At 65.3% G+C, this 56952-nt stretch carries 49 protein-coding genes (2 of these 49 only partly in view); 24 read left to right on the top strand and 25 right to left on the bottom strand.

The window, feature by feature from the left end:
- Window positions 1–193 carry the final stretch of a nucleotidyltransferase family protein gene (locus tag QCM77_RS02450; RefSeq protein WP_279681805.1) on the top strand. 1391 nt of this gene lie to the left of the window's left edge, so only the last 193 of its 1584 coding nucleotides appear in the window; the start codon falls outside the window, past its left edge; it ends in the stop codon at window positions 191–193.
- Here QCM77_RS02450 and QCM77_RS02445 read toward each other — a convergent pair.
- The 4 genes from QCM77_RS02445 to QCM77_RS02430 all read right to left on the bottom strand — a co-directional run bounded on the left by QCM77_RS02445 (window position 168) and on the right by QCM77_RS02430 (window position 2612).
- Entirely contained in the window at window positions 168–848 is a 681-nt protein-coding gene (locus tag QCM77_RS02445) for a glycosyltransferase family 2 protein (RefSeq protein ID WP_279681804.1), read from the bottom strand. The two genes, QCM77_RS02450 and QCM77_RS02445, sit on opposite strands and share 26 nt — an antisense overlap.
- 6 nt (window positions 849–854) lie before the next feature.
- Window positions 855–1847 (bottom strand): phosphoenolpyruvate carboxykinase (ATP), encoded by a 993-nt coding sequence (locus tag QCM77_RS02440; RefSeq protein ID WP_279681802.1) that lies wholly within the window; start codon window positions 1845–1847, stop codon window positions 855–857.
- A complete protein-coding gene (locus tag QCM77_RS02435; RefSeq protein WP_279681800.1) occupies window positions 1837–2259 on the bottom strand; it encodes a PqqD family protein in 423 nt (140 codons plus the stop codon). Before QCM77_RS02435 ends, QCM77_RS02440 begins: the two co-directional genes overlap by 11 nt.
- A gap of 107 nt (window positions 2260–2366) precedes the next feature.
- The gene (locus tag QCM77_RS02430; RefSeq protein ID WP_211398452.1) at window positions 2367–2612 is read right to left on the bottom strand and encodes an Lrp/AsnC ligand binding domain-containing protein; all 246 of its coding nucleotides are present in this window, start codon (window positions 2610–2612) and stop codon (window positions 2367–2369) included.
- A 130-nt stretch (window positions 2613–2742) separates the two neighbouring features.
- On the opposite strand from QCM77_RS02430, the gene thiD reads away from it, so the two are divergent.
- The 4 genes from thiD to QCM77_RS02410 all read left to right on the top strand — a co-directional run bounded on the left by thiD (window position 2743) and on the right by QCM77_RS02410 (window position 6694).
- Window positions 2743–3543, top strand: a complete 801-nt coding sequence (thiD, locus tag QCM77_RS02425) for a bifunctional hydroxymethylpyrimidine kinase/phosphomethylpyrimidine kinase (RefSeq protein ID WP_279681798.1) — start codon at window positions 2743–2745, stop codon at window positions 3541–3543.
- A gap of 205 nt (window positions 3544–3748) precedes the next feature.
- Window positions 3749–4561 (top strand): UDP-2,3-diacylglucosamine diphosphatase, encoded by an 813-nt coding sequence (locus QCM77_RS02420; protein ID WP_279681796.1) that lies wholly within the window; start codon window positions 3749–3751, stop codon window positions 4559–4561.
- Window positions 4561–5649: a glycosyltransferase family 4 protein gene (locus tag QCM77_RS02415; protein WP_279681795.1), complete on the top strand. Its 1089-nt coding sequence runs from the start codon at window positions 4561–4563 to the stop codon at window positions 5647–5649. The genes QCM77_RS02420 and QCM77_RS02415 overlap by 1 nt, the downstream gene beginning before the upstream one ends.
- Before the next feature lie 61 nt (window positions 5650–5710).
- On the top strand, window positions 5711–6694 hold the full coding sequence (locus QCM77_RS02410) for a threonine/serine dehydratase family protein (protein WP_279681793.1): 984 nt from the start codon (window positions 5711–5713) through the stop codon (window positions 6692–6694).
- Between the two features lie 265 nt (window positions 6695–6959).
- On the opposite strand, the gene QCM77_RS02405 is transcribed toward QCM77_RS02410, so the two are convergent.
- Window positions 6960–8756: a caspase family protein gene (locus QCM77_RS02405; protein WP_279681792.1), complete on the bottom strand. Its 1797-nt coding sequence runs from the start codon at window positions 8754–8756 to the stop codon at window positions 6960–6962.
- A 118-nt stretch (window positions 8757–8874) separates the two neighbouring features.
- On the opposite strand from QCM77_RS02405, the gene QCM77_RS02400 reads away from it, so the two are divergent.
- A complete protein-coding gene (locus QCM77_RS02400; protein ID WP_279681790.1) occupies window positions 8875–9243 on the top strand; it encodes an RbsD/FucU family protein in 369 nt (122 codons plus the stop codon).
- Window positions 9244–9340: 97 nt separating this feature from the next.
- Entirely contained in the window at window positions 9341–9700 is a 360-nt protein-coding gene (locus QCM77_RS02395) for a hypothetical protein (RefSeq protein WP_279667158.1), read from the top strand.
- Window positions 9701–9896: 196 nt separating this feature from the next.
- Here the strand turns inward: QCM77_RS02395 and QCM77_RS02390 are convergent, their stop codons facing one another.
- A complete protein-coding gene (locus QCM77_RS02390; protein WP_279681788.1) occupies window positions 9897–11285 on the bottom strand; it encodes a hypothetical protein in 1389 nt (462 codons plus the stop codon).
- Window positions 11286–11360: 75 nt separating this feature from the next.
- Between QCM77_RS02390 and QCM77_RS02385 the strand changes: the two genes are divergently transcribed.
- Window positions 11361–12557, top strand: coding sequence for an MFS transporter (locus QCM77_RS02385; RefSeq protein WP_279681785.1), 1197 nt, complete (start codon window positions 11361–11363; stop codon window positions 12555–12557).
- On the opposite strand, the gene dgcA is transcribed toward QCM77_RS02385, so the two are convergent.
- On the bottom strand, window positions 12527–13522 hold the full coding sequence (dgcA, locus tag QCM77_RS02380; RefSeq protein ID WP_279681784.1) for an N-acetyl-D-Glu racemase DgcA: 996 nt from the start codon (window positions 13520–13522) through the stop codon (window positions 12527–12529). The genes QCM77_RS02385 and dgcA overlap by 31 nt on opposite strands.
- Before the next feature lie 143 nt (window positions 13523–13665).
- Here dgcA and QCM77_RS02375 point away from each other — a divergent pair, with 143 nt between their 5' ends.
- From QCM77_RS02375 to QCM77_RS02365, 3 genes are read left to right on the top strand one after another with little or no spacing between them, the layout of a single operon-like run.
- Window positions 13666–14799, top strand: a complete 1134-nt coding sequence (locus tag QCM77_RS02375; protein ID WP_279667162.1) for an MlaE family ABC transporter permease — start codon at window positions 13666–13668, stop codon at window positions 14797–14799.
- 2 nt (window positions 14800–14801) lie between these two features.
- Window positions 14802–15572, top strand: coding sequence for an ABC transporter ATP-binding protein (locus QCM77_RS02370; protein ID WP_007612400.1), 771 nt, complete (start codon window positions 14802–14804; stop codon window positions 15570–15572).
- Window positions 15573–15588: 16 nt separating this feature from the next.
- Window positions 15589–16467 (top strand): MlaD family protein, encoded by an 879-nt coding sequence (locus QCM77_RS02365; protein ID WP_279667164.1) that lies wholly within the window; start codon window positions 15589–15591, stop codon window positions 16465–16467.
- A gap of 246 nt (window positions 16468–16713) precedes the next feature.
- Here QCM77_RS02365 and QCM77_RS02360 read toward each other — a convergent pair whose 3' ends face one another.
- The gene (locus QCM77_RS02360) at window positions 16714–22428 is read right to left on the bottom strand and encodes an apolipoprotein A-IV repeat region-like domain-containing protein (RefSeq protein WP_279681782.1); all 5715 of its coding nucleotides are present in this window, start codon (window positions 22426–22428) and stop codon (window positions 16714–16716) included.
- Window positions 22429–22824: 396 nt separating this feature from the next.
- Here QCM77_RS02360 and QCM77_RS02355 point away from each other — a divergent pair, with 396 nt between their 5' ends.
- Complete coding sequence (locus QCM77_RS02355; protein WP_279667205.1) at window positions 22825–23199, top strand: Hpt domain-containing protein; 375 nt, start codon at window positions 22825–22827, stop codon at window positions 23197–23199.
- A 168-nt stretch (window positions 23200–23367) separates the two neighbouring features.
- Window positions 23368–23688: a 2Fe-2S iron-sulfur cluster-binding protein gene (locus QCM77_RS02350; protein WP_148740958.1), complete on the top strand. Its 321-nt coding sequence runs from the start codon at window positions 23368–23370 to the stop codon at window positions 23686–23688.
- 33 nt (window positions 23689–23721) lie between these two features.
- Here QCM77_RS02350 and QCM77_RS02345 read toward each other — a convergent pair whose 3' ends face one another.
- Window positions 23722–24189: an acyl-CoA thioesterase gene (locus tag QCM77_RS02345; protein WP_279667166.1), complete on the bottom strand. Its 468-nt coding sequence runs from the start codon at window positions 24187–24189 to the stop codon at window positions 23722–23724.
- A gap of 172 nt (window positions 24190–24361) precedes the next feature.
- On the opposite strand from QCM77_RS02345, the gene QCM77_RS02340 reads away from it, so the two are divergent.
- Both QCM77_RS02340 and QCM77_RS02335 read left to right on the top strand, forming a co-directional pair.
- Window positions 24362–25390: an NAD(P)/FAD-dependent oxidoreductase gene (locus QCM77_RS02340; RefSeq protein WP_279681779.1), complete on the top strand. Its 1029-nt coding sequence runs from the start codon at window positions 24362–24364 to the stop codon at window positions 25388–25390.
- Between the two features lie 124 nt (window positions 25391–25514).
- On the top strand, window positions 25515–26117 hold the full coding sequence (locus QCM77_RS02335; RefSeq protein WP_279667168.1) for a DUF2147 domain-containing protein: 603 nt from the start codon (window positions 25515–25517) through the stop codon (window positions 26115–26117).
- Between the two features lie 52 nt (window positions 26118–26169).
- Here QCM77_RS02335 and QCM77_RS02330 read toward each other — a convergent pair whose 3' ends face one another.
- A complete protein-coding gene (locus QCM77_RS02330) occupies window positions 26170–27270 on the bottom strand; it encodes a hypothetical protein (protein ID WP_279681778.1) in 1101 nt (366 codons plus the stop codon).
- Between the two features lie 399 nt (window positions 27271–27669).
- Between QCM77_RS02330 and QCM77_RS02325 the strand changes: the two genes are divergently transcribed.
- Window positions 27670–28017, top strand: coding sequence for a hypothetical protein (locus tag QCM77_RS02325; protein WP_279667170.1), 348 nt, complete (start codon window positions 27670–27672; stop codon window positions 28015–28017).
- A gap of 10 nt (window positions 28018–28027) precedes the next feature.
- Here QCM77_RS02325 and QCM77_RS02320 read toward each other — a convergent pair whose 3' ends face one another.
- The 4 genes from QCM77_RS02320 to QCM77_RS02305 all read right to left on the bottom strand — a co-directional run bounded on the left by QCM77_RS02320 (window position 28028) and on the right by QCM77_RS02305 (window position 32975).
- The gene (locus QCM77_RS02320; protein WP_279681776.1) at window positions 28028–30292 is read right to left on the bottom strand and encodes a TonB-dependent siderophore receptor; all 2265 of its coding nucleotides are present in this window, start codon (window positions 30290–30292) and stop codon (window positions 28028–28030) included.
- A gap of 189 nt (window positions 30293–30481) precedes the next feature.
- Window positions 30482–30751 carry a hypothetical protein gene (locus QCM77_RS02315; protein ID WP_279681774.1) on the bottom strand — a complete coding sequence of 90 codons (270 nt, stop codon included), beginning with the start codon at window positions 30749–30751 and terminating at the stop codon, window positions 30482–30484.
- 182 nt (window positions 30752–30933) lie between these two features.
- Entirely contained in the window at window positions 30934–32298 is a 1365-nt protein-coding gene (locus tag QCM77_RS02310; protein WP_279681772.1) for a sensor histidine kinase, read from the bottom strand.
- Entirely contained in the window at window positions 32295–32975 is a 681-nt protein-coding gene (locus QCM77_RS02305; protein WP_279681770.1) for a response regulator transcription factor, read from the bottom strand. Before QCM77_RS02305 ends, QCM77_RS02310 begins: the two co-directional genes overlap by 4 nt.
- Window positions 32976–33325: 350 nt before the next feature.
- Here QCM77_RS02305 and QCM77_RS02300 point away from each other — a divergent pair, with 350 nt between their 5' ends.
- The 3 genes from QCM77_RS02300 to QCM77_RS02290 all read left to right on the top strand — a co-directional run bounded on the left by QCM77_RS02300 (window position 33326) and on the right by QCM77_RS02290 (window position 36717).
- Window positions 33326–34219, top strand: a complete 894-nt coding sequence (locus tag QCM77_RS02300) for a MipA/OmpV family protein (protein ID WP_279681768.1) — start codon at window positions 33326–33328, stop codon at window positions 34217–34219.
- 6 nt (window positions 34220–34225) lie between these two features.
- Window positions 34226–34966 (top strand): hypothetical protein, encoded by a 741-nt coding sequence (locus QCM77_RS02295; RefSeq protein WP_279681767.1) that lies wholly within the window; start codon window positions 34226–34228, stop codon window positions 34964–34966.
- Between the two features lie 245 nt (window positions 34967–35211).
- Window positions 35212–36717 (top strand): CYTH and CHAD domain-containing protein, encoded by a 1506-nt coding sequence (locus QCM77_RS02290; RefSeq protein ID WP_279681765.1) that lies wholly within the window; start codon window positions 35212–35214, stop codon window positions 36715–36717.
- A gap of 80 nt (window positions 36718–36797) precedes the next feature.
- On the opposite strand, the gene garD is transcribed toward QCM77_RS02290, so the two are convergent.
- From garD to QCM77_RS02250, 8 genes are all read right to left on the bottom strand, one after another.
- Window positions 36798–38339 carry a galactarate dehydratase gene (garD, locus tag QCM77_RS02285; RefSeq protein WP_279667179.1) on the bottom strand — a complete coding sequence of 514 codons (1542 nt, stop codon included), beginning with the start codon at window positions 38337–38339 and terminating at the stop codon, window positions 36798–36800.
- A 16-nt stretch (window positions 38340–38355) separates the two neighbouring features.
- Window positions 38356–39804, bottom strand: a complete 1449-nt coding sequence (locus QCM77_RS02280) for an aldehyde dehydrogenase family protein (protein ID WP_279681764.1) — start codon at window positions 39802–39804, stop codon at window positions 38356–38358.
- Window positions 39805–39880: 76 nt separating this feature from the next.
- Window positions 39881–41254, bottom strand: coding sequence for a glucarate dehydratase (gudD, locus tag QCM77_RS02275; RefSeq protein WP_279681762.1), 1374 nt, complete (start codon window positions 41252–41254; stop codon window positions 39881–39883).
- A 26-nt stretch (window positions 41255–41280) separates the two neighbouring features.
- Window positions 41281–42225 (bottom strand): 5-dehydro-4-deoxyglucarate dehydratase, encoded by a 945-nt coding sequence (kdgD, locus tag QCM77_RS02270; protein ID WP_279681760.1) that lies wholly within the window; start codon window positions 42223–42225, stop codon window positions 41281–41283.
- A 124-nt stretch (window positions 42226–42349) separates the two neighbouring features.
- On the bottom strand, window positions 42350–43255 hold the full coding sequence (locus tag QCM77_RS02265; RefSeq protein WP_279667183.1) for a LysR family transcriptional regulator: 906 nt from the start codon (window positions 43253–43255) through the stop codon (window positions 42350–42352).
- Between the two features lie 122 nt (window positions 43256–43377).
- Entirely contained in the window at window positions 43378–44730 is a 1353-nt protein-coding gene (locus QCM77_RS02260; protein ID WP_279681758.1) for an MFS transporter, read from the bottom strand.
- Between the two features lie 330 nt (window positions 44731–45060).
- Window positions 45061–47013 (bottom strand): SGNH/GDSL hydrolase family protein, encoded by a 1953-nt coding sequence (locus QCM77_RS02255; RefSeq protein WP_279667185.1) that lies wholly within the window; start codon window positions 47011–47013, stop codon window positions 45061–45063.
- 95 nt (window positions 47014–47108) lie between these two features.
- Window positions 47109–48200 (bottom strand): lysylphosphatidylglycerol synthase transmembrane domain-containing protein, encoded by a 1092-nt coding sequence (locus tag QCM77_RS02250; protein WP_279667186.1) that lies wholly within the window; start codon window positions 48198–48200, stop codon window positions 47109–47111.
- 414 nt (window positions 48201–48614) lie between these two features.
- Here QCM77_RS02250 and QCM77_RS02245 point away from each other — a divergent pair, with 414 nt between their 5' ends.
- Window positions 48615–49121 (top strand): YciE/YciF ferroxidase family protein, encoded by a 507-nt coding sequence (locus tag QCM77_RS02245; RefSeq protein WP_279667187.1) that lies wholly within the window; start codon window positions 48615–48617, stop codon window positions 49119–49121.
- 62 nt (window positions 49122–49183) lie between these two features.
- Here QCM77_RS02245 and QCM77_RS02240 read toward each other — a convergent pair whose 3' ends face one another.
- Window positions 49184–50407, bottom strand: a complete 1224-nt coding sequence (locus QCM77_RS02240) for an MFS transporter (protein ID WP_279667188.1) — start codon at window positions 50405–50407, stop codon at window positions 49184–49186.
- Between the two features lie 223 nt (window positions 50408–50630).
- Between QCM77_RS02240 and QCM77_RS02235 the strand changes: the two genes are divergently transcribed.
- Window positions 50631–52040 (top strand): MFS transporter, encoded by a 1410-nt coding sequence (locus QCM77_RS02235; protein WP_279667189.1) that lies wholly within the window; start codon window positions 50631–50633, stop codon window positions 52038–52040.
- Window positions 52041–52152: 112 nt separating this feature from the next.
- A complete protein-coding gene (locus QCM77_RS02230) occupies window positions 52153–54552 on the top strand; it encodes a bifunctional diguanylate cyclase/phosphodiesterase (RefSeq protein WP_279681756.1) in 2400 nt (799 codons plus the stop codon).
- Between the two features lie 60 nt (window positions 54553–54612).
- Here the strand turns inward: QCM77_RS02230 and QCM77_RS02225 are convergent, their stop codons facing one another.
- Window positions 54613–55047, bottom strand: coding sequence for a hypothetical protein (locus tag QCM77_RS02225; protein ID WP_279667191.1), 435 nt, complete (start codon window positions 55045–55047; stop codon window positions 54613–54615).
- A gap of 79 nt (window positions 55048–55126) precedes the next feature.
- Between QCM77_RS02225 and QCM77_RS02220 the strand changes: the two genes are divergently transcribed.
- Together QCM77_RS02220 and QCM77_RS02215 are read left to right on the top strand one after the other, a co-directional pair.
- Complete coding sequence (locus QCM77_RS02220; RefSeq protein ID WP_279682065.1) at window positions 55127–55714, top strand: hypothetical protein; 588 nt, start codon at window positions 55127–55129, stop codon at window positions 55712–55714.
- Between the two features lie 83 nt (window positions 55715–55797).
- Window positions 55798–56376: a YdcF family protein gene (locus tag QCM77_RS02215; RefSeq protein ID WP_279681754.1), complete on the top strand. Its 579-nt coding sequence runs from the start codon at window positions 55798–55800 to the stop codon at window positions 56374–56376.
- Between the two features lie 77 nt (window positions 56377–56453).
- Here the strand turns inward: QCM77_RS02215 and QCM77_RS02210 are convergent, their stop codons facing one another.
- A protein-coding gene (locus QCM77_RS02210) for an aminotransferase-like domain-containing protein (protein ID WP_279681752.1) crosses the window boundary here: on the bottom strand, window positions 56454–56952 show its 3' portion. Its footprint extends 845 nt past the window's final position; only the last 499 of its 1344 coding nucleotides appear in the window; its start codon lies beyond the right edge, outside the window; it ends in the stop codon at window positions 56454–56456.

Raw genomic sequence — 56952 nt, 5'->3', positions numbered from 1 at the left:
GTTCAAGATTGCGCTGAGCGCAAAAATCGTCGGCACGGACAGGCGCAAAATCGTCGTCGCGCTGCGGATGCGCGATCCCGGGCGTCCGATGGATATCGGCCACTCGATCGACCACCGCCTGCTTGGTCTGTTCGTGAAGTCAGTCTCGATCAACGGCGTGCCGGTGTTCACTCCGGCGGCCGCTGCGCCTTGATGGCCTGGCGCAGCGCCATCAGCGTCTGAAGATTTTGGGCGTCCGTGTTGGTGCGGCCGCCGTTGCCGAGATGAAGCCGGCGCCGCACGACGACGTCGTCGACATGCGCGATTTTCAATCCGCCCTGCTTGGCGCGGCCGAGCCATGCGATGAAGAAAGTCGCGGGCAGCGTCTCGTCGAACGGACCGGACCGGTCGAGTGCGGGGCGCCGGATCAGCATGCATTGCTTGAGCTCACCCGGCATGATCTCGACGGCCGGCTCGAGGCGCGCGCGCTGCGCCTCCGGCACGTCGGGGCTGACGAATTGCTGCACCTTGCCGAAGGCGGCGTCGATGTTGCCGTCATGATCGAGCAGTGCCAGCTGCATCTCGAGCTTGCGCGGAGTCCAGAGGTCGTCTGCATCGCAGAAGCCGATCAGCTCGCCGCGCGCCATCGCGAGGCCCTTGTTCACGGCGACGGCCTGGCCGCTGTTGGTCTGTGTGAACGCGACGATCCGATCACCGAACCGGTCGAGAATGCCGCGCGTGCCGTCGCTCGATCCGTCGTCGACGACGATGACCTCATCGGGCAGGATGGTCTGGCCGAGCACGCTCTCGATCGCCTCGGCGATGTAGGCCTCGGAATTGTAGGCGGCGATGACCACGGAGACGCGCATGCGGCCTCACAGCCGTTCCAGTTGGCGGGCGAAGGCGGCGGGGATGTCCATCGGCACGGTGCCGGTATCGGCGAAGAACACCGGCGCAAGCCCCGCGATCCGCGCCACCTTGGCGGCGATCTCGTTCGGCCATCCCGGCAATTCGTAGGCCGTGGTCGGCAGCAGCGCGCGAAATGCGTCCGACTGCCGCGCCGGAGTGAATTCGGGTGTTACAGCGCCGCGCCGGCGCGGGATGAAAGTCGCGCGCAGCCTGCCGCCGCCGATCCGGTCGCCGAGATTGGCGAGACTCAATTCGTGGCGCGGTTCGCCGTTGAAATCCGAGACCGGCGTGGCTTCGCCGATGAAGCTCTGAAACGTCTCAACCAGGGCAGGGCGCAGCCGCGCCGAGCAGAACAGCGGCTCGATCCGGCCGGTCTCGCTGTTCACAGCGACGAAGTCGTCACCCGCATAGCGCCAGCCGGCTTTGGCGCAGGCCAGCGCCGCGGTGGTCTTGCCGCTGTGCCCTTCGCCGGCCAATAGCGTGAAGCCTGCGTCGCTTCCCACAGCCGCGCCATGAACCGCGCACCAGGGCGTATCGTGCATCATGGCGTGGATCAGCGAGATCGCCGGCCGGCTGCGGATCCAGGGCGGCGCCTCGCCCTTCGGCAGCCAGGCGATGCCGCGCTTTGCTGTGAGATCGACCGCAAACAGCACGGGGATGACGGCCGGCTGCCACACCGAATAAATGCCGTCCTCGATCAGCAGGCGCGGGCGCTCGGAGGCCTCCGGCACCAGGGCCGCGAGATCATGGTGGCCCGCCGTGATGAAGCGCAGGTCAAGATCGACGCGATCAGGCGTGCTCCGGATGTAGGCCGGCAGGAACGTGCCGGCCAGATCCTGCGAGGCAAAGCCGAGACGCAGCGAGAACGGGCCGCAGCGGGCATGCGCCTCGATCGGTTCCGACACAGTTCTGGCGAAGACCGCCGCGATCTCCTGCCAGATGAGACCGCTAGCTTTCATGAGACTCGCGCAGCGGCCAGCCTTCATCGCCGGCATCGTGCACGGGGTCCATCAGCAAGAGCTCCCGCAGATTGTCGAAGCGCTGGAATTCGGGGGCGGCGAATGCGCCCGACAGCACCGGCGTCCATGTCTCGACGTCCGCATCGGCCGCGCCTTCAGCGATGAAACCCTCTGCCAGCATGCTGTCGACGAAGGCTTGCACCTGCGGCGTGATGGAGGCGGCATCGCCGCCGGTCGCGGCAGCTAAAGCGCTCGCGATCCCCTCAACCGTTCGGTTGGCCTTGAGGCCGAGCCAGACTTGCGCAGCGCTGCCGTCGAGGTTGTAGTAGACGCCATTCTGATAGTTGGCCAACACCACTTCACTATCGAATTGCTGGCTGATCAGCAGCGGCACCGTGGTGGTGAGGGCCATGACTTGCTCGGTACTCGCTTCAATTCCCAAGAACTTCAATTCAAGGCCCGGACGCTAGCACAGGCGCCCGGCCGCGCGATCGTGCGGCTTGCGTCAATTCAAGGCAGCTAGGTCGCCCCAAACGCCTTGAAGGTGATGATGGTGAGGGTGTCCTGGATGCCCGGCAGCACCTGCACCTTCTCGTTGATGAAGTGGCCGATGTCGGTGTCGTTGTCGACGTAGAACTTCACCAGCAAATCGTAATGTCCGGCCGTGGAGTAGATCTCGGAGGCGATCTCGGCTTCGGCAAGCGCATTGGCGACCGTATAGGACTGGCCGAGCTTGCATTTGATCTGGACGAAAAAAGGAACCATAGCAGTCACTCCGAAGGCATATCTGACCGGCTAATAGGCCAAAACCGGCCGGATTTGGCAAGCGAACTTGCGGGGCACCGGGGTGCGCGCTAGGACGGGCCATGGTCCCCAGGAAGCGGAAAATCGCCCTATGACGACCCCCGTGGCGCTCACCATCGCAGGCTCCGATTCGAGCGGCGGCGCCGGCATCCAGGCCGACCTGAAGACCTTTGCCGCGCTCGGTGTCTTCGGTGCTTCCGCCATCACGGCGCTGACGGCGCAGAACACGCGCGGCGTCACCGGCATTCACGCCGTGCCGGCCGAGTTCGTCACCGCGCAGATCGACGCCGTGTTCTCCGATCTCAATGTCGGCGCGGTCAAGATCGGGATGGTGGCACAAGCTGCCAGCATCGATGCGATCGCAGCCGCGCTGTCGCGCTGGGCACCTGGGCACATCGTGCTCGATCCCGTGATGGTGGCGACGTCGGGCGATCGCCTGCTCGCGTCCGAAGCCATCGACGCCCTGCGTACGAGGCTGATGCCGCTGGCCTCGGTGATCACGCCCAATCTGCCGGAGGCCGCGGCTCTTCTCGACGAGCCAGTCGCGGCAAGCGAGGCCGACATCGCGAGCCAGGGGCGCCGCCTGCTCGCGCTCGGCTGCCGTGCGGTCCTGATCAAGGGCGGGCACGGCGAGGGCGCCGAGAGCGTTGACTATCTCGTCGATTCCGAAAACACGATTGCGCTCGCCGCACCCCGCGTCGCCACCAAAAACACCCATGGCACCGGCTGCTCGCTGTCGTCGGCGGTTGCTGCGGGTCTCGCCAAGGGCGAGACGCTTCAGGAGGCGGTGCGCAACGCCAAGGCCTGGATCAGTGCGGCGATCGCGGCCGCCGACCGCTTCAGCGTTGGTCACGGCCACGGGCCGATCCATCATCTCCACCGATTTTACTGACGCCGGCCGCGACCGCGCGGCTGTTAACCCATCCAGCCATGCAGTTCCGGGTTCTTGCGGAGGTCGCTGCGGCTTCATGTCGCCTGATTGTCGCATGCGACTGATATTCGCGGGGAGGGCGAGGCGAGGTTTGATTCGTATCTGAGGGTGCCTCAAAGGTTCAATTGTCATCCCCCTGTCACGGGATATTGTTACAGGCTGTCGCATGGGAAGTTACGATGTGAGTGACGAGAGCCCTGAAAGGCGCTTTCGCACCTTATTCATCTCCGACGTTCATCTCGGGGCCCGCGGTTCTCAAGCCGACCTTCTGCTCGACTTCCTGCGTTTCCATGATGCCGACACGATCTATCTCGTCGGCGACATCGTCGACGGCTGGGCGCTGAAATCGAGCTGGCACTGGCCGCAATCGCACAACGATCTGGTCCAGAAGCTTTTGCGCAAGGCGCGCAAGGGCGCCAAGGTCATCTACATCCCCGGCAATCACGACGAGTTCCTGCGCAACTATTACGGCACGCATTTTGGCGGCATCGACGTCGTCGAGAACACCGTCCACACCGGCGTGGACGGCAAGCGCTATCTCGTCATCCACGGCGACATCTTCGACCTCGTGGTGCAGAACGCACGCTGGCTCGCCCATCTCGGCGACAAGGCCTACGATTTCGCGATCCAGATGAATCGCTTCGTCAACTTCTTCCGGCGCATGTTCAAAGTGCCCTATTGGTCGCTGTCGCAATGGGCCAAGCAGAAGGTCAAGAACGCCGTCAACTATATCGGCGCGTTCGAGCAGGCGCTCGCCGCCGAGGCGCGGCGCCACGACGCCGACGGCGTGATCTGCGGCCATATCCACTACGCTGTGATCCGCGACGAGGGCGGCATCCGCTACATGAATTGCGGCGACTGGGTCGAGAGCTGCACGGCACTGGTCGAGCACGACGACGGCCGTTTCGAGATCATCACCTGGGCGGACCAGGCGCAGAAGCCGGCACAAGTCCCGCAGGTCGCGGCAAGGGCAGCCTGATGCGCATCCTGGTCGCGACTGACGCCTGGCACCCGCAAGTCAACGGTGTGGTTCGGACGCTGACCAAGCTTGCTGACGCCGCCAAGGGGCTTAGTGTCCAGGGTCTTGGCGTCCAGGGTCTTGGCGTCGAAGTTCTTCGCGTCGAATTCACGTTCCTGACGCCGCAATCGTTCCGCACTTTTGCGATGCCGAGCTATCGGGACGTCCGGCTGGCCATGCCGCGCCCGGCACGGATCGCGAAGCTGATCGAAGAGGCGCACCCGGACAGCATCCACATCGCGACGGAGGGTCCGATCGGCCTGATGGTGCGCCGCTATTGCCGCCAGCGCAAGCTGCCGTTCACGACCAGCTTCCACACCCGCTTTCCGGAATATGTCCGCGCCCGGGTGCCGGTGCCGGGCTCCCTGATCTGGCGGGCGCTGCGCCGATTCCACAGCCCCAGCCGCGCCGTGATGGCGGCAACACCTGCGCTCGCCCGCGAGCTGACCGACCGCGGCTTCGACAATGTGGTGCTGTGGCCGCGCGGCGTCGACACCCATTTGTTCCATCCCCGCGCGATCGATCTCTGTCTGCCGGCACCGGTGTTCCTCTCGGTCGGCCGGGTTGCGGTGGAGAAGAATCTCGAGGCGTTCCTCGACCTCGACCTGCCCGGCACCAAGGTGATCGTCGGCGACGGTCCGGCGCGTGTCGCGCTGGAGGAGGCCTATCCGGACGCGATCTTCCTCGGCGAAAAGCACGGCGAGGAGCTGGCGGACATCTACGCTGCCGCCGACGTGTTCGTGTTTCCGAGCAAGACCGACACGTTTGGCCTGGTCCTGCTCGAAGCGCTCGCGAGCGGCCTGCCGGTCGCGGCGTTCCCGGTGAAGGGGCCCCGCGACGTCATTGGCGATGCGCCGGTCGGCGCGCTCGATCACGATCTGCGCAGCGCTTGCTTCGCCGCGCTGGACATCTCCCGGCAGGATTGCGTCGCGTTCGCCGCCAATTACACCTGGGAGGCCTCGGCCCGGGCTTTTATCGACAGCATTTGGGCGGTCGGCGCGGTGCTGCCGGGCCGGAATGGGGCGGAGCCGGCGCGATTCGTCGCCTGAGAGCCTAATCCTCGCGCGGAGATGTCTTGCCCGCGCCTCATCCGCCGCGATAACATCTGATATGACCGAACAGCTCCTCCCGATCGGCCCTGCCGATATCGATGCCGCAGCCCGCGTGATCGCGCCCTTCGCCGTCCGCACCCCGCTGCTGTCCTTTCCCGTGCTCAACGAGCGCGTCGGTGCAAAGGTGTTCCTGAAGCCGGAGATGCTCCAGCGCACCGGCTCGTTCAAGTTCCGCGGTGCCTTCAACAAGGTCGCCTCGATCCCGCAGGACAAGCGCGCCGGCGGCGTGGTCGCGTTCTCCTCCGGCAACCATGCCCAGGGCGTGGCGGCGGCGGCAAAAATCCTCGACATGCAGGCGACCATCGTGATGCCCGCGGATGCGCCGCTCTCGAAGCGCGAGCGCACCAAATCCTATGGCGCCGAGGTCGTGCTGTACGACCGCGACCGCGACGACCGCGAAGCGATCTCGCGCGGCATCGCCGAGAAGCGCGGTGCGACGCTGGTCAGGCCCTATGACGATCCCTTCGTGATTGCCGGCCAAGGCACCGCAGGCCGTGAGATTGCGGAAGACATGGCAGCGCTCGGCCTTACGCCCGACATCGTGGTGGCCCCGGCCTCCGGCGGCGGCCTGATCGCGGGCGTTGCGACCGCGGTGAAGGCGCGCTATCCGCTGGCGCAAATCGTCGTGGCCGAGCCCGAGGCGTTCGACGACCACGGCCTTTCGCTGACCGCAGGTCATCGCGAGCCGCACGGGCCGGCAGGCCGCACCATCTGCGATGCGCTGATGGCCCTGATCCCCGGCGAGATGACGTTTGCGATCAACAGCAAGCTGCTCGCGCGCGGCGTCACCGCGTCGGACAAGGAAGTCGGCGCGGCCGTCGCGTTCGCCTATCGCGAGTTGAAGCTCGTGGTGGAGCCGGGCGGAGCGGTGGGCCTGGCCGCGCTGCTGGCGGGACGCCTCGACGTCGCCGGCAAGAACGTCGTCATCGTGCTCTCCGGCGGCAATGTCGATGCCGATTTGTTCGCCGAGCTGGTGGCCTGATTTTCCGGCCTGATCTTCTGACATGAAGAAGGGGCAGAGCGTCACCGCTCTGCCCCTTTGTGTATTTGTCGTTTGGTGAATTCGAAGTTGCCGCTTGCTCGGTGCAGCCTCTCCCGCTTGCGGGGGAGGTCGGCGCGAAGCGCCGGGTGGGGGCTCTCTCCAAATGGGATACTCTCGGTAAGTCGCTAACTGTCCCGTTGCGGAGAAACCCTCACCCCCGCCCTCTCCCGCGAGCGGGAGAGGGAGCACACCTTCTGCGTGGCGATCATTGCATGAAGCCGCGGTGATTGTTGCCGCCGTTACTACCCTGGCTCTGGTTCATCGACTGGCGGAAGTTGTTGCTGCCGATCCGGCTGGTCGTGTTGAACTGCGGGTGGTTGTCGTTCTGGACCTGCACCTTGTTCACCGGGTTGTTGTTGATCTTCGCGCCGTTGTTGATACGGATCGGGTTGTTCTGCACCTGACCATTGACCGGCTTCGCATCGACGTTGGTGCCGCCCTTGCCGACATTCACCGGCATGCTCACGATCTTGCCAGTTGTGCCGTAGGCAGTGCCGGAATTGCTGCCGCCATTCTGGGTATTGTTGGTCGTGGGCAAAGTCACGATCTTGCCGATGCCGCCATTGGTGGTCGTGGTGTTGGTCGGCGCAGGCAGGGTGACGATCTTGCCCGGGGTCTGCGACGGCGTGCCGTTCTGCTGGCTGGGCTGATTGTTGCCCGCCGGCAGGTTGACGATCTGACCGCCATTGCCGAGCTTGCCGATCGCGTTGTTGTCGCCCGACTTCTGCACGATCGGCAAATTGCCGTTCACTTGCGCGCCGCCATTACCCTGTTGCAGCGGCATGTATTTGGGCTGGCCCAGATTGCCGATCTTGAAGGTCGGGGCGATATTCTGCGGCGCCAGGAACTTGGTCGCCTGCATCAAGGGGATCTGCTTCGGCTGCATCTGCAGCTTCAGCGCGACTTGCGCATAGGGGGTGTTGCCGTAGCTGTCGTAGAAGCTCTTGTAGCCGAGCGGCGAGTTCGCGAGCACCGCCTTGTGCCAGGCCTGCGTGAGCAGCAGGTTGGAGAGCAGCCAGCGGATGTGATCGCACAGCGGGTCGTGCGGATACATCTGGATGAACTCCTGATAGTACTCCGGCCGTGCTTCTGACACGACGTAGTCATAGGCCTGGCGGGTCGAGCGGCTCGGCAGGTTGGAGGCCATCTGCACCACCGGCGCATTCACCGGCGCGCGGTTGGCGGCAACAGCGGTGTCGCCGAAGAAGGTGAAGTCAGACGTCAGCGACGAACTCTCCCACGGGATCTGCGCGCCGCTGGTGGTCTGGTTCACTTCGAGGCGAACGCGCTTGAACAGCTGCTCGATCGGGACGTTGGGCTCGCGCGCGACGTTCAGGAAGGCCTGCGTGTAGGGGCTGTGGCCGCCGGAGCCGTCCTGCGCTTCGGCGCCCGGCGCGGTCGAGTAGCCGACGATCGAGCCGTTCGGGGCATCGACGATTGCCAAGCCGCGGCCGGCGTCATTCACGTTGGGGAACGGGTTGTTGCGGCAGGCATCGAGGATGACGATGCGCATGCGGCTCGGGATCGTCTCCAGCGTCGACATCACGTCGACCAGACGGACCGAATTGTTGACGAGCTCGGTCTGGCTCGAGACCTTGGCATCGACGGGAACGAGATAGTTCTCGCCGGCGAGCTGCACGCCGTGACCGGCGTAATAGACCATCGCCACTGTGTTCGGACCGCGCGCGGACACTTTTGCGGAGAAGTCCTGCACCACTTTGAGCATGTCGTTCTGGGTCAGGTCGGTCGCGGCGACCACCTCGAAGCCGGCGGAGTTCAGGAACTTCGCCATCGACTCCGCGTCGTTGTCGGGATTGGCGAGCTGCGGCGCGTTCTGGTAGTTCGAATTGCCGATCACCAGCGCGACCCGCTGCTCAGGGCCTTGCAGCGCGGTGGGAGCCGGCTCGACCGGGGCGACTTGCGCGGAAACAGGGCCGCAGGCGAAGCCGAACAGGCTTCCCAGCAGGCCCGCAGTCATCAGGAAAGGCTTTAGGCGGAACATGGCGTGCTCCTCTGGCACTGATCTCGATACGAGATTGGTTGCCGGCGAGCTTGGCCGCGTTCGAGTTTGAGGTCCGTGATCGCCATCACCATGGTAGGCTGCGTGATCTGAATCACGCTTGGAACCTGCCGATGCCAATCATCCTGCGACCCGCATCGCGCAGAGCACGAATTCGCAGCGCCTGATCCAGCTGCCGGGCATGCGCATGGAGACCGCGATCCGCGCCATCATGTCGGTCTATCCGCTCGACGATTTCGATCCCGATCCGGTGCGCGTGATGATGCCGGTCGACGATCCCGACCGCGTCCCCGACGTGCAGCGCGCGGTGCTCGCCGAGATCGAACGCGCCACCGGCCGCCCCGTCACGCCCGGAAAACTCTCCCGGCCGGATTTTTATCGCGCGGCGGCGGCAGGTTTTGGCGTCGTGCAGGTCGGCGACAGCAGGGGTTACGGATGCTTCCTGATCAGGAAGGGTGTGATCGGCTAGGCGAAGTTTCGGACCATCCGATTGGCGCGCGATGTGCAAATAGTTTTGCACTCGAATTTGAATGGCGTTTCCGGACTCGACTGTCTATCGTCGATCCATGTCGCGCCTTATGTGTCTATCTGTTGCTATCATCCTGTCGCTGCTGCCAGCCGTCGCGCCCGCTGCGTCAATTCAAAAGCGTCCGAAGCAAGCCTGGCATGGCTACGGCTTCCTGCCGGGCTATCGCCAGCCGCTGAGCAACAGCATTCCGCTCTATAAGCAGAAGGAAGCGATGCGCCGCATGTCGCCCAGCGACCGGCGCCACTGGTACATCGACCCGGTTCCCCAATATTATGGCTGGGACGGTGAGTGGCGCTATTTCGGCCGGCCCGGCTTCGGCGGCGGCCGCTACAATGGCGGCAGTTTTGGTCCGTGCTGGACGCGAACGCCGATCGGCGCGGTGTGGAATTGCGGGTGATGGGCTGAGCTAATCTCGCGCGGCCGCGGCTCGTTCTCGTGCCCCGGACGCAGCGCAGCGCTGCTTTAGCGGTGCGCTGCAGAGCCGGGGCCCATCCATCCGCGCCATACTGTGTCGCCATCCGGGTCCCGGCTCTGCGCCGCAACGCTCGCGCGTTGCAGCTTGTCCGGGACACGAGAGGGAGGATGCGCGCCCCTTACGAGAAAAACGCGATCTTCTCGGCCTGGGTCATGCGGCGGATGGGCGCCATGCGATCGTTTGCGGCGGCGCGGGGCCTTTGCAGGATGCCGCTGGCGAGGATAGTGGCGCCGAGCGACGGCTCGGGCGAGGAATCGGGCAAGGGCGAGGGCATCGGCAGCGTCGTGGTCGGCGCTGCGCCGAATGTCGCGATGGCTGCCATGGCCGGCGCCGGCTGCTCCATCACTTCGGCGGCGGCTTCCGCAATGGCGTTGGTGAGGCGCGCAAGCGATTCCATCGCGATCGGCGCTTCCTCTACGGGCTCCTCCACGACCGGCGCGGCGGCCGGCTCGGGTGCGATCGGCATCTCGGCTGCAATGGACGCTGCGGTCTCTGCAACCACCGGCTCCGGAACGGCCGCCTCCATCTCGACCGGCTCGATGATCTCGTCGAATTCCGGATCGGGCGCGGCCATCTCCAGTGCGATGGCCTCGAGTATGGCTTCGTCTTCGGCTTCCGCGGCGGCGTCGAGCGAAAATTCGTCCATCACCTCCGCGAAGGCGGCGCGCTCAGCGGCCGGCTCTTCAAAAGCGGCGTCCTCAGGCGCGATCTGGCTCTCGGCGACGGTCTCCGGCTCCAGGGCGGCGTCCATCGCCTGCGCGGCAACGGAGAAAGCTTCAGCGACGCCGGCTGCTTCCGCTTCTGCTTCGGGCCCGATCGCCTCTGCGATGTCCTGCGGCGCCTCCGTAAAAGCCACGGGTACTTCGCTGGCCATCGCCGCGGGCGCGGCTTCCGCAGGCGAAGCTTCCGCCACGGACGACGGTGCGTCCTGCACCGGGGCCGGCGAGGGACCCGCAGCCTGCGGGGTTGCGTCACCGTCGGTCTGGTCGATCCGCTCCTTGAGCAGATCGAATGCGGCCTTGAGGTCGGCGCGGGGGTCGATGGTCGAAACTTGCGCGCAGGCCGCCTCGATGGACGCGAGCTGCGAATCAATCAGGTCGCAGATTCGCCCGTCGGCGCCGATCTCGCGCCAGCGCCAGGAGATCTCCTTGATGATGCGAAGGCCGCGCGGGATTGGCGCGAGGCTCGCCTCGATCGCCGCGGGATCGAAGGCCGCGATCGCGATGGTCTCGGCTTCGCGGATCGCGTGCCGGATCGCGACCAGCGCCTCGGGCAGGCGGTCCTCGACCACGGGTTGGCGCTGTGCCGCAAGGGTTTCTTCGATTTTCGCGACCGCGTCGAGCACCATGCGCGTGTCGGCATTGCGGTTGCGCTTGGCGTATTCGCCGAGGAACCAGCGGCCGCGCGCGGTCTCCATGAAGGCTTCGCGGATCGCGTCGTAATCCTGCTCGTTCGGCTCGGCCGCGCGGGCAGACATAGGCGAGAGGGCGAATGCTTCGTTGGCCATGTCAATCTCGTCGCGCAAATCACGGCGCGTTACAGTAACGATCACCACGATATCGACCGAATCGCAATTGGTTTGATGGCACCCGAATCACAAATCCCCACACCAGCATCCGTGAAACGGCGATTCGCCGTCAGCCTCGCGCTGTTCTACGCGGCCATCTTTGCGGTCTCGGGCACGCATATGCCGTTCTTCCCGCTCTGGCTGAAGGCGATCGGCATCGATGCTGCATGGATCGGCCTCATCAACGCGCTGCCGTCGATCACGCGCTTCACCACGCTGCCGCAAATCACGGCCTTTGCCGAAAAGCGACATGCCATTCGCGCTGCCATGATGGTGTCGGTGCTGGCGACGGCGATGGGCTTAACGGCGGCCGGCCTGCAGCAGCAGCCGCTGGCGCTGTTTTTGATTTACGCACTGACCTGCATAATGTGGACGCCGACGATGCCGCTGACCGATGCCTATGCGCTGCGCGGTGTCGCCCGTTACGGGCTCGAATACGGTCCGCTGCGGCTGTGGGGCTCGGCGGCCTTCACCGCCGGCTCGCTCGCCTGCGGCTATCTCGTCGACCACATCGCGGCGCGCGATCTGATCTGGGTCATCGTCGCGTGGGCCGTCGTTGCGGTTCTCGCCAGCCTGCTGCTCCAGCCGCTCGACGATGTCAGGCGAAGGGCCACCGCGACGCATGCCGGCAAGGCCTTGCTGCGTGATGGCGGCTTCTGGGCCGTGATCGCCTCGGCCGCGCTGATCCAGGGCAGTCACATCGCCTTTTACACCTTCTCCGCCATCAGCTGGCAGCTCCATGGCCTCGGCGGGCTGACGATCGCGGGGCTCTGGACGCTGGGCGTGATCGCCGAGATCGTCGTGTTCGCGCTGTCGCCGCGCTTTTCGCTGCAGCCGTCCACGCTGATCGCGATCGGGGGACTGAGCGCCGTGGTGCGCTGGATCGTCACCGCGCAGGAGCCGCCGCTCGCACTGCTCGCGATCGTGCAGCTCGGCCACGGTCTCTCCTTCGGCATGACGATCGTCGGCACGATGAACCTGCTGGTGCAGCGCGTGCCCTCGCATCAGATCGCGCGGGGGCAGGGCTATTACGCCGCCTGCAACGGGTTGTTGGGTGCGACCACCTCGATCGCGTCAGGCGCGATCTATGCCCGCATTGGCGACGGCTTGTATTACGTCATGGCCGCGATGGCCGCCGCCGGCGCACTGCTCATCTGGTCGGCGCGGCACCGGCTGAAAGCTCATCCCCACAGTGAAGAGTCCGGCGGATAGACCAGGCTGTCGTCGTACCGCAGCCCGTACTCACGGTCGCGCGCCAGCAGCAGCGGGCCGTCGAGATCGACGAAGCGCGCCTGCGGCGTCACCAGCATCGCCGGAGCCATCGACAGCGAGGTTGCGACCATGCAGCCGATCATGATCTCGAAGCCGAGCGCCTGCGCCGCGTCCGCCATGGCAAGCGCCTCGGTGAGGCCGCCGGTCTTGTCGAGCTTGATGTTCACGGCGTCGTAGCGCGCGCGGAGCGGCGCAAGCGAAGAGCGGTCGTGCACGCTCTCGTCGGCGCAGACCACGAACGGGCGCTTGATCCGCGCCAGCGCGTCGTCCTTTCCGGCCGGCAGCGGCTGCTCGACCAGGGTGACGCCGGCGGCGTCGCAGGCCGCAAGATTGTGCTCCAGATTGGCCTCGGTCCAGGCCTCGTTCGCATCCACGATCAGCTCGGATTCGGGGGCGGCCTTGCGCACAGCCGCGATCCGCTCCCCGTCGCCGTCGCCGCCGAGCTTGATCTTGAGCAACGGCCGGTGCGCCACTTTGGCGGTCGCCGCCGCCATGGCCTCGGGCGTGCCCAGCGAGATCGTGTAGGCCGTGGTGCGCTCGCCCGGCGCAGGGCGGTCGAGCAGGCTCCAGGCGCGCAGGCCGGCCGCCTTGGCTTCCAGATCGATCAAGGCGCAATCCAGGGCATTGCGGGCCGCGCCGGGCGGCATGGCGGCTTGCAGGGCCCGCCGGGTGAGGCCGCCGGCCACGGCCTCCTGCATGGCCTGGATGGCGGCAAAGGTCGCCTCGGGCGTCTCGCTATAGCGGGGATAGGGCACGCATTCGCCGCGGCCGGTCAGGCCGTCCCGGCTGACCTCGGCCACGACGGTCACGGCCTCGGTCTTGGCGCCCCGGCTGATGGTAAAACTGCCGGCGATGGGAAAGCGCTCGATTCGCGCGGCAAGGGCCGGAACTTTGCTGGAAGTCATTTTGAACTCTGGCGAAATCTGAACCTGCTAGTTACCTCTAGCAACTAACGTTAACCAGTTGGGGATACCTTCTCTAGGTAAGGGCGCGTGCGCAACCATCTGATTTCATCCGTTTCTCGCGCCCCGGCACGGGAGCGGACATCTTGAGCGGCGATCCGAAGCTGGAACGGATTGCGAAGGGCAATGCGCTGGCACTCTGCGCCACCGGAACCTGGACCGCGAGCTTCGCGCCGGTCCTGGAGCGGATGGTGGCCGACGCCGAGAAGCTCGCCGGCGGTTCGCAAAGCATCTTCATCGACGTTTCCGAGGTGGCCAAGCTCGACACTTTCGGTGCCTGGCTGATCGAACGGCTGCGCCGGAGCCTGACCCAAGGCGCCGTCGAGGCGCAGATCGCGGGGCTCTCCGCCAACTATTCGAGCCTCGTCGACGAGGTGCGGCGGGTCAGGGCGACGCCCGTCATCGACACCAGTGCGGTCACCATCACCGGTATGCTGGAGCAGATTGGCCGGGCCGTGGCCGGTGTTGCCGGCACGGTCGCAGGCCTGATCGACATGCTCGGCGCGGTGCTCGCGGCGGGGGCGCGCACCCTGATTCATCCGCGCTCGTTCCGCCTGACCTCGACCGTGCATCATCTCGAGCAGGTCTGCTGGCGCGCGGTGCCGATAGTGGTGCTGATCACCTTCCTGATCGGCTGCATCATTGCCCAGCAGGGCATCTTCCATTTCCGCAGGTTCGGCGCCGACATCTTCGTCGTCGACATGCTCGGCGTGCTGGTGTTGCGCGAGATCGGCGTCCTCCTGGTCGCGATCATGGTCGCCGGCCGCTCGGGCAGCGCCTACACCGCCGAGCTCGGCTCGATGAAGATGCGCGAGGAGATCGACGCACTGCGCACCATGGGGTTCGACCCGATCGAGGTGCTGGTTCTGCCGCGCATGCTGGCGCTGGTGATGGCGCTGCCGATCCTGGCCTTCCTCGGCGCGATGGCCGCGCTCTATGGCGGCGGTCTTGTCGCCTGGCTCTATGGCGGCGTCGATCCCGAAGCCTTCCTGCTGCGCCTGCGCGACGCCATCTCGATCGACCATTTCATCGTCGGCATCGTCAAGGCACCGGTGATGGCCGCCGTGATCGGCATCGTCGCCTGCGTCGAAGGTCTCGCCGTGCAAGGCAGCGCGGAATCGCTCGGACAGCACACGACGGCGTCAGTGGTGAAGGGCATCTTCTTCGTCATCGTCATGGATGGCGTGTTCGCCATCTTCTTCGCCTCGATCGGGATGTGACGATGGCAGGCGAGATCCAGAACCCCATCATCCGCGTCCGCGACATCACCGTGCAGTTCGGCGCGACGCGCGTGCTCGACGGGCTGGACCTCGACGTCAAGCGCGGCGAGATCCTTGGCTTCGTCGGCCCTTCCGGCGCGGGCAAGTCCGTGCTGACACGCACGATCATCGGCCTCGTGCCGAAGGTCGCAGGGAGCATCGAGGTCTTCGGCGTCGATCTGGATGCCTCCAATACGTCGCAGCGTCGCAACGTGGAGCGGCGCTGGGGCGTGCTGTTTCAGCAGGGCGCGCTGTTCTCCTCACTCACGGTGCGGCAGAACATCCAGTTTCCGATGCGCGAATATCTGCGGGTGTCGCAGCGGCTGATGGACGAGATCACCATCGCCAAGCTCACCATGGTCGGCCTCAAGCCCGAAGTCGCCGATCGCTTTCCCTCGGAATTGTCGGGCGGCATGATCAAGCGCGTGGCGCTGGCGCGCGCGCTGTCGCTCGACCCGGATCTCGTCTTCCTGGACGAGCCGACCTCGGGCCTGGACCCGATCGGCGCCGGCGATTTCGACGAGCTGGTGAGGACCCTCCAGCGCACTTTGGGGCTGACCGTTTTCATGGTAACGCACGACCTCGATAGCCTTTACACCGCATGTGACCGCATCGCCGTTTTAGGGAACGGTAAGATCATTGCGGCAGGGTCGATCGCCGACATGCAGGCCTCGCAGCATCCCTGGCTGAGGCAATATTTCCATGGCAAGCGCGCTCGCGCGGTGATGGGCTGAGGTGCCGGAGTAGCTGATGGAAACGCGCGCAAATTACGTGCTGATCGGGTCGTTCACGCTGGCGGTGATCGCCGCCGCGATCGGCTTCGTGTTGTGGTTTCAGTCGCTGCACACCACCAAGCAGCGTAGCCCCCTGCGCGTCGTGTTCGAGGGCCCGGCCGCGGGCCTGCGCAACGGTGGCAGCGTCAATTTCAACGGTATCCGGGTGGGTGAGGTGGTCTCGGTGAAGCTCGACAACCCGCGGCGGGTTGTCGCACTCGCCATGGTCGAGAACAACGCCCCGATCCGCAAGGACACCCTGGTCGGCCTCGAATTCCAGGGCCTGACCGGCGTCGCCGCAATCTCGCTCAAGGGCGGCGAGGAGGCGGCACCTGCGCCATCGCTCGACGAGGACGGCATCCCCACGCTGACCGCCGATCCCAACAAGCTCCAGGACGTCACCGAGGCGATCCGCGGCACGCTCCAGAACATCAACAAGATCGTCGCCGACAACCAGGAATCGGTGAAGAACTCGCTGAAGAATCTCGAGACCTTCACCAACTCGCTCGCCCGCAACTCCGAGAAGATCGACGGCGTGATGGCCAAGGTCGACGGCGTCATGCACAAGGCCGACAATCTCATGCTCGGCCTCAACACGCTGGCCGGCGGCAAGGATGGCGGCGAGTTGTTCCAGGCGGTGAAGTCGATCCGCGAACTGGCCGACGATTTCGACAAGCGCTCCGGCGCGCTGATGACCGACGGCCGCCGCACGCTGGGCGACATCAGCCGCGCCGTCAACAATTTCGACCGCAACCCGACCCGCGTCCTGTTCGGCGCCAGCAACAGCGCACCGGCAGCCGCTCCGCCGCCAGCGGAGCCGTCGAAGCCCGCCACGAACGAGCGCAAGCGGCAATAGCGCACAGTGCTTCCCCGATGTCGTCCTGGCGAAAGCCAGGACCCATACCGCGAGGTGCGTCGATTTGCGGTCGATGGGAGTACCGAACGACTGATCTTCGCCAAACTCCTCCCTGGGGTAATGGGTCCTGGCTTTCGCCAGGACGACATCGAATGTTTGGTCGATCGCTTCGTTCCTAATGACGCCTAAAACAAAACGGAGGCCGCGAGGCCTCCGTTTCCTTATTCGTCATTTGCTCGCTGCGTCTTACCCCAGCCGTCCCGCGCTGTGCGCGAGCAGCGTGTACACCAGGCCCGTTTCCGAGGTCAGGTGGTTGCGCAGCTCCTGCGGGCCGCGGCCGTCGCGGGCGACTTCGTCGAGCAGGCGTTCGAACTCGGCGACGTAGCGGTCGACCGTCGCCTTGAAGTTGCGGTCGGAGCGATACTTGCGGGCGACCTCGTCGAAGGCCTTCTGGCCGGCGGGCGTGTAGAGGCGCTTGGTGAAGGCCTTGTTCTCGCCGCGCTGGTAGCGGTCCCACATCTCGGCGGCGAGGTTGCGGTCCATCAGCCGGCCGATGTCGAGCGACAGCGATTCCAGCGGATTGCCGCCACCCTGCGGGGCCTGCGGCTGCGGCGCGGGTGCCGCGGCGCGGCCACGCGGGGCCTCACGTCCGGTCGGCGCGCCCTGGTTGGCGTCCGTGCGGTTCAACAGGTCCGACAGCCAGCCGTCACGGCCCTGGTCGTTGCTGGAAGGCGCAACCGGCGGCGCTTCGGTGCGGCGCGAGGGAGCCGGCATGCCGAGGTCCGGCGGCGGCAGCGTCGAGGCGCTTCCGGTGTCGCGCATGCGGGTCTCGGTACCACGACCGCCGGCGGTTGCCATCATCGGCTCTTCCTGGCGCTGGACGGCGACAGAAGCGCGGCCCGCCGTGGAGACGTCGAGGCCGCGGCCGTGCTGGGCCACGATGCGGTTGAGCTCGGCGAGCGCCTCGATCTGGTCGACGATCACCTTGCGCATCTGCGCGGTGCTCTCGGCGGCCTCCTGCGGCATCTCGAGCACGCCGCGGCGCAGCTCGTTGCGGGTGGCTTCGAGCTCGTTGTGCATCTCGAACGCCATCTGCTTCATGCTGGAGACGAGGTTGCCGAACTTCTCGGCCGACTGCTTGAACATCGTATCCGCCTCGTCGGTGGTCTGGCGGTAGATGTCGTGCATCGACTCGATGGTCTGGCGGTGCTCCTCTTCGGAGGCCGACCGTACCGCCTCGAACTGGCGGGTGATCGCGGCCGAACCTGCGCCTGCGGTCTCCGCGACGACGCGGGCGATGTCGCGGGCGCGCTCTTCGGCAGCGGCCAGCGATTCATCGAGCAGGCCGGTGAAGCGCGACAGGCGCTGGTCGAGATCGGTGGTGCGCAGGTCGATCGTGGTGACGAGCGATTCCAGCGCCTGCTTGCGTTCGGCGAGCGAGGCGGTGGTGTTCTTGTTGCTCTGCTCCACCACCTGCGCGGCCTCGACGAGTGCCTTGCCGTGCGCGTCGAACTGGGTCGACAGCTCGCCGAGATCCTGGAGCGCCCGCGTGGTCTTGCTGTTGAAGACGTTGAGCTGGTCTTCCAGGTTTTGCGTCGCAGCGCCGTTGCGCGAGGTGACGTCGTTCATCGCCGAGACGAAGTCGGCGACACGCGTCACCAGCGCCCGCTCGAGCGAGTTGAGGTTGTCGTGCGCACCGGTCAGCACCTCCTGCAGCAGGATGTTGCCTTCGCGCAGGCGCTCGAACAGGGCGACCGTGTCGGTGCGCAGGATCTTGCTGGTCTCCTGCATTTCGGTGACGGCCGCGATCGAGACCTGGCGCGACTGGTCGATCGCCGCGCGCGAGGCCTGCTCGAGGTCCTTGAGCGACTTGTTGACGGCACCTGTCGCCATCTCGCTCGCCGAGTTGATGGTCCGCGCCACCTCGGAGCCGTTGCCCATCATGGTCTGCGAGAACGCGTGGCCGCGCGTCTCGATCGACTTCAGCGCGTCGGACGTGACGCGGTCGATGTCGAGCGTGAGCTGGCTAGTCTTCGAGCCGATCGCGTCCACGAGCGAGCCGCGCTTGGCGTCGATCATGTTCGCGAGACGGTCGGACTGCTGCTGCACGTAGGTGACGATCTCGTCGGTCTTGCCGGTCATGGCCTGGCCGAAGCTGCTGCTGGCGGCGAGCACCGAGCGCTCGACATCCGCCGAGCTCGACTTGACCCGCGAGCTCGCCTCGTTGGAGGCGTTGATCAGCGCGTTCTGGGCGTTGAGCGCGCTGGTCTGGATGTCGTTGGTCGCGTTCGCGGTGGCCGTGCTCAGCGTGCGTTCGATCTCGCTCGAGATCGTGCGGATCTGGCTCGCGGCGTCCGCCGAGGTCGAGGTCAGCGAGGTCTGCGCCTCACGTGCGCTGTTGAGGATGGTCGAGGCGGTGTCGGCGCCGACCGAGGTCAGCGTGCGCTCGATGTCCGTGGTCAGCGACTTGATCTGGCTCGCAGCGTCCGTCGAGGCGGAGATCAGCGTACCCTGGGCCTCGCGCACGCCGCTGGTGAGCGCCTCGATGGTGGCGCCGCCGGCGGTCGCCAGCGCGCGCTGCATCTCGGCCGCCAGCGAACGGACCTGGCCGGTCTGTTCAGCGGAGACCGCCAGCAGGGTGCTCTGGGCGTCGCGGGCGCTGGTCGTGATCGTCTCGGCGGTCGACTGGCCGACCTGCGAGAGCGAGCGATGCACTTCGGCCGCGAGCGACTTGACCTGGCTCGCCGCATCCGAGGACGCGTTGACGAGCGTGCTCTGGGCTTCGCGGGCGCCGGTCATGATGGTCTCGGCCGTTGCGGTGCCCGCCATCGAGAGCGAGCGCTGCACGTCCGAGGACAGCGCCTTGATCTGGTTGGCGGTCTCGCTCGAAGCCGCGATCAGCGCGCTCTGCGCATCGCGGGCGCCGGCGGTGATGGATTCGGCCGTGGAGGAGCCGGCCATCGACAGCGAGCGCTGCACGTCGGCGGTGAGGGTCTTGACGTGGTTGGCCGCGTCCGAGGACGCCGTGACGAGCGTGGTCTGCACCTCGCGGGCACCGGCCAGGATCGAGGCGGCGGTCGCCGAGCCCGCCGACGACAGCGTGCGTTCGACGTCGGCCGACAGCGACTTGATCTGGTTGGAGGCATCGCCGGATGCTGCGACCAGCGTCGATTGTGCTTCGCGGGCGCTGCTCAGGATCGAGTTCGCGGCACCGGTGCCGACCGCGGTCAGCGCGCGCTCGACCTCGGCGGAGGTCATCTTGAGCTGGGCGTTGACGTCGGAGGAAACCGTCATCAGCGACTGCTGCGCGGTACGCGCACCGGTCTGGATGGTCTCGCTGGTGTTGACCACGAGGTTGGTGAGCGAGCGCTCGGCGTCCTCGACATGCGAGCGGATCGCGGTCGAGATCATCTCGGCGCGGGACATCATGTCCTCGCTGGCCTGGCGTCCGCTGCTCTCGATGCGGCCGGCGACGGCCTCGACGCGCGAGCCGAGCAGGTCCTCGAACTGTGCCACGCGCACGTCGATGTCGCTGGCGACCGAGCCGACCTTGGTCTCGATGGCCTGGTGGATGTCCTGGAAGCGCGCCGTGACCGTGTCGGTCAGGTGTGTGCTGCGGCCGTCGATGATCTCGGTGACGCCGGTGATGCGGCGGTCGACCGCCTCGATCGCCTGCGCGGTGCCGTCCGTGAGCGTCGAGGTCAGGAGCGTGAGGCGGGTGTCGATCGACTGCACGGCCTGCGCGGCGCCGTTCGTCACCGCGGTGGTCAGGTAGGTGAGGCGCGTGTCGATGGATTCGAGCGCCTGCGACGCGCCGCCGGTGAGGGTGGTCGTCAGATGCGTGAGGCGCGTATCGATCGACTGGATGGTCTGCGATGCGCCATCGGTCAGCGAGGTCGTGAGGTAGTTGAGGCGGGTGTCGATCGTCTCAATCGCCTGCGATGCGCCGTCGGTCAGCGACGTCGTGAGGTGGGTGAGGCGGGAGTCGATCGACTGGATCGCCTGCGCGGCACCGTCGGTCAGCGAGGAGGCGAGCGTGTTGAGGCGTCCGTCGATGGTCTCGGTGACCGACTTGGCACGGGTATCGAACGACTGTTCGAGCGCGGCGACGCGGCCGACGAGCTGCTCGTCGAAGGTCTTGATGTGACCGTCGATCGTAGAGTCGAGGCCGGAGATCTTGCCGTTCAGCGAGGCATCGAGGTTGGTGACACGTTCGCCGATCGTGGTCTCGAACTGCACCAGGCGCTGGTCGAGCACAGCCGTGATCGCGCCGCCGTTGGAGGTGAAGCGGGTGTCGAAATTGTCGACATAGCTCTTCAGCGACTCATGGATGTCCTGCGTGCGCTGGCCCATCCGATCGACGATCTCGCCGCCGAAGGTCTTCACGGTGCGGTCGAATTCGGAGATGTGGCGCGTGATCAGCGCGCCCAGCGTGCCGGAGTCGCGGGCGAACTTCTCGACCAGCTCGGTGCCCTGGTTCTTCACCAGCTCGTCGAAGGCGCTCATCTGGAGCGACAGCGAGTCGTGCGCGGTCTCGGTCTGGCTGACGACCTTGGCGACCAGCGTGTTGACGGTGGCGTCGAGCGCTTCGCTCGCCTTGTCGCCGGAGGTCATGATCTGGCCGGCGAGGCGGTTGCCGGCGTCGTCGATCTTGGCGGAGAGGTCGTTGGAGCGCAGCTCGAGCTCGAGCAGCAGCGAGTCGGACGAATTCTTCAGGCTGTCGTGCACCTGCTCGGTACGCTCGGAGATGCCGTCGACGATCGCGGCGGAGCGCTGCTCGAACTCGCCGGTGATGCGGTCGATGCGCTCGTTCAGCATCTCGTGGACGCGGTCGGCGAGGTCGACGAACTCGTCGTGGACGTGGCCGGTCTTGAAGTTGAGGCTGGTGGTCAGCCGCTCGCTGGCGTCGAGCACGGCGCGCGTGGTCTCATTGCTGGCCTCCTCGAGGCGGTCGAGCAGGTCGCCGCCGCGCTCGCCGAGCGCGAGGATCATGTTGTCGCCGGCGTTGCTGAGCGCACCGGTGATGTGGGCGCCGCGCTCTTCGAGAGCGCCGGTGATGCTCTTGGCGACCTCGTCGACGCGCGAGGCGATCGCGTCCGAGATCAGCGCGATGTCATGGCGCAGATCGATCTGCACGCCGGAGATGGCGCTGCGGACCTGCTCGGCCTGGCCGACCAGATTGTCGCGCTGATGCGCGATGTCCTGGAGCAGGGCGCGGATACGTACTTCGTTGTCGGAATAGGCGCGTTCGAGTGCCGCGACCTCGTTGGCAACCAGCGTCTCGAGCTCGCCGGCGCGCGCGATCGCGCGCTCGATGCCGTCGCCCATCGCCGCGACCTCGCGGCGGATGGCCTGGCCGACGGTGACCATGGAATCGGAGGCCGAGCCCTCGGGCTCGGAGAAGCGGATCGCGACCTGCGCCATCGCCTGGGCGATCATGCGCATTTCCTGGCCGCGCCAGACGAGACTGGCAAGGAAGTAGAACAGCATGATCGGCGCGAAGAACATCGCAATCAGGCCGGCGATGACGAGCACGCCGCCGCTCTGGCCCATGGCGGCCTGGATCGACGGCAGGAAGCCGACCGTCAGCGCGGCGCAGGCTGCGAGCCAGACGCCGGCGAAGATGGTGGCGAAGGTGTAGACGCTGCGGGCAGGGCGACCCTTCTGAAGCGCCTGGAGCAACTGGCCGATGGTCTCGCGATCGTCATTGGCGGCGCGGCGCGAGCTACGCGGCTCCTCGATCGGGTCGAATATCGCGCGTTCGTTCGCGGCAGCGCGCGGCTCGAAACTCGGTTCGTCGAAGATCGGGGGAGCCGGCGGCGCTCCCGGAGGCGACGTTTCGTTGCGCATCGAGGCATTGCGGCTGGTGTCCGCAGCCGTGTCGCTGATGTTCAGGGCTTCCTGGATCGCAGAAAGCGCATCTTCTGTGGGGTCTTTGACTTTTTTCGGAGTGTTCGCCATGTTCAGTCCGAGCCCTCGTTACTTGTACGCGTGTCCCCCGCGAGCTCTGCGCGCTACGCAAGCCCACAGTCCGGATCATGCCGCTTGCGCGGATCCCCGAGCCGTCCCCGCCCGGACGGCTTGTCCGCCAATTTCCGAAACATCCTATTGGCAGAGCGTCGCGAATGAAATGCCTGCGATTAAGACATTCTTAATCATCGTTAACAGGATCGCGCCGTAACGCCTTAGCAATAAATGAAATTCTCCACCGGACTCGCCGGATTGCGGCAACTTTTCGTCAATAAACAGGCAGATTTGCGCAAAGCAGCCGGAACATTTCGTTAACCATTTCCATGCTTGGGTGGAGGGAACTTGACCGCCGGACCGGCGGACATCGCGCGATGCCGGGGCCTGCGCATGACGCCTGAACTGCAACGGATGGACTGGATGCCCTCGCCCCCGCTTGCACCCATCGACAGTCCGCTCGACCTCGATCACCTCTCCCGCATGACGCTCGGCGATTCCGAGCTGGAACAGGAAGTGCTGGCGATGTTTGCCGAGCAGGCGGTCCGCCTGATCGCGGCAATGGCAGCGCAGCCGGCCGAGGCGGGCGCACTCGCCCACAAGCTCAAGGGCTCGGCGCGCGGGATCGGCGCCTTTGCGGTGGCGGATGCCGCAGCCAGCCTTGAGACCGCGATCCGGACCGGCCAGGGCCGGCCCCACGCCTTCGCCGCGCTGAAAGAGGCGGTGACAGAGGCTCGTGCCGCCATCGAGGCGATCCTGAAGCACTAGGGCGAAAGGGGCCAGAACCGTGCTCTAGTCTTTTGTTTTGACGGGTTTTCTTGCCGCGAAGGCGGGGATTTAGGTCTTATCAAAACGCTATGGCGCCGGGCTGACCGACCCGTTATAGGACAGCCCGGACCCTCCTTCATTCCCAAGATCGCGGCAGCACGAGCACACATGGCCAAAATTCACTTTGTCGATCACAAGGGCGAAACCCGTACGGTGGACGTCGAGAACGGCGCGACCGTGATGGAAGCCGCCATCCGCAACAGCATTCCCGGCATCGAGGCTGAATGCGGCGGCGCCTGCGCCTGCGCCACCTGCCATGTCTATGTCGACGAAGTCTGGCGCGAGAAGGTCGGCAGCCCGACGCCGATGGAGGAGGACATGCTCGACTTCGGCTTCGACGTGCGCCCGAACTCGCGCCTGTCCTGCCAGATCAAGGTCTCCGACGAACTCGACGGGCTGGTCGTGGCGACGCCGGAACGCCAGGCCTGACCCCCGTTACAAGCCTGATCCTCGTTGATTGAATTATGAGCTCGGCGGCACGACCTCGATGCCGCGCTTGTGCCAGGGTCTGAGTTTGTCGAGCACTTCCGCGGTCAGCGGCGTTGGTCGGCGCGACGTTTCGTCGATCATCACGCCGACCGACATCGCAGACGCGACGCACTTCCCTTCCGAAAACACGACCTGCTCGAAGGTTACTGACGTTCGTCCAAGCTTCGCGACGCCGAGGCCAAGCTCGATCGTGCTCGGCCAATGCAGCTCTGCGCGAAAATGGATGTCGAGCCGCACCATGATCCAGGCGAGCCCCGGCGGTGTCAGCCCGTACTCCGGGCTCTTCATCAGGGTGACACGTCCGGTCTCGAAATAGGTGGCGTAGACCGCGTTGTTGACGTGCTGGTTCGGATCGAGATCGCCGAAGCGGACGTTGTCGCTGATGCGATAGGGGTAGTCCTCCAGGCGCGGCGTCGTATCGAGGCGGCTTGGTGCGTTCACCGATTGATCTCCGTCATATCCTTCCTCGTTACAGCCCAGTTATTTTGGCCCGGCAAGTGGGCGCGGCGGCGGGGCGCTCCCGCTTTTATGCCTTCCCTGATCCATCCCCGTTGGCTAGACAGGCAGGGTCACCTCTGCCCGCCGGGCGCCGTCCAACCGATAAAGAGACGACATGAGCGACGCGATCAAAACCGATGTGCTGATTATTGGCGCCGGCCCCTGCGGTCTGTTCGCCGCCTTCGAGCTCGGCCTCCTCGACATGAAAGCGCATTTCGTCGACATCCTCGACAAGATCGGCGGCCAGTGCGCCGAGCTCTATCCGGAAAAGCCGATCTACGACATTCCCGGCATTCCGCACGTTTCGGGGCAAGGCCTCACCGACGCGCTGATGGAGCAGATCAAGCCGTTCCATCCGACCTTCCATCTCGGCGAGATGATCGAGACCGTGGAGAAGATCGGCAACCCCCTGTTCCGCTGCACGACGGATGCCGGCAAGGTGTTCGAATGCAAGGTGCTGGTGATCGCTGCCGGCGGCGGCTCGTTCCAGCCCAAGCGTCCGCCGGTGCCGGGGATCGAAGCCTATGAAGGAAGCTCGGTGCACTACGCCGTGCGCAAGATGGAGACGTTCCGCGACAAGAACGTGCTGATCGTCGGCGGCGGCGATTCCGCGCTCGACTGGACGCTCAATCTGCATCCGATTGCCAAGCGCATCACGCTCTTGCACCGTCGCGACGATTTTCGCGCCGCCCCCCACAGCGTCGAGCAGATGCGCGCGCTGGTAGCTGGCGGCAAGATGGATCTGCGGCTCGGCCAGGTCACCGCGCTGTCAGGCACCGAGGGCAAGCTGAGCGGCGCCACCGTCAAGGGTAACGACAACAGCGTGACCGAAATTGCCTGCGACACCATGCTGCCGTTCTTCGGGCTGACCATGAAGCTCGGTCCGGTCGCGAACTGGGGCATCTCGCTGGAGAACAATCTGGTGCCGGTCGAGACATCCGCGTTCGAGACCAACGTATCAGGCATCTTCGCGATCGGCGACATCAACACCTATCCCGGCAAGCTCAAGCTGATCCTGTGCGGCTTCCACGAGGCCGCGCTGATGTCGCAAAAAGCCCATCGCTACGTCTACCCGGAGAAGCGGCTCGTGTTCCAGTACACGACCTCGTCGTCCAGCCTGCAAAAGAAGCTCGGTGTCAACTGACGGCGGCCTGCGGGGCGGCGATGCCCCATGTTTCTGGTGCTGGAACGGTTCGCGAAATCGCCGTAGTCTGCGGCCATTGCAGTTGGCGGCTTAGCAGGGTGATTGGCTCAGCAAGGTGATGATAATGCGGAATCTCTTTTCCAGCTTTCGGGTGTTCTCGCTCCTCGCGCTCGCGATGTCGCTCGGTGCGTTGAGCCCGGCCGCCGCGCAAGTGCAGCAGCCGACCGCCGCAGGCCTCTGGCAGAAGGTGGAAGACGGCAAGACGGTGGGATGGTTTCTCTTCATCGACCACAGCGGTGTGTTCGAAGGCGTCATCGCAAAAACCTTTCCGCGGCCCGGCGACGATCCGAACGAGATCTGCGCGAAATGCACGGACGATCGCAAGAACGCGCCGGTGCTCGGGCTCTCCTTCATCCGCGACATGAAGCGCGACGGCTTGAAGTATGACGGCGGCAACGTGGTCAATCCGCGCGACGGCAACATCTGGAAGGCCAAGATGACGGTCAGCCCGGACGGGCAGACGCTGACGATGCGCGGCTTCCTCGGCATCTCCCTGTTCGGCAAGGACGAGACCTGGACGCGTCTTCCCGACGCCAACATCGCCCAGGTCGATCCCGCCATCGTCGCGAAATATCTCCCGGCGCAAGCGACCGCTGCGACCAAGCCGCCGCCCGCGCCTGCGGCGAAGAAGGGCGGCGCGATGATGGCGCCTGCGCCGAAGCAGTAGGGCGTTCCCCGCTTCCCCGGGCGTCGCTGCGCTCACCCGCGCTACGAGATCATCAATACGTCCGCGCCTTCTTGCAAGGCGCATAGAACGTGCCGTTGCCGGCGACGACGCGCTCGAGGCACTGCCGGGGATCGGTGATCTCGCCGTCGACCTGGAAATAATAGGCCTGCGTTCCCAGACTGAGGACGTAATGTCCCGGCGGCAACTCGAGCTCTGAGGCGCCAGAGTGAAGCTCGTACATCTCGGGTTTCCCAGCAATCGGCGACACCCGGAACGGATAGGCGAAGTTGCGGATGACGCCGACATCGTCTCCGCCACTCAGATTCTTGCCTGCGGCGTCGGTCGAAAACTCTCTGGCGATCTTTGCGACGACTCGAACCTCGACGCGCTCCGGGATGGAGCTCGCAGCGTCGCGGCGAAACGCGATGAACTTGACGCGCCCGTTCGGCAAATGTGGACGATCGGGCTTCTTGAACTCCGGTGAAATCGCGATCCGCATGTCGGGCGCCATCACGCCGGTCGCGTTCAACTCCGCCAGCGATTGATCGTCGATCAGGGCGTAGATGCCGTAGTCGGTCGGAAGTACGCGCGTCGCGGCAGAGGCGGCAGGTGTTACCATTTCCGGCTTGGCGACCGTGATGGTCGACTCCGGTTTGGGCGCGACCAGCGCGATCTCCGGAGGCTGGGACGAAATCAGCCGGCGCAGCGCGGCGATATTGTCTCGCTGCGAGACGATGAGAATGACGGCGCCGGCGGCAAGCAGGATGGCCGCCGTACGCTTGATCACCGGCCAGAGCGGGCCTGAGGTCGCGGGCAGCTTGCTGCGGGATATCCCGATCCCTGATCGCAGAACGGTCGCGTCGCCGGACACCAGAAATCCGCCCGTCTCGGCCGCCTTCGACGATGTGAGTTGTTGGTGCGGCAAGCGCTCCAGGGGCGCCTCTTCACGCGAGAATTTTTCGACCTCCTCGATTGCGACATCGAGGGCCCGCTTCATCTGGTCGATGTTCCTGGCGTCGGCGTAGGTGAACTGCTCCTGGAGCTTGTAGCGGGCAAGATCGTAGACCATCTGCCGCCTTGCTTCCGGGTCGTCCTTCACCGTCTCGAGCATGCGCGAAATCACCAGCGCAAACTGCACCTCGTTTGCGGGCAAATCGGTCGGGTCCTGCTGGCCCGGAAGCAACTCTCTCGAACTCATAGCGCTGACGGTATAATGCCGGTCACGCCAACACCCGATTTCTCTAATTGAAACAGTTGATTAAACGATACGGTTGTGCCCGCGGCAATTTCGTACACGTCCTCGCGCAACAAGGAAAGCCTCCAAACGAGCTGCGGCAGATCGACGGCGCGCTGGACATGCAGGACGTGCCCGCCGGTCGGGGCAACGCCGTGCGGCAGTAGTTCTCCGGAATGCGCGCTGGCGCCGGATTTGCATAGCTGTTGCAAAGCTGCTGGGGGAGCGAGTCGCGGTCTCTGTGCCTTCTGAAGGCGCAGAAGGCGGCCGACGTCGTCTATCCCTCGCGGCGAGAATTGCGATCCGCGGGAAGACGACATGCGACTTGCAAGACTATGTGCCGCTGCACTGCTGGGGCTGTTGACGACCCCGACGCTGGCACGCGACGACGGGCGCTACGCGAACTCGCCGTTAAAACCCTGGTTCGAGAGCCTGCACAGCGAATACGGCCAATGCTGCTCGGATGCCGACGGCTATGTGATCGCCGATGTCGACTGGGAATCCGACAAGGGCCGTTATCGCGTGCATCTCGACGACGAATGGGTCGTCGTGCCGGACGGCGCCGTCATCACCGAGCCGAACAAGATCGGCCGCACCATGGTGTGGAAGCACTATATCGACGGCCATCCGCGCGTGCGCTGCTTCATGCCGGGCAGCATGACGTAAGGGCCCGCTGCTAGAATTTATAGGTGACGCTGCCGAGCACGGTGCGGCCGATGCCGAGGAAGCAGTCGCCGCGCGCCAGGCAGGTGGTGACATGGCGTTTGTCGAAGAGATTGCTGGCATTGACTTGAAGTCGCCAGGGGCCGTTGTCGTAACGGACCATGGCATCGAACAGGGTGTAATCGGGCGTGCGGATTGTATCGGTGCCGTCCCAGGAGGTACCGATGTAGCGCACGCCGCCGCCGAGCGTGACGCCGGACAGGCCGAGCAAAGAGAGGCGGTACTTCGCCCAGAGCGAGGCCTGATGGTCCGGCACGGTCTCGACATGCTTGCCGGCGTTGTCGCCGCTCTCCACGCGGGCATCGAGATAGGTGTAGGCACCGATCAAATCGAGCTCCGGCGTGATGCGCGCCAGCACCTCGAGCTCGGCACCGCGGATCCGGACCTTGCCGGTCTGGATCGAGAACATCGGATTGTCGGGGTCGTTGGCGAGCCGATTCCGTTCGGTGGTGTCGAAGATCGCACCGTTGATCGCATTGCCCGGCGTCGGATTGTACTTGAAGCCGAGCTCCACCATCTCGCCGCGCTGCGGTGCGCAGACTCCCGCGGCGCAGACACCGCTGCCGAACACCGGGTTGAACGACTGCGCATAGGTCACGTAGGGCGTGACGCCGAACGGCAGTTCGTACATCAGCGCGGCGCGGCCCGTGGTCGCCTGGTAATGCTCGACCGGAGAGCCCTGCGTGTCACTGGTGACGTGGTCGTGGCGCAGGCCAAGCACGGCGAGCCACGGCCCGAGCCGCAACTGGTCCTGGGCGTAGAGACCGAGCTGGCTCTGGCGGAGATCCGGCTCGGGTGACATCGCCGGCGCGGTCACGCCGCTGTAGACCGGCGCGTAGAGATCGAACGGCGTGGGGTCCGTAGCAAAGCCCGATTGCGCGCGCTCCCTGACCTCGCGGTAGTCGGTGCCGAGCAACACTTTGTGTGCGACCGGCCCGGTGTGCAATTTCAGCTCGGCATTGCTGTCCGAGGTCAGGCTGTCCTTGACCGTCTCACGGCTCCATACGTTGCGTGCCACGGTACGTCGGCTGGAATCGAGAAACGGATAGTTCGGATCGCTCGGATCGACGAAGTTCAGATCCGGCCAGGTCGACCGGTAGATGCCCTCGACATGGGCGTAACGCAGATTCTGCCGGATCTTCAGGCCATCGCTGAAGCTGTGCTCGAACAGGCTGCTGATTGCGCCGGTCTCGGTCTGGTATTTGTCGAAGCCCGGCTCGCCGGCGAAGCGCCGCACTGGAATGTACCCGTTCGGGCCGGCAAACAGGGTGCCTTCATGCGGCAGAAAGGCCGTGGACGAACCGGTGGTGTCCTTCTGATAGGTGCCGAGCACGGTCCAGCTTGTGGCGTTGGTCGGCCGCCAGGTCAGTGACGGCGCGAGCAGGATGCGGTCGTCCTTGACGCAATCGGTCTGCGTGTTGCTGTCGCGGTATACGCCGATGAAGCGATAGAGCCACTCGCCGTCCTTGGTCAGCTTTCCCGTGGAGTCGAGCTGCACCTGCTTGCGGTTGAAGCTGCCATATTGCACGCCGATCTCGCTGGCGGCTTCCGCCTGCGGCCGCTTCGAAATCAGGTTCAACAAGCCGGCCGTGGAGGTGTCGCCGTAGAGCACGGACGAGGGCCCGCGCAAGACCTCGATGCGTTCCAGCGTGTAGGGCTCGGGCCGCCATTCGTTGAAGTTGTTGGTGTTCACCATGCGCGTGCCGTCGAGATAGACGTTCGGGTCCTGGCCGCGGATGCGCGGATAGTCGCCGCGCGAATCCGCGCCGTAGGCATCGGCGAACACGCCGGGGACATAGCGCAGCGCCTCCTGAACGGTGGTCGCGCCCTGGTCGGTGACGCGGTCGGCAGTGACCACGCTGATCGATTGCGGCGTCTCGCGCAGCGGCGTGTCGGTCTTTGTGCCGGTGCCGCTGCGGGTTGCGACATAGCCGCGGACGGGACCTGTCGCCGTTTCCGCGCCCGCGCCGGCGGCCGACGCATCGGCGTTCGATGGCGCGCGCTCGGCCTGACGATGGCGGCTCGCGGCTTGCGCTGATTGCCGGGAGCGAAGCGGACGGGTACGTGCGGTCGGCCGCGACGACGACTGCTCGACGACGACGGCGGGCAGTTCCTGCGCCGATGATTGCGCGTCGGCCGGCGCCGCGTCCAACAAGCCTGCCAACAGCGGCAGGGCGCCGCCGATCAATTTCGCCGTCGTTCTCAGATATGTTGTCATTCGCGACCCCATCATTTGCGACGGGACGACTAACAAGCGTGATCTGGCGCTTGAAGTGCAGGAGAGACGCAACGTTCCTCAATCGTCGGATTTGGAATTAGTATTCATATAAATCGAGCGCGCGCCGGTTGATGTCGGCGCGCGGATGCGTGAAGGAGAGAATGAGGTGGTGCGTCTCCGCGTTGGCGATCAACGCCGCTCGCTCGCCGCGACGGCGCTCGCAAGCCGCTTCACGCGCGGCGACAGCACAGACATTTGCGCGGGCGAGGCGGGCATGCCGGCGACGATCATGGCGGGCGCGGCCGACTGCTCCTCGACGCCGGCACCGCCGAGCACCTGCACTTGCGTCGCCGAGATCGGAAACGACTTCACTTCGTAAGCGGGAAGCTCGCCGGCGAATGCGCCGGCCGAGTTGGCAATCATCGCTGCGGCAACGGCAATCATCGAAAGAATACGCATTGGAAAATCTCCGTGGAAAATGGCAATCGGAGGTTTTGTCGCGGCGATGCCGCGACAGGTTCGCTTGTGTGCGAACATTCGACGCCATCCGCGGATATATTTCATTGCGTGATGCGACAGAACGAAACGAGGAAGAAGTTTTCCGCGCCCAATGTTTCCGGACGGCTTCGCGAAGTGCCTCGCTAGCGCGCCTGCAGATCCAACTGCGGAGATTGGGCCGTCGCCATCGCCTCGGGAAAGCGCAAGCTCATCGTCGTGCCGCGGCCCGGCTCTGAGGAAATGACCAACTCGCCGCCGTGCGCGGCCATGATCTCGCGGACGATCGACAGGCCGAGGCCGGCGCCGTCGCCCGCACTGTTGCCGGTCTGAAACGGTTCGAGCAGCTTGTGCTCCGCACCGTCGGGCAGGCCCGCACCGTCATCGTCAATCGAGATGCTGCCGCGACCGAGCGTGGCGACGATGCGTCGCGCACCATGGGCGTGGACGAGTGCGTTGCCGACGAGATTGGCGAGCGCACTGCGAACGGCGGCGTCGACGCCCTGCACCAGGAAGGGGCCTTTCTCGTCCTGGTCCAGCGCAAGCTCGATACCGGCGTCCAGTGCCGAGGGACCGAAATCGGCCAGCACGTCCAGCGTGATTTCGCCGAGATCGATCGGCCGCTTCTCGATCGCGTGGTTTTGCAAACGCGCCAGGTCGAGCATGGCGGAGACCAGCGAGGTGAGACGGCGGACGTCGCGCACCAGCTCGACTTTCAGCGCCGGCTCGCGCACGTCCTCGATCTTCGCGCGCAGCAGAGTCAGCGGCGTGCGGAGCTGATGGGCGGCATTGCCGAGAAAGCGGCGTTGCATCCTGATATAGGCGTCGATCTCGCCGAAGGCGCGGTTCAGCGCCTCGACCAATGGCTTCAGCTCGTAGGGGACTTCGGACAAGGATATCAAGCCTTGCGGGGCCGATGGATCGATCGCGAGCGCGCGGCGCGCGACCCGCTCAATGCCGCGTGAGACGAACCGTGCGGCCAGCGCCGAACCGATGGCGACGGTCGCCGCAAACGCCAGCCCCAGCAGGATGATCGAAAAAATGCTGCGGACGAGGAAGTTCCTCGCAATCCGGCCGAAGCGGACCTGAGGCTCGCCCACTATCATCGTGAGCTGCAACGACCCCCGTTGCGCAGCGGCGAGACAGAAGGTGCTCTTCTGGTCGAGTGTGCTGAAGACGGACGAGCCGACCGGCCCGTGATAGGGAAACGCGAAGGGGAGGGCGGGCCGGTGTTCGCTGCCGTACTCGCTGACGAGATCGCCGGCGGACACGACGTACCAGAGGTTTGGGCTGTCCGCTTTCAATTCCTTGAGGGCGGGAGTCGGGCGTACCGTCAGGTTTTGCCCTTCGGTAACAGTGGCACGATCGAGAATGGCAGCCACGACCCGGCAGGCCCTGAACTCGCGTTCCTCCATCGGATAGCGCCAGATGAAGATGCCGAGCATGATCAGGAAGATCGTCGTCGCGGCGATGCCGAGCGACAGCGCAAACGTCCGGGCGATCGACCTCATCGAGAATTTGCCAGCCGCAGGATGTAACCGATGCCTCGCATGCTGCGGATTTCGACGTCGCCGCCGAGTGCAGCCAGTTTCTTCCTCAATCGCGAGACCTGCGCTTCGAGCGTGTTGGATTCGATCTCGTCGTCGAAACCGTAGATCTCCTCGATCAGGGCGGCGCGGGTGATGACGCGGTCGCGGCGCATCAGGAGCGCCGCGAGGATCAGTGCCTCCCGCCGCCTGAGCAGGATCTTCGTGTCGGCGACCACGGCCTCGTTGCTGCCGAGATGCAGCTCGACATTGCCGAGCGACAGCACCGAGGGCGCGAGCAGCCGGGGCCGCCGCAGCACGGCGCGCACCCGCGCAATCAGCTCCTGCGGCTCGAATGGTTTTCCCAGATAGTCGTCGGCACCTGCGTTGAGGCCGTCGACGACATCCTCCTTGGCGTCCTTGGACGTCAGCATGATGATGGCGGGACGTTCGGCCGATTGGTTCAGCGCCGCGACCACCTGAAGCGCATCTCCGTCGGGCAGCATCCGGTCGACGATCGCGAGATCATATTTGAAGTTGTGCAGCGCCTGACGGGCATCGGCAATGGAGCCGACGAGGTCGACAATACCGTGCAATTGCCCGAGTAGGCGGCTGACATAGGCACCGATCTGCGGTTCGTCTTCGATCACGAGGGAGCGCACGCGGGTCGTCCTTGACTCTGCTGGGGCAATTGAACCCCGACCTTGACGCTCTCTGGCCGAAGTCCGGCGTTTCGGTTCGTGCGCGAGGTTCCCTTTAAGGCAGCGAGCTTGGCGAATAAAAGGCGAGGACGAGGGCGCTCACCGGCGCTGGCGGTCAAAGTTTAGGGGCGTGAGCGCGGCCCGGCAATGTTCGGGCAATGTTGATCCGGCGGCGCGCCCGACGCGCGCCGGGAACGGATTGGGGGCAACGGCTTTCGCCCTGCAATCTTGGGGCAATTTTGCCGGACCACATGCTGTGGCTCCAACCACATCAGTCGACCAGGCCAGGAAGGCCGGTTCGGGGTCCCGTAATGAAGCATTTTGACGAAGCCGCTCTCCAGCACGCGGCGAGCGCGCGGCAGACTTTGCTGACTGCCCTCCTTGCCGCACTGGGCGCGATCATGGCGATCCCTCCATCCGCATCGGCGCAAACCGCGTTCACGCTGCCGGCCCCGCCGTTCGACCTGCCGATGCTGCCTTCGCCCTCCGGCAACTGGACCGTCATGGTCGGCATCGGCGGAGAGTACACGCCGGATTTCGTTGGCTCGAAGAACGGGAAGTTTCTCCCGATCCCGATCTTCTCCATCCGCCGTGCCGGATCGGTCGACCAGTTTCGCGGGCCTCGGGACAGCGCCAGCATTGCGCTGCTCGACGTCGGCAATTTTCGCGCGGGACCTGCGTTCAGATACGTCTCGTCGCGCAAGAGCGACAAATATTCGGAGCTGACCGGCCTTGGCGACGTCAAGGCCGCATACGAGCTCGGTGGTTTCGTCGAGTATTTTCCGGTCGACTGGCTGCGCCTGCGCAGCGAATTGCGTCAGGGCATGGGTGGCCATACCGGCACGGTGGCCGATCTCTCCGCCGACGTCATCGTGCCGCTGATTCAACGGCTCACGATCTCGGCGGGCCCGCGCTTCACCTGGAAGAGCACCAAGGCGACCGCACCGTATTTCGGCGTCGACGCCGCGCAGGCGCTGGCGTCCGGATTGCCGATGTACGATGCCAAGGGCGGCGCGCACTCGGTCGGCTTCGGCAGCCAGATCTCCTACCGCATCAATCCGCAGTGGGAGGTCCATGCCTATGTCGAATACGAGAAGCTGCTTGGCGATGCCGCGGCCAGCCCGCTCGTGAAGCTGCGTGGATCGTCGAACCAGACCACGATCGGCCTCGGCGCTTCCTATTCGTTCGACTTCAGGATTCGATAGCTCGCCATGCGCCGCATTGTCATTCTATGGGTCGGCCTCGCGGTCGCGTCCGTCGTCCTCAGTGCCGCCGCCGCGTTCGAGACGCGCGCGAGCCGGCTCCAGGCGATCAAGACCGTCGGCATCGTCTCGGCCGTCGGCGAGGAGATGAGCCTGACGCAGGCCGGCCTGACCGGCCTGGGCAATACCGGGCAAAGCGTCTCGATCAGCGCATGGGGTCTGGACGAGCTGATCGTCCAGCAGGCCGCGAGGCTGCTGAGCGGACGCTTTCGCGTGCAGGCCGTGAGCTACAGACGCGCCGCGTTCGCCGCGATCAGGGATTCACCGGTTGCGCCCGTCAATCTCCTGCGCAGCGATCCGTTTAGGGAGTTGGTTCGCACCGATGTAGCCCCGCAAGGGCTTGACGCCTATATCGTCATCACGCGAGCAAAATCGAAACTCGGAAACGGCCGCACGGTCGACGGTATCGGGTTCGCTGAATACCGGACGCTGCTTGCAAACTACGGACTGATCTACGCGCTGTACGAAGTCCGCGTCATCGACGGCAAGACGTTCGAGGTGATCGAGAAGAGGGCAGCCGCGCCGCTCGACAACACCGGGACGATGCGGCTCGCCGGTCCGAGCGGGCCGGTCGACGACGCGTTCGACGGTCCGGCTTCGAGCGAGCGGCTGCGCGCGGCGATTGCGGATCTCATTGCGCGCAGCCTGCCGGTCACGCTGGGCGACATGCACCTGATCGACAGTCGGTGACCGGCCGGCTTGTCGCTCTCAAGTCACCGGCGCCGGATTGAACAGCGTCAAATCGTTGTGGATGCCCCAGATCCGACCAGGGTTGCGTGCGGCCGCTGGCGACGTCGAGGATCAGGCGGAACAGGTCCCAGCCGGTTTCCTCGATGGTCTTCTCGCCGGTTGCGATGCCGCCATCGCGGCACCTTGAGCGCTTCTCGTGCGTTATCCTCGGTGAGCCGGCGGCGGCGGGGACGGTGGAGTGAGCCATGGCTGTTGAGACGGAACTGAAATTTCGGGTGCCCGCACGTTATCTCGGAACGGTCGCGAGCGGACGCGTTGCAGGCGGCAGGGTCGGTGAGCAAGCGCGGCGCGACTTGGTGTCGACTTACTTCGATACCCGCAAACGCAAGTTGAAGCAGCACGGCCTCACGCTTCGCGTGCGCCGCGACGGTGATAGGCGTCTCCAGACCGTCAAGTCGGCGAACGGGGTGCAGCTCGGCCGCGGTGAATGGGAAACAGAGATTACCGACGACGCGCCTGATCTCGGCAAAGCGCGCGGTACGCCGCTGGCGCCGATCGCTTCAAAGAAGTTGCGACGCAAGCTGAAACCGGTGTTCGAAACGTCGGTACGGCGCATCACGCTGCCGATTCGTACCAGAAGGAGCGAGATCGAGCTTGCTGTCGATCGCGGCCGCATCGTCGCCGGGCATCGCGCGAGCCCGATCGGGGAACTCGAACTCGAGCTGAAGAGCGGTCGGCTCGCGGACTTGTTCCGTGTTGCGAGGAGGATCGAGCGAAAATCGCGGGCCGAACTCGACCTCCGCTCGAAATCGGATCGTGGCTATGCGCTTGCGCATGGCAAAGAGCATCCGGTCGTATTTGCCGGCGCCATTGAGCTGAAGGGCGACATGAGCGCGGGCGAGGCGTTCCGGGCCATTGCTGTTGCGACGGCGCGCCATTTTTCGGGCAATACCGAGTCGGTCCGCAATGGCGATGCGGAAGGTATCCATCAGATGCGCGTGGGGTTGCGTCGATTGCGTGCGGCGGTCTCCCTGTTCTCGAAAGTCCTATCCGGCACAAAAGTCGAAGTCATCAAGTCCGAACTGAAATGGCTCACTGGCGAACTCGCTCCCGCACGTGAAATCGACGTGTTTGTGAAGGAAAACATCGAGCCGGCAAGCCGTGACGCATTGCTGCGCCGCGGTGGCAAAGCGATCAAGCAGGAGTTTTGCGATAGGCGGGATCTCGCCTTCGACCGCGCCAGGAAGGCGGTGAATTCCGAACGCTTTCGTTCGCTGCTGATCGATACGCTCGAATGGATCGAATCGGACCGAACGATTGCGACCGAAAGAGCGGAGATGCCGATCGCAGAGTTCGTATCTGCCGTGCTCGATCGCCGTATCAGGAAGGCGCGTAAGGATGGTCGCCATCTCGACAGGATGTCTCCCGGCGCGCGGCACAAGTTCAGAATCCGAGCCAAGAAGATCAGATATGCGACGGAGTTCTTCGGCAGCCTCTTCGACGGCAAGGGCGAGCGGAAACGGCTTGCGCGCATATCGAAGCACTTGAAGAGGATTCAGGACGCGCTGGGTACGCTCAATGACTTCATCGCGCATCGCGAGATGGCCGTCGATGCCGCACTTCACATGCCGCGACGGAACGGGCGCGCCGGCGCGTTCGCGTCGGGCGTGGTGGTTGGCCGTGAGGATCGTGCCATCAGGCCGTTGCTGGCAGTCGCGGCTCGCGAGGCGCGGGCACTGGAGGGGCTCTAAAGGGGCCGCTGACGGGAGACGGAGTTATTTGACCGGCGCGTCGCCAGTCTCTTCGTTGCCGCTTCGGCCACGGTTCGCTCTCAGGTCACTGGCGCCGGATTGAACAGCGTCAAATCGTTGTGGATGCCCCAGCGATCCGACCAGGGTTGCGTGCGGCCGCTGGCGACGTCGAGGATCAGGCGGAACAGGTCCCAGCCGGTTTCCTCGATGGTCTTCTCGCCGGTCGCGATGCCGCCGGCATCGAAATCGATCAGGTCCTTCCAGCGCCGGGCAAGCTCGCTGCGGGTCGCGACCTTGATCACGGGCGCAGCGGCAAGCCCATAGGGCGTGCCGCGGCCGGTGGTGAACACCTGCAGCGTCATGCCGGAGGCGAGCTGGAGCGTGCCGCAGATGAAGTCGGACGCCGGCGTTGCCGCGAACAGCATGCCCTTCTGCGTCGCCTTTTCGCCGGGCGCGAGCACGCCGGTGATCGCGCTTGATCCGGACTTGACGATCGAGCCCAATGATTTCTCGACGATGTTGGCAAGCCCGCCCTTCTTGTTGCCCGGCGTGGTGTTGGCGCTGCGGTCGGCGCCGCCGCGGGCCAGATAGGAATCGTACCAGGCCATCTCGCGCACCAGCGCGCGGCCGACGTCCTCGTTGATGGCGCGGCGGGTGAGCAACTGGATCGCGTCGCGCACCTCGGTGACTTCGGAGAACATCACGGTCGCACCGGCCCGCACCAGCAGGTCCGCGGCGAAGCCGACGGCGGGATTCGCGGTGACGCCGGAGAAGGCGTCGCTGCCGCCGCATTGCAGGCCGATGACGAGATCGGCGGCCGGGCAGGTCTCGCGGGTGCGCTTGTTGAGGATTTTCAGGCGGGCTTCAGCCTGGGTCATGATCGCGTCGACGATGGCGCCAAAACCGTCGAAGGCTTCGTCCTGCATGCGCACGATGGCGTCGCTGACGCCTTCCGGCACCAGCCGCTCGGGCGCCAGTTTCTCGCAGCCGAGGCTGATGACCAGAATCTCGCCGCCGAAATTCGGGTTGAGCGCGATGTTTTGCAGCGTGCGGATCGGAATCACGGCGTCGGGCGCGGAGATGGCGACGCCGCAGCCATAGGCATGCGTCAGTGGCACGACGTCGTCGACGTTCGGGTACTTCGGCAGCAACTCGGTGCGGATGCGCTTCACGGCATATTCCATCGTGCCCTTGACGCATTGCACGGAGGAGGAGATGCCGAGAATGTTTTTCGTGCCGACCGAGCCGTCGGAATTGCGAAAACCCTCGAAGGTAAAACCATCGAGCGGCGGCAGCGGCGCGGGCACGGCGGTCGAGATTTCGAGCTTGTCGAGGGCAGGGGCCTCCGGCATGCGGATGCGCGCTTCATCCACCCACTCGCCGGCCAGGATCGGCGAAAGCGCGTAGCCGATCACCTCGCCGTAGCGGACGATCGGAGCGTCCTGCACGATGTCGACCAGCGCCGTCTTGTGTCCTTGCGGCACGAAGGCGCGCAGCGTCAGCCCGCAGGCAAAGCGGGAGCCGGCGGGAAGCCCGAAATCATTGACCACGATCGCGACATTGTCGCGATCGTTGAGCTTGATGTAGCGGGGCTGCTCTTTCGCTGCGACGTCCTGGTCCATTTGGTAGTCCCCGTGGTTAGCCGGGATAGGTATAGGCGGTCTTCACCGTCGTGTAGAACTCGCGGGCATAGGAGCCCTGCTCGCGGGCACCGTAGCTCGAACCCTTCCGGCCGCCGAACGGCACGTGATAGTCGACGCCGGCGGTCGGCAGATTGACCATCACCATGCCGGACTCGCTGTTGCGCTTGTAATGCGATGCGTATTTCAGGCTCGTGGTGCAGATGCCGGAAGCAAGGCCGAACTCGGTGTCGTTCGAGATCGCCAGTGCCTCCTCGTAGTTCTTGGCGCGAATGACGGTAGCCACTGGCCCGAAGATTTCTTCGCGCGCAATACGCATGTTGTTGTTGGCTTCCGTGAACAGCGCGGGCTGCAGGTAGTAGCCGGGCGTCTCGCGCTTGAGCAGCTCGCCGCCCCAGGCGAGCTTGGCGCCCTCGTCCTGGCCGATCTTGATGTAGCGCAGGTCCTGGTCGAGCTGGCTCTGGTCGACCACGGGGCCGATATGCACGCCGGCCTTGAGCGCGTCGTCCACCGAGAGGCCCTTCAGCCGCTCCGCCACCGCCGCGACGAAGCGGTCATGGATGCCTTCGGTGACGATCAGACGGGACGAGGCGGTGCAGCGCTGGCCGGTGGAGAAATAGGCGCCGTTGACGGCGACCTCGACGGCGGTCTTGAGGTCGGCGTCGTCGAGCACGACCAGCGGATTCTTGCCGCCCATCTCGAGCTGGAACTTCTTCATCGGGTTCGACAGCACGCAGGCCTGCGCGATCTTGCGTCCTGTTTGCACCGAGCCGGTGAAGGAGATCGCGGCGACATCCGGGTGCTCGAGCAGGGTCTGGCCGACCACCGAGCCGGAGCCGATCAACAGGTTGAACACGCCGGCGGGAATGCCGGAACGGGTGATGATCTCGGACAGCGCATGCGCCGAGCCCGGCACCAGCTCAGCCGGCTTGAACACCACGGTGTTGCCGTAGCAGAGCGCCGGGGCGATCTTCCAGGCCGGGATCGCGATCGGGAAATTCCAGGGCGTGATCATGCCGACGACACCGACCGGCTCGCGGGTGAGCTCGACGTCGAGGCCGGGACGCACCGAGGCGCCCTTCTCGCCGATCAGGCGCAGTGCTTCGCCGGCGAAGAACGCAAAAATCTGGCCGGCGCGGGCGACCTCGCCGATACCCTCCGGCAGCGTCTTGCCTTCCTCGCGGGCGAGCAGGCGGCCGAGCTCTTCCTTGCGGGCGATGATTTCGAGAGAAATCTTGTTCAGCGCGTCATAGCGCACCTGCGGCGTTGACTGCGCCCAGGCGGGGAAGGCGGCCTTGGCGGCTGCGATCGCCTTCTCGGTCTGCGCCTTGTCGGCCTTGGCGTATTCGCCGACGAGGTCGTTGGTGTTGGAGGGATTGATGTTCTTGGTGACGCCGGAGCCGTCGACCCATTCGCCGCCGATGAAGTTCTTCAGGATAGCAGTCATGTTGTCCTCCTTATTTTAGAAGCATGATCCTTATCGGAAAACCGGTGTCCACTTTTCCGGGATCATGCCTGAGTTCTTAACGCACGAGGCAAGGACGCTTGTCGTCGAAGGTCCAGCCGGGGATCAGGTCCTGCATGGCAATAGCGTCATCACGGGCGCCGAGTCCATGCTGCTTGTAGAGGTCATGCGCGGCGTCGATGGCGGCCCTGTCGATTTCGATACCCAGGCCCGGCCGTTCCGGCACCGATATCTTGCCGCCCTTGATCTGGAGCGGCTCTTTGGTCAGCGCCTGGCCGTCCTGCCAGATCCAGTGGGTGTCGATCGCGGTAACCTTGCCGGGAGCAGCGGCGCCGACATGGGTGAACATGGCGAGCGAAATGTCGAAATGGTTGTTGGAGTGCGAGCCCCAGGTCAGGCCGTTGTCACGGCAGGTCTGGGCCACGCGGACCGAGCCTTGCATGGTCCAGAAATGGGGGTCGGCCAGCGGAATGTCCACCGCGCCGAGACGCAATGCATGAGAGAGCTGCCGCCAGTCGGTGGCGATCATGTTGGTCGCGGTCGGCAGGCCAGTTGCGCGGCGGAACTCGGCCATGATCTCACGGCCGGAAAAGCCGCCTTCGGCGCCGCAGGGGTCCTCGGCATAGGCGAGGATGCCGTGCATGTCCTTGCAGAGGCTGACAGCCTCGTCGAGCGACCATGCGCCGTTCGGATCCAGGGTCACGCGCGCGTTCGGAAAGCGCCTGGCGATCGCGGTGACGGCCTCGATCTCCTGCTCGCCGCGGAGCACGCCGCCCTTCAGCTTGAAATCGGCGAAGCCGTAATGGTCGTGGGTGGCTTCCGCGAGCCGCACCACGGTTTCCGGCGTCATCGCCTCCTGATGACGGAGGTTGAACCATTCGGGCTTGCCGGTCTCGCCGCTGACATAGTCGAGCCTCGACTTGCTGATGTCGCCGATGAAGAAGAGATAGCCCAGTGTCTCGACGCTCTCGCGCTGCTGGCCCTCGCCGAGCAGCGCGGCGACAGGCAGGTTGAGATGCTGACCGAGCAAATCGAGCAGCGCGGACTCCACGGCCGTGACGGCGTGGATCATGACGCGGAGATCAAAAGTCTGCTTGCCGCGGCCGCCGGCATCGCGGTCGGCGAAGGCGGCGCGGATGTCGGCGAGGATGTTGTTCATCGCGCCGACGGTCTTGCCGATCACGAGATCACGGGCGTCCTGGAGCGTCTGCCAGATCTTCTGCCCGCCCGGCACCTCGCCGACGCCGGTGTGACCGGCATTGTCGGTGAGGATGACGATGTTGCGGGTGAAGAACGGTGCATGCGCGCCGCTCAGATTGAGGAGCATGCTGTCGCGGCCGGCGACCGGGATCACCTGCATCGCTGTGACGACCGGTGCGCCGGCGACTGACGCGCCGGCGACTGACGCGCCGGAGATATTGGTCTCGGTCATCGCGCGCTCCTCCCTGTTGTCGTCTGTTATTCTGCCGCCTGTTGTGACGATCGGATGGCGGGCAGATTTTTCACCAGCGCGGCCACTTCCGCGATCTCCTGCTCGGTGAGATCGGTGAGCGGCGGGCGGACCGGGCCGGAATCGCGGCCGATCACCTTCATGCCGGCCTTGATGATCGAGACCGCGTAACCCTTCTTGCGGTTGCGGATCGCGATCAGCGGCAGGATGAAGTCCTTCAGGCCGGCGTGGATCGTCGCGTGGTCGCGCTTGCGCACGGCGGCGTAGAAGTTGGTGGCGAATTCCGGAACGAAGTTGAACACGGCCGAGGAGTAGGTGGTCACGCCCATGTCGAGATAGGGCAGCGCGAACGTCTCCGCGGTCGGCAGGCCGCCGATATAGGTGAGGCGGTCGCCGAGCTTGGTATAGACGCGGGTCATCAGCTCGATGTCGCCGATGCCGTCCTTGTAGCCGACGAGGTTCGGGCAGCGCTCCGCAAGGCGGGCGAGCGTATCGGGCTGGAGGATGGCGTTGTCGCGGTTGTAGACGATGACGCCGATCTTCACGGAGGCGCAGATCGCTTCCACGTGGGCAGCAAGGCCGTCCTGCTCGGCATGGGTGAGATAGGGCGGCAGCAGCAACAGGCCGTCGGCGCCGGCCTTCTCGGCGCCGATCGCGATCTCGCGCGCGGTGGCGGTGCCGTAGCCGGTGCCGGCGAGCACGGGGACGCGGCCCTTGGTCTCGTCCACGGCGATCTTGACGACCTGCGGAACCTCGGCCGCCGTCAGCGAGAAGAACTCGCCGGTGCCGCCGGCGGCGAACAGGCCGGCAACGTCATAGCCGCACAGCCAGTCCATGTTGGCGCGGTAGGTCGCCTCATCGAAGGAGTAATCCGCCTTGAACGGCGTGACGGGGAAGGACAGGAGGCCGGATCCGATCTTCTGGGCCATTTCCTGCGGGGTCATCTTGCTCATGGGCGCTGCTCCCTTGTCTCGTGTTGTGGAGGACGCAAATCCTGCGCGTCCATGCGCCGTGGTTTAGGAGACCGTTCGATGCGGGTCCAAGCCAAAGCCTATATCGACCGATGCGAAATCAGCATCAATCTTCCATCACCCCCGCCGAGGACAATTCGCTCGCGATTTTGACGAGCGCCGAGAGCAGCGGATTTTCGTCGTCGCGCCGCCAGACCATGAACAGCTCGACGGGGACGCGTGTGCGCAGCTTCAGCGGCCGCAGGCGGACATCCGCGATCTTCAGGCTCGCCGCCGCCGCCGGCACGATCGCAAGGCCGAGGCCGGCGCGCACCATGGCGAGAATCGAGTGGATCTGGCTCAGGTGCTGGACATAGCGCGGCAGGATGTCGGCGCGGGTGAACAGCGCCACCAGCACGTCGTGAAAGTAGCGGCTCTCATAGGGCGAGTACATCACGAAGGGCTGGTCGTCGAAATCCTTGATCGTGACGCTCTCGGCATTCGCAAGCGGATGCTTTTTCGGGATCGCGGCGAGCAGGGGCTCGGCGACGACGCGGCGGCTGGCCACTTCGGGGCGCGCGATTGGCGGCCGCAACAGGCCGGCGTCGATCTGGCCGGAGCTGAGCGCCTCGAACTGGTCGCCTGACACCATCTCCTTCAGCGAGAAATCGACCTCGGGCAGCTTGGCGCGGCAGGCGGCGACGAGCTCGGGGAGGAAGCCGTAGGCGGCGGCCGCGGTGAAGCCGATCTTCAGCGAGCCGGTCTTGCCGAGCGCGATGCGGCGGGCGACCTGCGAGGCGCTTTCCGCAAGCTTCAGGATGCGCCGCGCCTCCGGCAGGAAGCTGCGCCCGGCAGGCGTCAGGCGCACCGAGCGGCTGGTGCGCTCCAGCAGCGGCGCGTCGATGATGTGCTCGAGCACCTGAATCTGCCGGGACAGCGGCGGCTGGGTCATGTTCAGCCGCGCCGCGGCGCGGCCGAAATGCAATTCCTCCGCCACCGTGACGAAACAGCGGAGCTGGTTGAGGTCGAACATCGATACATGCCTTAGATGGATAAGGCGTTTCCCCGGCGCTTCTAGCATCGATTATCCCCAAAACAAAGACGGCGGCTGTGAAGCCGCCGTTAAGTTGCCTGGTCAAGCTCCCGTGGGAGCCCTCAGGAGGAACGTTTGAGCACCACGCGCTCGATCTTGCCCACGACCACGAGATAGGCGAATGCGGCCACCAGCGCATTGGCGCCGACGAATATCAGCGCGCCGTTGAATGAGCCGGTCGCGGCCAGGATGTAGCCGATCACGATCGGGGTGCTGATCGAGGAGAGATTGCCGAAGGTGTTGAAGAGGCCGCCCGAGACGCCGCCGGCTTCCTTCGGCGAGGTGTCGGAGACGACCGCCCAGCCAAGCGCGCCGATGCCCTTGCCGAAGAAGGCGAGTGCCATGAAGCCGACCACCAGCGCCTGGCCGTCGACATAATTGCAGGCGATGATCGACATCGACAGCAGCATGCCGCCGACGATCGGGATTTTGCGCGCCATGGTCAGCGAGCCCGTCTTGCGCAGGATGGCGTCGGAGATGACGCCGCCGAGCACGCCGCCGATGAAGCCGCACAGCGCCGGCAGCGTCGCGACGAAGCCGGCTTGCAGGATCGACAGGCCGCGTTCCTTGACGAGGTAGACCGGGAACCAGGTCAGGAAGAAATAGGTCAGGGTGTTGATGCAGTATTGGCCGAGATAGACGCCGAGCATCATGCGGTTGGAGAGCAGCTGGCGGATGTGATCCCAACCGGGGCCGGAAGCCGCTGCGCGCTCATGCTTCAGATCGTCTTTGGGCGCGTCGAGATCAACCAGCGCGCCGCCTTCCTTGATGTAGTCGAACTCGGCCTCGTTGATGCCGGGATGCTCCTTCGGACCGTAGATGGTCTTGATCCAGACCAGACCCATCACGACCCCGAGCGCGCCCATCACGAAGAACACGTAGCGCCAGCCGTAGTCATGCGCGATCCAGCCCATCAGCGGCGCGAAGATCACGGTCGCGAAATACTGTCCGGAATTGAAGAACGCCGATGCGGTGCCGCGCTCATTGCCGGGAAACCAGGCCGCAACGATGCGGGCGTTGGCGGGGAAAGACGGCGCTTCGGCGATACCGACGAGGAAGCGCAGGCCGAACAGCACGACGATCGCGGTGCCGGCGCTGAAGAAGCCGACCCAGCCTTGCATCGTCGTGAACAGCGACCAGACGATGATGCTGAAGGCATAGACGAGGCGCGAGCCGTAGCGGTCGAGCAGCCAGCCGCCCGGCACCTGGGCGATCACATAGGACCAGCCGAAGGCCGAGAAGATGTAGCCCATGGCGACGGGATCGAGATGCAGTTCCTTGGAGAGCGCGGGGCCCGCGATCGACAGCGTGGCGCGGTCGGCATAGTTGACGGTCGTGACCAGGAACAACATGGTCACGATGAACAGCCTGACGCGAGACCTCCTCACGTCCGCTGCGGACACCACTGCGCTCATTACGCGCCTCCTTAGAACTCGAAATGTTTCCTCACTGCGACTCCTAGAGGCGCGCGCGGCAAGGTGTCCAAGTTCAAGGGGGTATCGATCGATGCTGTTTTTGGATTGATGGAACGGCAGGTGCCACGCGCTCCAATGTCATTCCCCGCGACCCGGCTACGCCAAGGCTTCGCCGGGGTTCAGGTCCAGGGGCGCCGAAGCTTTAGCGAAGGCGGCAAGCGGGGAATCCAGTACGCCGCGACGTCTCGATTCAATCACGTCTTTCACGGCGTACTGGATCGCCCGGTCAAGCCGGGCGATGACGGGTGTGGAGAGGGCTCGCTCTCGCTGCTACTGCTGCGCGCTTGGCAGCAGCTGTGGCAGCAGTCCGCGCGTCACGCCCGGCGGGACGGCGTCCAGACCAAGCACTGCGCTCGCGGCCGGCAGTGCTGCATCCGCCATTGCGGCGTGGCCCTCGGCCGATGGATGCACGGCGCCGCCATAGACGGCGGAGAGCACGCCCCAGGTCGCGTCGTGAATGTCGGTCGGCTGGCTCGCCGCCGGCAGGCCTTGCGGATAGGTCATCGCGGCGAAGTAGCTGTCATTGGCGTCGCGGATCCAGCGCGCGCGCGGCAAATAGGCGCGGAATTCGGAGGCGCCGCGGCCGCACAGCATCGGCTGGCTCGCCGCGCTCACGATATCAGGATTGAAGCTCTGGCCGTTCTCGGCAAAGCAGGTGCGGTCGAATTCGGGATCGTTGCCCGAGTGCGCGCAGAAGCCGTGATCGGCGAACGCTGCCTGATGCGAATCCACGAAGGTCATGCGATCGGCCTCGGGATCGCGGCACAACGCGCCGCGGGTGCAGGTGGCGAGCCCCTTCAGTTGCGGCAGAAATTCGGTGTCGACGAAGGTCGAGACGCGGGCGAGGCGCTGCGGATCGGCGTTGAAGGACGGATGGATGTCGAAGCCGGCGCGGCCGCCGCGACAGGGCACGCCGCCATCGGCGAGCGCCGGGTTGGCGTAGGACACATAGACCACGTGCGAGAGGTCGCCGCCGACCAGCGGCTTCAGCGCCTCGCGCAGCTTGACGAAATTTCGCGGCAGCTCGCGCGCCAGCGCGTCGCGGGAATCGTCGACGCTCGCCATCACGCCGGAGCGGCGGAACAGCGCGCGCTCGGTCGCGGTCTCGACGATGACGTCGGCGACGAGGCCGGAGAAGTAGACGTCGTTGGCGCCGACCGAGAGCAGCACGAGGTCGAGCGTGCGGTCGGGCTGGCGCTTCTTCGCCTCGGTGAGCGCTTCGCGCAGCTCGGCGACCTGCGCGTTCACGCTGGTGTTGCAGACGCCGGTCTTGCCGGGCGGGCATTCGCGGGCGCGCTGCGAGCCGAGCAGCCCGTCGCTGATGCTGGCGCCGGTGCAAGCGAGCGGCAGAAAGGTCACCGCGACGTGAGTGTAGCGCACCGCGAGCGCCAGCGCGGTGCGGGCCTGGTAGCTGTAGAGCGAGCGGTGGCAGGGCGAGTTGAACCAGAGCGCGCTGTAGCGCTGCCAGTTGGCGAGCGTATCCGGCGCCTCGCAGGCGCGGCCGCCCTTGAAGCCGCCGCGGCTCGGCCGGTAGTACTGCGCGCCGGCCGTGCCGAGATAGGAGCGGAAGCAAAATCCTTCGTCCGACAGCGGCAGCGGCCGGTCTGGATTGCCTTCGCCGGAGGCGATGCTGTCCCCCAAGCCGGCGACGAAGATGTCGCGGACCTGGATCTCGGTCTGGACGCGCTGGGTCGGATCGGAGCCTGAGGAGACGTCGACGGTTGCGACCGTCTGCTTGCCGTAGCGGACCCGCAGATTGACCGGCTCGGCGCAGTCGAAGGTCGATTGTTGCGACCCGTCGCCGTCGTCGAACGACCAGGCGCAGGTGGCCCCGACCGGCACCGCGCCGGCGAGGCGCGCGGTGACGGGGTGGTCAACCGGAGTGATGTAGTTTTCCTTGACGTTGTCGCGGGTGCAGGGCTGGTTGACCCGGCCCTGGAGGTCGATGCAGAGGCGGTTGACCATGTTGCGGGCCCAGCCGCGGCCCTCGCTCTGCAGCTCCAGCGATTGCTCGGCGGCGAGAATGCTGCGGTTACGCGCGTTCTCGACATGGAGCAGGAAGTCGCGCTCCTCGCGGAACAGCCGGAAGCGGTTGCGCACCTCCCAACTGATCTGCATGGCGCCCGCGTCCTGCGCGGCCGCCCGCTCCAGCGGCAAGGCGGTGAGGAGCCCGGCGAGCAGCAGGGCGCCAGCGAGGAAACGGCGAAGGGATACAGGGATCATGGCCCGCGTCTTCAACGGCAAAGTTGAGGCGGAAATAAGAGAGGAACTGCTCTCCCCGCCTGCAACCTTGGTCTGACGGTTTTGCGGGCCCCCGTCTAGCGTTTGCTGGCCTGGCGAAGCGACCGCTCGCGCTCCATCGCTGCCACCTGCTTGGGCAGGTTGGGCAGGTTGGCCTGCGCGCAGGCCTCCGCCAGCCGCCGGCGCTCCTGCCAGGGCTCCACCACATTCATCCAGAGCTCGCGTGCGCCCATGATGGAGATGGCCAGACCGAACGGGATCACGAAATAGAGGATGCGGAAGACGAGGAGCGTCGCCAGAAGCTGTTCGCGGCCGAATTCGGGCAGCGCCACCAGCATGGCGGCGTCGAACACGCCGAGCGAGCCGGGCGCGTGGCTGGCAAAGCCGAGCAGCGTTGCCAGGATGAACACCACGGCGAGCGAGAGGAAGTCGATCTGCGGATTGGCCGGCACCAGAAGGTACATCGCCAGCGCGCAGAAGCCGAGATCGACCACGCCGATCAGGATCTGCACCAGCGTCAGCGGCGCCGACGGCAGCACCACCTTCCAGCCCTTCTGGCCGAGCTCGCGGCGCTTCTCGCCCAGGCAGAGCCAGACCAGATAGGCGCCGATCGAGGCGAGGCCGCCGAGCGCGATCAGCCGGTTGATCGACGAGGGGAGCTGATCCATGTAGGAGGCGGCGGCGGGGTGGATGACCATGCCGATCGAGAGCACGAAGATGTTACCAAGCCAGAAGGTCAGGCCCGACAGGAAGCAGATCTTTGCGACGTCGATCGCGTTCAGCCCGTAATCCGAATAGATCCGGAAGCGGATCGCCCCGCCGGTAAAAACCGTAGCGCCGATATTGTGGCCGATCGAATAGGACGTGAAGCTGGAGAGTGCTGCGATGCGATAGGGCACGTGCTTCTTGCCGATCGTTCGCAGTGCAAAAAAGTCGTAGAAGGTCAGCGTACAGAACGCGAAGAAGACGCAGATCGCCGCCAGCCCGATATTGCTGCGGGGAATCTCGGTTAACGCGGTCAGGATGACACCGGTATCGATGCCCTTGAGGGTCCGCACCAGCGTGGTGATCGCAAAGGCGATGATGAAGAGGCTCGCGGCAACGCCGAGCCGTCGCCAGCCGATCCATCTTTTGAAGCCGCGTTTCAGCGCGGTCAGCAGTCCGTGCATTCATCCTCCCGGCGGGGGCAAGACCGATCAGGCCAGACATTGGCCGGTCGGGTACGATCAAGGCCAAAGCTCGACGTCGATTGCTAGGCATGATGTAGCTCATTTAAGGCAAAAACAGTGACTTGTGCAGCCCTTGACAACGATAGGTTCTGCGCTGGAGCGGCCATTTTGTCATACGCGGTTCACATCGGACGCGCGTTAAGCATATGAGTCGTGGATCGGCCGGGTCCGTATGTTGACATGGTTTCAGATCCTGCACGGCCGGCATTGTTCCAGCGCAAGGGACGCGGGCTTTTTTGGAACGACGATCCCGTGCGCTCGTTAGCGCCCCATCAACAATCGAACATGGCGGAATATGCGGCTTCTCCTGCAAGCCGATGCCTCCGTGTTCCCAAAACCGAGAGGATCGGACCGATGGGACTGTTCACAAAAGACATCAAGACCATGAACGACCTGTTCGTGCATCAGCTCCAGGACATCTATTACGCCGAGCAGCAGCTCACCAAGGCGCTGCCGAAAATGGCAGATAAGGCGACCGATCCGCAGCTGAAGCAGGGCTTTTTGACGCACCTCGAAGAAACCAGGCAGCACGTCAAGCGCCTCGAGGAAGTGTTCAAGATGCACGGTGTGCAGGTGAAGGCGGTCGACTGCCCCGCGATCGACGGCATCATCGAGGAAGCCGACGAGACCGCCGGCGAAGTCGCCGACAAGGCGGTGCTCGATGCAGCCTTGATCAACGCGGCACAGGCCGCCGAACATTACGAGATCGTGCGCTATGGCAGCCTGATCGCCTGGGCCAAGCAGCTCGGCCGCACCGACTGCGCCAGCGTGCTCGCCAAGACGCTGGAAGAAGAGAAGGCAACCGACAAGAAGCTGACCACACTCGCCGAGAGCAAGGTGAACCTGCGCGCGGCGAGCTAAGACGAAATACGCGGTCAGGAGACGCCGTGCACCTTGCACGGTGTCTCCTTTTGCGACGCCGCCTATTCGTCCTGGTATTTCAAGCCGAACTCCAGGGCAACTACCGCAAAGGTCGCAATCGTCGCGGCAAAGACGAGGCTCGCCACGGTCGAGTTGATCAGGGTCGAGAGGAGGCCGATTCCGATCACCGGAAGCGCGTTACCGAGAAAGCAGCAGATGAAGTAGGCCGAGACCACTTCGGCGCGACGATCATCCGGCGCGATCTGGTTCACCACCTGCAGGCTGCCGCGATAGCCGAGGCCCGTTGCGACCCCGCAGGTCGCGGTCGCTGCGATCATGGCGCCGAGCGATCCGGCGAACTGTGCGGTTACTAGCAGGACGAGGCTCGGCAACATGAGGCCGAGCGACCACAGCATTGCGGTGCGGCTCGACAGTGACCGGGTCAAGGCGATGATGAGCGCAACGGCAGCCGCAAGCTCAAGGAAGATCGCGCCGGCGACAGCGTGGCTGGCGACATGCAGTTCGTTGACGAGGACGCTCGGCGCGAGCGCGGCGAAAAAAGCAACGAGGGCCATGGCACCGAAACCGGTGACGGCGGGCGCCACGAACCGGGGTCGGATCGACAACGGAACGCTGGCGCGCGGCCGGATCGACAGGTGGGCGAACGCGCTCAGCGGTCGATCCACTGTCTCGTGCGCGAAGGCGAGAAGTGCCACGACCGCGACCAGCACCGCGAGATAGGCGATGAATGGCGTTCGCAGCGGAAATGCGACATACTCGGCAAGCAGGCCGGCGATCAACGCCCCGAGGCCGAGGCCGGTGAAGTTCGCGATCGTCGCGATCACGGTGGCGCGGGAACGGTCCTGTTCAGCTATCAGTTCCGCAAGCCATGCAGTGCCTGTTCCGGCGCCAATCCCGATCGCGAGGCCGCTCAGCACCCGCGCCGCGTACAGCGAAGCGAGCCCGTGTGCAAACAGGAACACGAACGAGCCCAAGATCGCGATGCCAATGGCAATGACCGCCGTGCGCCGCCGTCCCACCACGTCCGACATCCCGCCAAGTACCAGAAGTGCGACCAGGTTTCCGACGACGTAGACGGCATAGATCAGGGTCAAGGTGATCTGGGAGAAGCCCAATTGCTGTTTGTAGATGACGTAGAGCGGGGTTGCGACCGTGCTGCCCGCGAACAGCGCGCCGATCATGCAGCCGACGGCAACGATGGTTGCGGACTTGCCGAATTCAGATCGCGTGCCTGACGGAACCGAGGTGTTGCCAACTCTTGCCATGGAGATCGCTGCCTTGAAGAAGAAATGGATAGGTCAACACGAAGCTGTCTCGCGCTGTTCCCATGCTTCCGTTCGGACCGGGCTTGCATGGAGGGCAGGGCGCGCAGCTTTGACGCTGTCCGCAAGGATTATGATTTTCGCGCGATGACGTTTCGATCGCAATCGAATCATGATGGCGCGCATCGCGCGTAGAGTTCGCGTGGGGCTGCGATCGAGGTGCAGCATGCGAGCCGATACACTCAAATACGAATCCTTCGACAACGCCAAAGGCGCACCGCGCGCCTCGTCGCGTCTTGCGACATCCCTCACGCTCGCCGCGATGAGTCTCGGCTATGGCGTGGTGCAGCTCGACGTCACCATCGTCAACACCGCGCTCGATGCGATGGGCAGGACGCTCGGCGGCGGCGTCGCCGAGCTGCAATGGGTGGTCAACGCCTACACCATTGCGTTTGCCGCCTTCATCCTGACGGCCGGCGCGCTCGGTGACCGGATCGGGGCCAAGCGCGTCTTCATGGCGGGGTTCGCCATCTTCACCGCGGCCTCGCTCGCCTGCGCATTGTCGCCCAATGCGGCCGTGCTGATCGCAGCGCGGCTGGCCCAGGGGCTGGCGGCGGCGATCCTGGTGCCGAACTCTCTTGCGCTGCTCAATCATGCCTATCCGGATGACCGCGAGCGCGGCCGCGCCGTCGCGATCTGGGCCGCCGGTGCGAGCCTTGCGCTCACTGCCGGCCCCTTCGTCGGCGGCGGGCTGATCACGCTGGTCGGCTGGCGTGCGATCTTCCTGGTCAATCTGCCGATCGGGCTGACCGGCCTGTGGCTGAGCTGGCGCTATGCGGCGGAAACCACGCGTGCACGCTCGCGCGAGATCGATCTGCCCGGCCAGCTTGCCGCCATCGGCGCGCTGGGGGCGCTCGCCGGCGCGATCATCGAAGGCGGCGCGCTTGGCTGGGGACATCCAGCCGTGATCGCAGCCTTTGTCACAGCCGCAATTCTCGCCGTGCTCTTCGTCTGGCGCGAGAGCCGCGCGGCGCAGCCGATGCTGCCGCTGTCGCTGTTCGGCCACCGGCTGTTCGCGCTGACCTCGCTCGTCGGCCTGCTCGTCAACATCGCGATCTACGGCCTGATCTTCGTGCTCAGCCTGTATTTCCAGAGGATCAACCGGCTGTCGGCGTGGTGGACCGGTCTCGCCTTCGTGCCGATGATGGGGGCGGTGCTGCCGGTCAATCTGCTGGCGCCGCGCCTCGCCGAGCGTATCGGTCCGTGCCCGACCATCGTCGCCGGCGCCTGCGTCTCGGCGCTCGGTTGCCTCGGCCTGCTCTGGATCGAAGCCGGCACGAGCTATTGGGCGATCTTTGCGCAGATGATCGCGATCAGCGGCGGACTCGGGCTGCTGGTGCCACCGCTGACCTCGACCTTGCTGGGCAGCGTCGAGAAGGCGCGCTCCGGCATCGCGGCGGGCGTGCTGAACGCGACGCGGCAAACCGGCAGCGTCCTCGGTGTCGCGCTGTTCGGCTCGCTGGTGGCGTCGGAGGGGGCGTTCATGACCGGCCTGCATCTGTCGCTGGTCGTGTCCGCGGCCGTGCTGCTGCTCGCCGCCGCCGTGATCGGCCTCGGCGCGCCGGCGCGCGGATGAACAATCCGAGTGAATGAATACTGCTTCCGTTCACCATCCCCGAAATAGGCGCGGAGCCGGTTACCGACTGTCCATCTCTGTCGGTTCAAATGCGGGTCGATAGGGGCCCGTAATGTATCAAGTTCTCTACTGTCTCACCGGCGAGCACGACTGGCGTCTCGTCGCGCTTGGCGGCGCGGTGTGTCTGCTCGCAAGCGCGGCGGCGATCAGCCTGTTTCACCGGGCGCGCGCGACGCATGGCCCCGGGCGTCTGGTCTGGATCGCCCTGGATGCCGCCGTCAGCGGATGCGGCATCTGGGCGACGCATTTCATCGCAATGCTCGCCTACGGACCGGGCGGCGCCGGCGCCTACAACATCCCGGTGACGATCCTTTCGCTGATCTTCGCGATCTCCGTGACCTTCGTGGGGCTGAGCCTCGCGGTATCCTCCTCGCGCGCGCTGTGGATCGTGCTCGGCGGTGCCATCGTCGGCGCCGGGGTCGCGACGATGCATTACACCGGCATGGCGGCGCTGGAGATGCCAGCACGCGTCGACTGGATCGGAAGCACGGTTGCAGCCTCGGTGCTGTTCGGAGTTGTGTTTGCAGCGCTCGCGCTGTTCGTCGCCGCGCGGCGCGACGACCGCTTCCATGCGCTGACGGCGAGCACCCTGCTGACGGTCGCCATCGTCGCGCATCATTTCACCGCAATGGGCGCGGTTGTGCTGACGCCGGATCCGACGCTCGCGATCAGCGGGTTATCGATCCCGCCGGCCTCGTTGTCCTTCCTTACCGCGGGTGCCGCGGTCGCGATCATCGCGATTGCGCTCGTGGCTGCGCTGCTCGACCGCCGCGCCAAGGGCGAACTGGGCCGCCAGCAGATCGTGCTGGACACCGCGATCGAGAACATGTCGCAGGGACTGTGCATGTTCGACGCGGACGGCAAGATCATCCTGTTCAACGAGCGCTATGCCGCGATTTTCGGCCGTACCGAGATACTGCTCAACGGCCGCCTGCTGGTCGACGTGCTGCGGGAGGAACAGGCCAAGGGCCAGTGGCAGGGCGATGCGGATGAATTCTTCGCCCGCCTCGTCGCCGACGCGCGCGAGAACCGTACCACGACCGACGTCGTGACGAGGTTCGGCCGGTCCATCCGGGTCGTCAACCAGCCGATGCAGGGCGGCGGCTGGGTCGCGACCTTCGAGGACATCACCGAATGGCTGGAGGCCCAGGCCAAGATCTCGCACATGGCCCGCCATGACGCGCTGACCAGCCTGCCGAACCGCGTGCTGTTTCACGAGCAGCTCGTGCAGGGACTGCGCCGGACTAGGTCGGGCGAACAGCTCGCGGTGCTTTGTCTCGATCTCGATCACTTCAAGGACATCAACGACTCGCTCGGCCATCCCATCGGCGATGCGCTGCTCAAGGAGGTCGGCCGCAGGCTGAAGGCCACCGTCGGCGAGAGCGACACCGTGGCGCGGCTCGGCGGCGACGAGTTCGCCGTGGTCCAGATCGGACGTTCCGAGGAAACCGCGGCAAGATCCCTTGCCGGCCGCCTCGTCGAGGTGATCTCGGCGCCTTACGAGATCGACGACCATCAGATCGTCATCGGCGTCTCGATCGGCATCTCGCTGTCGCCGCAGGACGGCAGCAATCCCGACGAATTGTTGAAGAACGCCGATCTCGCATTGTACCGCGCCAAGGCGGACGGCCGCGGCACATATCGGTTCTTCGAGACCGGCATGGATGCGCGCGCGCAGGCGCGGCGCCTGCTGGAGATGGACCTGCGCGCGGCGCTGCAACGCGACGAGTTCGAGCCGTACTATCAGCCCATCCGCGACGTCGCCAGCGGTCGCGTCGTCGCCTTCGAGGCGCTGCTGCGCTGGAACCATCCGCAGCGCGGCCTGATTGCACCCATCAACTTCATTCCGCTGGCCGAGGAGACCGGACTGATCATCCAGCTCGGCGAGTTCGTGCTGCGTTCCGCCTGCGCCGACGCGGCCACCTGGCCCGACGATGTCGACGTCGCCGTCAACCTGTCGCCCGTGCAGTTCAAGAATCCGAACCTGATCGCATCCGTGACCGAGGCGCTGGTCGCTTCCGGATTGGACGCGCGTCGCCTCGAGCTCGAGATCACCGAATCCGTGCTGCTCCAGAACAGCGAGGCAACGCTGACCACGCTGCATGACCTCCGCGCCATGGGCGTGCGCATCTCGCTCGACGATTTCGGCACCGGCTATTCGTCGCTGAGTTATCTGCGCAGCTTCCCCTTCGACAAGATCAAGATCGACCGCTCCTTCGTGTCGGAGCTCGCGACGCGCGAGGATTCCATGGCGATCATCCGCGCCGTGACCGGGCTGGGACGGAGCCTCGGCATCGTCACCACGGCCGAGGGGGTCGAGAACGATGCGCAGCTCGAGCTGCTCCGGCGCGAGGGTTGCACCCAGGTGCAGGGCTATCTGTTCAGCAGGCCGCGCCCCGCCTCCGATGTCGCGATCATGCTGGGCCGGCCGCAGCTGCGCGCGTCGGCGTGATGTCTATTGTTTGAGCATGATCTTGTCGGAAAACCGCTTCGCACTTTTCCGGATCATGCTTTAGCCGCGGCGCAGTGCGAAATGCGCGCCGCAGAACGCCATCACGGCACCGAGGCCCAGCGCGGCAAGCCCGGCCAGCACGCCCGAGACCGTCGGGACCGGGCTCGGCGCCGAGGCCACCTGGCCCGCACCCGCCAGCAGCAGCACGCCGATCGCGATCAGGAATTGCCGCATCCGTTGCGGGATATGGCCGGAGGCGGCGCTCTGCATCAATGTCGCCGTGAAATAGCCGCCGGAGAAGCCGACGCTGGCGATCAGCCACCACGCGATCGCCGCGCCCGCCGGTATGAACTCATGCGTGTCGGAGTGCCAGAGGCCGCCGAGGTCGAGCCCGTAGCGCGCGCCCAGCATGTGCACGGCGAGCGCCAGCAGCACGCCGGAGATCACGGCGGCGCCGAGAATCAGGCGGCGCGGAAAAAAAATCGTCTCAGCCATGTCTCGCTTGTAGGATGGGGCAGGGCGATCGCGCAAGCGGATCGCAGACTGGATCGCGCGGATTGGATTGAATGTGAAGATGCAGGATTCGGGAGCTGAGGCGGCTGCGGGTGCGAGCTATGCCTACAAGGCGTCGCTGATCGGCTCGGCGCATCGCTTCGAGCTGACGGACGAGGGGTTGTCCTGGCACATCTCGGGACGCACTTCGCTGTGGCGTTATAACGAGATCTCGGCGATCCGGCTGTCGTTTCGGCCGGTGTCGATGCAGCAGCACCGCTTTCGCGCCGACGTCAGCCATACCGGTGGCGGCCGCATCGCGATCCTGTCGACGAGCTGGCAGACCGCGGCCCTGATGGCGCCGCAGGACAATGGCTTTCGCAATTTCATCGTCGAATTGCACGCACGGATGGCGCAGGCCGGCAGCCGCGCCGAATTGACCGCAGGCCTTGGCCGCAGGACCTATGCCGCGGTGCTGGCGTTTCTGGCGGTGCTGACCGTGGCGATGACCGGGCTCCTGATCCGCGCGCTGCTGATCGGCGAGTTCGCCGGCGTGCTGTTCATCATCGGCTTTGCCGCGCTGTTCGCCTGGCAGGTCGGCGGCTTCGTGCGCCGTAACCAGCCGCGGAGCTACAGCTTCGATCACGTGCCGCGAGCCTTGCTGCCTTAGGTGCAATCGGCCGCAATCAAATGTGACTTCGCGCCGTTGCGCCGGTGTTGCACCGTGCGGCCATGTCAGTCCTGGACCGCAGCATGCGCCTGCCTACGGCAGATGAGATTGCCAGGATCAACCGCACGCATCTGATCGATACACCACTCCGGCCGGCCGACATCTTGTTCATGTTCGGCACCCGTGAGGACGTTGCGCTACGCGTCGAGACCGCCGCGAGGCTGTGGCGCGAGGGCCTTTTCCGGCGGTCGATTGTCAGCGGTGGCGTGACGCCGGGCTCGGAGCAATCCGAGTGCAGCATCATCAGGGCGGCGATGACCGCGGCGGGCATGCCGGCCGACCGCATTCTCGAGGAGCATCGTGCGATGAACACCGGCGAGAACGTGATCTTCTCGCTTCCGATCATCGATGCTGCGCTTGGACTGCAGAATATCCGCAGCGTGATCTGCCTCGGCAACACCTGGACCGCGCGCCGCTACCCAATGACGCTGCACCGGCACTGGCCGGAGGTTGAGAAGATGCTGCTCACCGTCGACAGCTTTGCGACGCCACGCGGGCTCTGGCACACGGATGCCGAATTTCGCCGTCGTGTCCTGCACGAATGGGACAAGATCGAGCCGTACAAGGCAAGGGGCTTCATCGCGGAATGGCCGGAGGCCTGAGCAGCCAGCGGCTAGATTTTTGTTTTGACGCGTTTCTTCACGCCAACCGGTCTCCACCTCGCGCGAAAACGCGCTCGCTACTCCGTCGAGTCAAAATCCTCTTCCTTGGTGCCGAGCAGCGACACGATCGTGCGCAGGCCGGAATCGAGCTGCTCGAACGAGGGCGGGGCGAGCGCGAGCCGCACCGCATTCGGTGCATGGCCATGCGCGATCGCGAAGGTCGAGGACGGCGTCAGCGCGATGCCGCGCCGGGCTGCGGCGGCGACGAAGGTCTGCGAGCGCCAGTGTGCCGGCAGCGTCAGCCAGAGGTGATAGGCGCGGGGATCGGCGGCGAGCTGGTAGCCGGCCAGCAGCCTTGCCGCGGTCTGCTGGCGGCGCGCGGCGTCGATGCGTTTCAGCCGCGTCAGCTCGGCGACGGTGCCGTCGGCCATCAGCCGCTGTCCGGACGCCAGCGCATGGCCGGATGCGATCCAGCCGCCGGTGCGGACCGCGCTCATGACGCTCTCGCGCAATTGCGGCGGCGCGACCAGGATGCCGAGTGCGAGGCCCGGCGCGACCTTCTTGGACAGGCTGTCG

Source organism: Bradyrhizobium nivariense (genome assembly GCF_029846695.2).
Lineage (GTDB): Bacteria > Pseudomonadota > Alphaproteobacteria > Rhizobiales > Xanthobacteraceae > Bradyrhizobium.
The sequence above is the reverse complement of the archived record's forward strand: the minus strand, read 5'-3'. Positions and strand labels throughout refer to the sequence as shown.

Bases quoted from the DNA above. Each gene is read 5' to 3' on its own strand.
- QCM77_RS02445 (WP_279681804.1), bottom strand. From the start codon at position 848: ATGCGCGTCTCCGTGGTCATCGCCGCCTACAATTCCGAGGCCTACATC.
- QCM77_RS02440 (WP_279681802.1), bottom strand. From the start codon at position 1,847: ATGAAAGCTAGCGGTCTCATCTGGCAGGAGATCGCGGCGGTCTTCGCC.
- QCM77_RS02435 (WP_279681800.1), bottom strand. From the start codon at position 2,259: ATGGCCCTCACCACCACGGTGCCGCTGCTGATCAGCCAGCAATTCGAT.
- QCM77_RS02430 (WP_211398452.1), bottom strand. From the start codon at position 2,612: ATGGTTCCTTTTTTCGTCCAGATCAAATGCAAGCTCGGCCAGTCCTAT.
- thiD (WP_279681798.1), top strand. From the start codon at position 2,743: ATGACGACCCCCGTGGCGCTCACCATCGCAGGCTCCGATTCGAGCGGC.
- QCM77_RS02420 (WP_279681796.1), top strand. From the start codon at position 3,749: ATGGGAAGTTACGATGTGAGTGACGAGAGCCCTGAAAGGCGCTTTCGC.
- QCM77_RS02415 (WP_279681795.1), top strand. From the start codon at position 4,561: ATGCGCATCCTGGTCGCGACTGACGCCTGGCACCCGCAAGTCAACGGT.
- QCM77_RS02410 (WP_279681793.1), top strand. From the start codon at position 5,711: ATGACCGAACAGCTCCTCCCGATCGGCCCTGCCGATATCGATGCCGCA.
- QCM77_RS02405 (WP_279681792.1), bottom strand. From the start codon at position 8,756: ATGTTCCGCCTAAAGCCTTTCCTGATGACTGCGGGCCTGCTGGGAAGC.
- QCM77_RS02395 (WP_279667158.1), top strand. From the start codon at position 9,341: ATGTCGCGCCTTATGTGTCTATCTGTTGCTATCATCCTGTCGCTGCTG.
- QCM77_RS02390 (WP_279681788.1), bottom strand. From the start codon at position 11,285: ATGGCCAACGAAGCATTCGCCCTCTCGCCTATGTCTGCCCGCGCGGCC.
- QCM77_RS02385 (WP_279681785.1), top strand. From the start codon at position 11,361: ATGGCACCCGAATCACAAATCCCCACACCAGCATCCGTGAAACGGCGA.
- dgcA (WP_279681784.1), bottom strand. From the start codon at position 13,522: ATGACTTCCAGCAAAGTTCCGGCCCTTGCCGCGCGAATCGAGCGCTTT.
- QCM77_RS02370 (WP_007612400.1), top strand. From the start codon at position 14,802: ATGGCAGGCGAGATCCAGAACCCCATCATCCGCGTCCGCGACATCACC.
- QCM77_RS02365 (WP_279667164.1), top strand. From the start codon at position 15,589: ATGGAAACGCGCGCAAATTACGTGCTGATCGGGTCGTTCACGCTGGCG.
- QCM77_RS02360 (WP_279681782.1), bottom strand. From the start codon at position 22,428: ATGGCGAACACTCCGAAAAAAGTCAAAGACCCCACAGAAGATGCGCTT.
- QCM77_RS02355 (WP_279667205.1), top strand. From the start codon at position 22,825: ATGACGCCTGAACTGCAACGGATGGACTGGATGCCCTCGCCCCCGCTT.
- QCM77_RS02350 (WP_148740958.1), top strand. From the start codon at position 23,368: ATGGCCAAAATTCACTTTGTCGATCACAAGGGCGAAACCCGTACGGTG.
- QCM77_RS02340 (WP_279681779.1), top strand. From the start codon at position 24,362: ATGAGCGACGCGATCAAAACCGATGTGCTGATTATTGGCGCCGGCCCC.
- QCM77_RS02335 (WP_279667168.1), top strand. From the start codon at position 25,515: ATGCGGAATCTCTTTTCCAGCTTTCGGGTGTTCTCGCTCCTCGCGCTC.
- QCM77_RS02325 (WP_279667170.1), top strand. From the start codon at position 27,670: ATGCGACTTGCAAGACTATGTGCCGCTGCACTGCTGGGGCTGTTGACG.
- QCM77_RS02320 (WP_279681776.1), bottom strand. From the start codon at position 30,292: ATGACAACATATCTGAGAACGACGGCGAAATTGATCGGCGGCGCCCTG.
- QCM77_RS02315 (WP_279681774.1), bottom strand. From the start codon at position 30,751: ATGCGTATTCTTTCGATGATTGCCGTTGCCGCAGCGATGATTGCCAAC.
- QCM77_RS02310 (WP_279681772.1), bottom strand. From the start codon at position 32,298: ATGAGGTCGATCGCCCGGACGTTTGCGCTGTCGCTCGGCATCGCCGCG.
- QCM77_RS02300 (WP_279681768.1), top strand. From the start codon at position 33,326: ATGAAGCATTTTGACGAAGCCGCTCTCCAGCACGCGGCGAGCGCGCGG.
- QCM77_RS02295 (WP_279681767.1), top strand. From the start codon at position 34,226: ATGCGCCGCATTGTCATTCTATGGGTCGGCCTCGCGGTCGCGTCCGTC.
- QCM77_RS02290 (WP_279681765.1), top strand. From the start codon at position 35,212: ATGGCTGTTGAGACGGAACTGAAATTTCGGGTGCCCGCACGTTATCTC.
- garD (WP_279667179.1), bottom strand. From the start codon at position 38,339: ATGGACCAGGACGTCGCAGCGAAAGAGCAGCCCCGCTACATCAAGCTC.
- QCM77_RS02280 (WP_279681764.1), bottom strand. From the start codon at position 39,804: ATGACTGCTATCCTGAAGAACTTCATCGGCGGCGAATGGGTCGACGGC.
- gudD (WP_279681762.1), bottom strand. From the start codon at position 41,254: ATGACCGAGACCAATATCTCCGGCGCGTCAGTCGCCGGCGCGTCAGTC.
- kdgD (WP_279681760.1), bottom strand. From the start codon at position 42,225: ATGAGCAAGATGACCCCGCAGGAAATGGCCCAGAAGATCGGATCCGGC.
- QCM77_RS02265 (WP_279667183.1), bottom strand. From the start codon at position 43,255: ATGTTCGACCTCAACCAGCTCCGCTGTTTCGTCACGGTGGCGGAGGAA.
- QCM77_RS02260 (WP_279681758.1), bottom strand. From the start codon at position 44,730: ATGAGCGCAGTGGTGTCCGCAGCGGACGTGAGGAGGTCTCGCGTCAGG.
- QCM77_RS02255 (WP_279667185.1), bottom strand. From the start codon at position 47,013: ATGATCCCTGTATCCCTTCGCCGTTTCCTCGCTGGCGCCCTGCTGCTC.
- QCM77_RS02250 (WP_279667186.1), bottom strand. From the start codon at position 48,200: ATGCACGGACTGCTGACCGCGCTGAAACGCGGCTTCAAAAGATGGATC.
- QCM77_RS02245 (WP_279667187.1), top strand. From the start codon at position 48,615: ATGGGACTGTTCACAAAAGACATCAAGACCATGAACGACCTGTTCGTG.
- QCM77_RS02240 (WP_279667188.1), bottom strand. From the start codon at position 50,407: ATGGCAAGAGTTGGCAACACCTCGGTTCCGTCAGGCACGCGATCTGAA.
- QCM77_RS02235 (WP_279667189.1), top strand. From the start codon at position 50,631: ATGCGAGCCGATACACTCAAATACGAATCCTTCGACAACGCCAAAGGC.
- QCM77_RS02230 (WP_279681756.1), top strand. From the start codon at position 52,153: ATGTATCAAGTTCTCTACTGTCTCACCGGCGAGCACGACTGGCGTCTC.
- QCM77_RS02225 (WP_279667191.1), bottom strand. From the start codon at position 55,047: ATGGCTGAGACGATTTTTTTTCCGCGCCGCCTGATTCTCGGCGCCGCC.
- QCM77_RS02220 (WP_279682065.1), top strand. From the start codon at position 55,127: ATGCAGGATTCGGGAGCTGAGGCGGCTGCGGGTGCGAGCTATGCCTAC.
- QCM77_RS02215 (WP_279681754.1), top strand. From the start codon at position 55,798: ATGCGCCTGCCTACGGCAGATGAGATTGCCAGGATCAACCGCACGCAT.